Annotated in this window: 52 protein-coding genes (2 of these 52 running past the window's edge); 17 read left to right on the top strand and 35 right to left on the bottom strand. The window is 62.7% G+C overall.

Annotated features, from left to right (window positions below):
• From BM279_RS14650 to BM279_RS14630, 5 genes are all read left to right on the top strand, one after another.
• Positions 1–2055 carry the 3' portion of a fatty acid cis/trans isomerase gene (locus BM279_RS14650; protein WP_093504818.1) on the top strand. The gene continues 225 nt to the left of window position 1, outside the view, so the window shows 2055 of its 2280 coding nt (coding positions 226–2280); the start codon falls outside the window, past its left edge; its stop codon occupies positions 2053–2055.
• Between the two features lie 175 nt (positions 2056–2230).
• Positions 2231–3250, top strand: a complete 1020-nt coding sequence (locus BM279_RS14645) for an acyltransferase family protein (RefSeq protein ID WP_093504816.1) — start codon at positions 2231–2233, stop codon at positions 3248–3250.
• 71 nt (positions 3251–3321) lie between these two features.
• A complete protein-coding gene (gene nfuA / locus BM279_RS14640; RefSeq protein WP_093504814.1) occupies positions 3322–3906 on the top strand; it encodes a Fe-S biogenesis protein NfuA in 585 nt (194 codons plus the stop codon).
• Positions 3907–4094: 188 nt separating this feature from the next.
• On the top strand, positions 4095–5090 hold the full coding sequence (locus BM279_RS14635) for a response regulator (RefSeq protein WP_093504812.1): 996 nt from the start codon (positions 4095–4097) through the stop codon (positions 5088–5090).
• A gap of 5 nt (positions 5091–5095) precedes the next feature.
• Complete coding sequence (locus BM279_RS14630) at positions 5096–6052, top strand: sensor domain-containing diguanylate cyclase (protein ID WP_093504810.1); 957 nt, start codon at positions 5096–5098, stop codon at positions 6050–6052.
• Here BM279_RS14630 and BM279_RS14625 read toward each other — a convergent pair.
• The 6 genes from BM279_RS14625 to BM279_RS14600 form a co-directional block, all read right to left on the bottom strand.
• Positions 6049–7215 (bottom strand): MFS transporter, encoded by a 1167-nt coding sequence (locus tag BM279_RS14625; protein WP_244154169.1) that lies wholly within the window; start codon positions 7213–7215, stop codon positions 6049–6051. The genes BM279_RS14630 and BM279_RS14625 overlap by 4 nt on opposite strands.
• Positions 7202–7453: a DUF1272 domain-containing protein gene (locus tag BM279_RS14620; protein ID WP_093504806.1), complete on the bottom strand. Its 252-nt coding sequence runs from the start codon at positions 7451–7453 to the stop codon at positions 7202–7204. The genes BM279_RS14625 and BM279_RS14620 overlap by 14 nt, the downstream gene beginning before the upstream one ends.
• A complete protein-coding gene (locus BM279_RS14615; RefSeq protein WP_093504804.1) occupies positions 7446–8456 on the bottom strand; it encodes a GlxA family transcriptional regulator in 1011 nt (336 codons plus the stop codon). Before BM279_RS14615 ends, BM279_RS14620 begins: the two co-directional genes overlap by 8 nt.
• Before the next feature lie 86 nt (positions 8457–8542).
• Positions 8543–9568 (bottom strand): DNA topoisomerase IB, encoded by a 1026-nt coding sequence (locus BM279_RS14610; RefSeq protein WP_167363146.1) that lies wholly within the window; start codon positions 9566–9568, stop codon positions 8543–8545.
• A gap of 274 nt (positions 9569–9842) precedes the next feature.
• On the bottom strand, positions 9843–10112 hold the full coding sequence (locus BM279_RS14605; RefSeq protein WP_093504802.1) for a hypothetical protein: 270 nt from the start codon (positions 10110–10112) through the stop codon (positions 9843–9845).
• 376 nt (positions 10113–10488) lie between these two features.
• Entirely contained in the window at positions 10489–11568 is a 1080-nt protein-coding gene (locus BM279_RS14600) for a patatin-like phospholipase family protein (protein ID WP_093504800.1), read from the bottom strand.
• A gap of 129 nt (positions 11569–11697) precedes the next feature.
• On the opposite strand from BM279_RS14600, the gene BM279_RS14595 reads away from it, so the two are divergent.
• The 4 genes from BM279_RS14595 to BM279_RS14580 are packed head-to-tail and all read left to right on the top strand — an operon-like array spanning position 11698 to position 14309.
• The gene (locus BM279_RS14595; RefSeq protein WP_093504798.1) at positions 11698–12006 is read left to right on the top strand and encodes a PepSY domain-containing protein; all 309 of its coding nucleotides are present in this window, start codon (positions 11698–11700) and stop codon (positions 12004–12006) included.
• The gene (locus BM279_RS14590; RefSeq protein WP_093504796.1) at positions 12006–12320 is read left to right on the top strand and encodes a PepSY domain-containing protein; all 315 of its coding nucleotides are present in this window, start codon (positions 12006–12008) and stop codon (positions 12318–12320) included. The genes BM279_RS14595 and BM279_RS14590 overlap by 1 nt, the downstream gene beginning before the upstream one ends.
• 1 nt (position 12321) lies before the next feature.
• Positions 12322–12990, top strand: coding sequence for a response regulator transcription factor (locus tag BM279_RS14585; protein WP_013791393.1), 669 nt, complete (start codon positions 12322–12324; stop codon positions 12988–12990).
• Positions 12987–14309 carry a sensor histidine kinase gene (locus BM279_RS14580; protein ID WP_093504794.1) on the top strand — a complete coding sequence of 441 codons (1323 nt, stop codon included), beginning with the start codon at positions 12987–12989 and terminating at the stop codon, positions 14307–14309. Before BM279_RS14585 ends, BM279_RS14580 begins: the two co-directional genes overlap by 4 nt.
• Before the next feature lie 83 nt (positions 14310–14392).
• Here BM279_RS14580 and BM279_RS14575 read toward each other — a convergent pair whose 3' ends face one another.
• Positions 14393–14989 (bottom strand): NADPH-dependent FMN reductase, encoded by a 597-nt coding sequence (locus BM279_RS14575; protein ID WP_093504792.1) that lies wholly within the window; start codon positions 14987–14989, stop codon positions 14393–14395.
• Between the two features lie 187 nt (positions 14990–15176).
• Here BM279_RS14575 and BM279_RS14570 point away from each other — a divergent pair, with 187 nt between their 5' ends.
• The 3 genes from BM279_RS14570 to BM279_RS14560 all read left to right on the top strand — a co-directional run bounded on the left by BM279_RS14570 (position 15177) and on the right by BM279_RS14560 (position 19449).
• Positions 15177–16493, top strand: a complete 1317-nt coding sequence (locus BM279_RS14570) for a Na+/H+ antiporter family protein (protein ID WP_093504790.1) — start codon at positions 15177–15179, stop codon at positions 16491–16493.
• Positions 16494–16606: 113 nt separating this feature from the next.
• The gene (locus BM279_RS14565; protein WP_093504788.1) at positions 16607–18289 is read left to right on the top strand and encodes a methyl-accepting chemotaxis protein; all 1683 of its coding nucleotides are present in this window, start codon (positions 16607–16609) and stop codon (positions 18287–18289) included.
• A 95-nt stretch (positions 18290–18384) separates the two neighbouring features.
• A complete protein-coding gene (locus tag BM279_RS14560) occupies positions 18385–19449 on the top strand; it encodes an AI-2E family transporter (protein ID WP_093504786.1) in 1065 nt (354 codons plus the stop codon).
• A 305-nt stretch (positions 19450–19754) separates the two neighbouring features.
• Here the strand turns inward: BM279_RS14560 and nuoN are convergent, their stop codons facing one another.
• From nuoN to cspD, 24 genes are all read right to left on the bottom strand, one after another.
• Positions 19755–21242 carry an NADH-quinone oxidoreductase subunit NuoN gene (gene nuoN, locus BM279_RS14555; RefSeq protein WP_093504784.1) on the bottom strand — a complete coding sequence of 496 codons (1488 nt, stop codon included), beginning with the start codon at positions 21240–21242 and terminating at the stop codon, positions 19755–19757.
• Between the two features lie 27 nt (positions 21243–21269).
• Complete coding sequence (gene nuoM / locus BM279_RS14550; RefSeq protein ID WP_093504782.1) at positions 21270–22799, bottom strand: NADH-quinone oxidoreductase subunit M; 1530 nt, start codon at positions 22797–22799, stop codon at positions 21270–21272.
• Positions 22800–22840: 41 nt separating this feature from the next.
• Positions 22841–24688, bottom strand: a complete 1848-nt coding sequence (nuoL, locus tag BM279_RS14545) for an NADH-quinone oxidoreductase subunit L (protein WP_093504780.1) — start codon at positions 24686–24688, stop codon at positions 22841–22843.
• The gene (nuoK, locus tag BM279_RS14540; protein WP_013791402.1) at positions 24685–24993 is read right to left on the bottom strand and encodes an NADH-quinone oxidoreductase subunit NuoK; all 309 of its coding nucleotides are present in this window, start codon (positions 24991–24993) and stop codon (positions 24685–24687) included. The genes nuoL and nuoK overlap by 4 nt, the downstream gene beginning before the upstream one ends.
• Positions 24990–25499, bottom strand: coding sequence for an NADH-quinone oxidoreductase subunit J (gene nuoJ / locus BM279_RS14535; protein ID WP_027905360.1), 510 nt, complete (start codon positions 25497–25499; stop codon positions 24990–24992). Before nuoJ ends, nuoK begins: the two co-directional genes overlap by 4 nt.
• Complete coding sequence (gene nuoI / locus BM279_RS14530; protein WP_013791404.1) at positions 25499–26047, bottom strand: NADH-quinone oxidoreductase subunit NuoI; 549 nt, start codon at positions 26045–26047, stop codon at positions 25499–25501. Before nuoI ends, nuoJ begins: the two co-directional genes overlap by 1 nt.
• 11 nt (positions 26048–26058) lie before the next feature.
• A complete protein-coding gene (gene nuoH, locus BM279_RS14525; protein WP_093504778.1) occupies positions 26059–27051 on the bottom strand; it encodes an NADH-quinone oxidoreductase subunit NuoH in 993 nt (330 codons plus the stop codon).
• A complete protein-coding gene (gene nuoG, locus BM279_RS14520) occupies positions 27048–29777 on the bottom strand; it encodes an NADH-quinone oxidoreductase subunit NuoG (protein ID WP_093504776.1) in 2730 nt (909 codons plus the stop codon). The genes nuoH and nuoG overlap by 4 nt, the downstream gene beginning before the upstream one ends.
• Before the next feature lie 107 nt (positions 29778–29884).
• Positions 29885–31246 (bottom strand): NADH-quinone oxidoreductase subunit NuoF, encoded by a 1362-nt coding sequence (gene nuoF, locus BM279_RS14515; RefSeq protein WP_013791407.1) that lies wholly within the window; start codon positions 31244–31246, stop codon positions 29885–29887.
• The gene (nuoE, locus tag BM279_RS14510) at positions 31243–31734 is read right to left on the bottom strand and encodes an NADH-quinone oxidoreductase subunit NuoE (protein WP_070887421.1); all 492 of its coding nucleotides are present in this window, start codon (positions 31732–31734) and stop codon (positions 31243–31245) included. The genes nuoF and nuoE overlap by 4 nt, the downstream gene beginning before the upstream one ends.
• A 10-nt stretch (positions 31735–31744) precedes the next feature.
• Complete coding sequence (nuoC, locus tag BM279_RS14505) at positions 31745–33526, bottom strand: NADH-quinone oxidoreductase subunit C/D (RefSeq protein WP_093504774.1); 1782 nt, start codon at positions 33524–33526, stop codon at positions 31745–31747.
• Between the two features lie 60 nt (positions 33527–33586).
• On the bottom strand, positions 33587–34264 hold the full coding sequence (locus BM279_RS14500; protein WP_013791410.1) for a NuoB/complex I 20 kDa subunit family protein: 678 nt from the start codon (positions 34262–34264) through the stop codon (positions 33587–33589).
• 10 nt (positions 34265–34274) lie between these two features.
• Positions 34275–34688 (bottom strand): NADH-quinone oxidoreductase subunit A, encoded by a 414-nt coding sequence (locus tag BM279_RS14495; protein ID WP_013791411.1) that lies wholly within the window; start codon positions 34686–34688, stop codon positions 34275–34277.
• A 425-nt stretch (positions 34689–35113) separates the two neighbouring features.
• Positions 35114–36709 carry an isocitrate lyase gene (locus BM279_RS14490; RefSeq protein ID WP_093504772.1) on the bottom strand — a complete coding sequence of 532 codons (1596 nt, stop codon included), beginning with the start codon at positions 36707–36709 and terminating at the stop codon, positions 35114–35116.
• A 469-nt stretch (positions 36710–37178) separates the two neighbouring features.
• Entirely contained in the window at positions 37179–37985 is an 807-nt protein-coding gene (locus BM279_RS14485) for a secretin N-terminal domain-containing protein (RefSeq protein WP_093504770.1), read from the bottom strand.
• Between the two features lie 14 nt (positions 37986–37999).
• The gene (locus BM279_RS14480) at positions 38000–38614 is read right to left on the bottom strand and encodes a DUF7931 domain-containing protein (RefSeq protein ID WP_093504767.1); all 615 of its coding nucleotides are present in this window, start codon (positions 38612–38614) and stop codon (positions 38000–38002) included.
• Between the two features lie 36 nt (positions 38615–38650).
• Positions 38651–39073, bottom strand: a complete 423-nt coding sequence (locus BM279_RS14475) for a GNAT family N-acetyltransferase (RefSeq protein ID WP_013791415.1) — start codon at positions 39071–39073, stop codon at positions 38651–38653.
• A complete protein-coding gene (locus BM279_RS14470) occupies positions 39066–40235 on the bottom strand; it encodes a ribosomal protein uL16 3-hydroxylase (RefSeq protein WP_093504765.1) in 1170 nt (389 codons plus the stop codon). The genes BM279_RS14475 and BM279_RS14470 overlap by 8 nt, the downstream gene beginning before the upstream one ends.
• Before the next feature lie 80 nt (positions 40236–40315).
• On the bottom strand, positions 40316–41686 hold the full coding sequence (gene purB, locus BM279_RS14465; RefSeq protein WP_093504763.1) for an adenylosuccinate lyase: 1371 nt from the start codon (positions 41684–41686) through the stop codon (positions 40316–40318).
• A 118-nt stretch (positions 41687–41804) separates the two neighbouring features.
• Positions 41805–42425 carry a high frequency lysogenization protein HflD gene (hflD, locus tag BM279_RS14460; protein ID WP_075930300.1) on the bottom strand — a complete coding sequence of 207 codons (621 nt, stop codon included), beginning with the start codon at positions 42423–42425 and terminating at the stop codon, positions 41805–41807.
• Positions 42422–43537: a tRNA 2-thiouridine(34) synthase MnmA gene (gene mnmA, locus BM279_RS14455; protein ID WP_093504761.1), complete on the bottom strand. Its 1116-nt coding sequence runs from the start codon at positions 43535–43537 to the stop codon at positions 42422–42424. Before mnmA ends, hflD begins: the two co-directional genes overlap by 4 nt.
• Before the next feature lie 83 nt (positions 43538–43620).
• On the bottom strand, positions 43621–44067 hold the full coding sequence (locus BM279_RS14450; RefSeq protein WP_093504759.1) for an NUDIX hydrolase: 447 nt from the start codon (positions 44065–44067) through the stop codon (positions 43621–43623).
• 80 nt (positions 44068–44147) lie between these two features.
• A complete protein-coding gene (locus tag BM279_RS14445; protein ID WP_093504757.1) occupies positions 44148–46376 on the bottom strand; it encodes an NADP-dependent isocitrate dehydrogenase in 2229 nt (742 codons plus the stop codon).
• A 375-nt stretch (positions 46377–46751) separates the two neighbouring features.
• Complete coding sequence (gene cspD / locus BM279_RS14440; RefSeq protein ID WP_093504755.1) at positions 46752–47018, bottom strand: cold shock domain-containing protein CspD; 267 nt, start codon at positions 47016–47018, stop codon at positions 46752–46754.
• A 221-nt stretch (positions 47019–47239) separates the two neighbouring features.
• Between cspD and clpS the strand changes: the two genes are divergently transcribed.
• Entirely contained in the window at positions 47240–47602 is a 363-nt protein-coding gene (gene clpS / locus BM279_RS14435; RefSeq protein WP_074887722.1) for an ATP-dependent Clp protease adapter ClpS, read from the top strand.
• Positions 47603–47630: 28 nt separating this feature from the next.
• Positions 47631–49901: an ATP-dependent Clp protease ATP-binding subunit ClpA gene (gene clpA / locus BM279_RS14430; protein WP_093504753.1), complete on the top strand. Its 2271-nt coding sequence runs from the start codon at positions 47631–47633 to the stop codon at positions 49899–49901.
• 122 nt (positions 49902–50023) lie between these two features.
• Here the strand turns inward: clpA and infA are convergent, their stop codons facing one another.
• From infA to trxB, 4 genes are all read right to left on the bottom strand, one after another.
• Positions 50024–50242 (bottom strand): translation initiation factor IF-1, encoded by a 219-nt coding sequence (gene infA / locus BM279_RS14425; protein WP_002553999.1) that lies wholly within the window; start codon positions 50240–50242, stop codon positions 50024–50026.
• 142 nt (positions 50243–50384) lie between these two features.
• Positions 50385–51092, bottom strand: coding sequence for an arginyltransferase (locus BM279_RS14420; protein ID WP_093504751.1), 708 nt, complete (start codon positions 51090–51092; stop codon positions 50385–50387).
• A 69-nt stretch (positions 51093–51161) separates the two neighbouring features.
• On the bottom strand, positions 51162–51854 hold the full coding sequence (gene aat / locus BM279_RS14415) for a leucyl/phenylalanyl-tRNA--protein transferase (RefSeq protein WP_093504749.1): 693 nt from the start codon (positions 51852–51854) through the stop codon (positions 51162–51164).
• A 47-nt stretch (positions 51855–51901) separates the two neighbouring features.
• Entirely contained in the window at positions 51902–52852 is a 951-nt protein-coding gene (trxB, locus tag BM279_RS14410) for a thioredoxin-disulfide reductase (protein WP_027910772.1), read from the bottom strand.
• A gap of 215 nt (positions 52853–53067) precedes the next feature.
• Between trxB and ftsK the strand changes: the two genes are divergently transcribed.
• The 3 genes in view from ftsK to BM279_RS14395 are tightly spaced (at most 18 nt apart) and all read left to right on the top strand, a layout consistent with a single transcriptional unit that may run on beyond the window.
• Positions 53068–55476: a DNA translocase FtsK gene (gene ftsK / locus BM279_RS14405; RefSeq protein WP_093504747.1), complete on the top strand. Its 2409-nt coding sequence runs from the start codon at positions 53068–53070 to the stop codon at positions 55474–55476.
• A gap of 18 nt (positions 55477–55494) precedes the next feature.
• Complete coding sequence (gene lolA, locus BM279_RS14400; RefSeq protein WP_093504745.1) at positions 55495–56121, top strand: outer membrane lipoprotein periplasmic chaperone LolA; 627 nt, start codon at positions 55495–55497, stop codon at positions 56119–56121.
• A 6-nt stretch (positions 56122–56127) separates the two neighbouring features.
• Positions 56128–57068, top strand: the 5' portion of a protein-coding gene (locus tag BM279_RS14395) for a replication-associated recombination protein A (RefSeq protein WP_093504743.1). It continues 385 nt past the right edge of the window; the window shows 941 of its 1326 coding nt (coding positions 1–941); the start codon lies at positions 56128–56130; its stop codon lies off the right edge, out of view.

The following is a 57068-nucleotide window of genomic DNA, read 5'->3' as shown; positions in this document are numbered from 1 at the left end:
CAAGCGACCACGCGGCTGTTTATGGACGCCCATGGCGCGCCGGCCTGGCGCCGTAAGGATTTCCATTCGGTGCTGGAGCAGCAGGGCGGCCAGGCTGCATTGATGGCGCGCATGCTCGAGTTGGGCCACGCCACACCGCTGCCGGCCAACAGCAAGTTGCCCAAGGATCTGGACATCAGCATCGAGCGCGCCAACCAGTGCGCGCTGCCGGGCGAGTTCGCCGACTTCGCTAGCAAGAACCCCATGGCCGGCATGCCGTTCGCCGTTACCGGCCTTACCGAACAGGATTACCAGACGGTGCAGCGCTGGCTGCAGCAGGGCGCGCCGGTCGACGCGCAGGCGCTGCAGGCCAGCCCCGCTGAAGCCAAACAGGTCGCCGACTGGGAACGCTTCCTCAATGCAGACGGTGACGAACAGCGACTGGTCAGCCGCTGGATCTATGAGCATCTGTTTCTCGCCCATCTGTATTTCGAAGGTGGCGAGGCCGGGCACTTTTTCCAGCTGGTGCGTTCGCGCACGCCCAGCGGCCAGCCAGTGGACATCATCGCCACGCGGCGCCCCAACGATGATCCGGGTACCGACATCTATTATCGGTTGATGCCGATCCAGGGTGTGATCGTTCACAAGACCCACATCACTTATCCGCTCAGCGCCGCCAAGCTTGCGCATGTGCGCGAGCTGTTCTTCGGCACCGACTGGCAGGTGGCTACGCTGCCGGGGTATGGCGTGCAGCATCGCTCCAACCCGTTCCTGGCATTCGAGGCGATTCCCGCCCAGGCGCGCTATCAGTTCATGCTCGATAACGCCGAATACTTCGTGCGCACCTTCATCCGTGGGCCCGTATGCCGCGGGCAGATCGCCACCGACGTGATCCGCGACAATTTCTGGGTTTTCTTCCAGGACCCGCAACACGATCTGTACATCACCGACCCGGCTTATCGCGGCGAAGCCACGCCGCTGTTGGCCATGCCCGGCCAGCTCGACGAGATTGGCGATCTGCTAGGCCTGTGGCGCAGCTCCCGCGACAAGCGCAACGCCTACGAGGCCCTGCGCACTGACGGCTATCACGAGGCACCGCCATCAGAGTGGTCGCAGATCTGGCAGGGCAATGACAACGCGCTGCTGTCGATCTTCCGTCAGCATGACAGCGCTTCGGTGCGCAAAGGCCTGATCGGCGAGATTCCGCAGACCCTCTGGTGGATGGATTACCCGCTGCTGGAACGCACCTATTACCAGTTGGTGGTCAATTTCGACGTGTTCGGCAATGTCTCGCACCAGGCGCAGACCCGCCTGTACTTCGACCTGATCCGCAATGGCGCCGAGCAGAACTTCCTGCGCCTGATGCCGGCCGATGCGCGCACGTCGATCTTCGACGACTGGTATCAGTACAGCGGCAAGCTCAAGGCGTGGATGGATTACTACCCGCTGGACAAGAAGACGCCGAGCGGCTTGGCCTTGGGCGGTGACGATCCCAAGCATCAGTTCGCCGAACAGTTGCTGCAGCGCTTCGATGGCCTGAATGCGCGGCGTGACCCGATCAATCGGTGCGGTGGCGAGCACTGCTATCGCGATGGCTTGCCGGCCGAGCTGCGTCAGGCAGAGCAGGCGCTGAGCCGCCTGGCATCGAAGCCGGCCGCACAACTCAGGGTGATCGAGCAACTGCCGGAGGCCACGCTGCTGAGGGTCGAGGGCGAGGGTGGGCGCCGTGAGGTCTACAGCCTGCTGCGCAATCGCGCTCACAGCAATGTGGCCTTCATGCTCGGCGAGGAGCTGCGCTACCAGCCGCGTCTGGACACCCTGACGGTGTACCCGGAGGTGCTGAGCAGCTACCCGAACTTCATGTTTTCGGTAGCCGCGGCCCAGGTGCCGGACTTCGTGACCGCCATGGAGCAGGCCCGCGACGCTAAAGCCTTCGAGAAGATCGTCGAGCGTTGGGGCATTCGCCGTACCCATCCGCAGTTCTGGCAATATTTCCATGACCTGACGGCGCACATCCGCGAGTACGAGCCAGTGGAGGCCGGCGTGCTCGACATGAACCGCTACGAGAACCTCTAGGCAGGCGGCGCTGCGCCGGCCGTAGAGCTTTGGCGCGGCGACCCTTGCGGCAAGCCCGTACAGCGCTTCGCCAATTCACCCGATCTTTCTCCCGCCACTGCGGTCGGACCCTGTGGCAGCCAATCATTCAGGGCTGCTGCTTACCGATTTCAACGAGAGGGAGCGTAGCGTTTCTATGCTGATTTCCGTGCAGGCACTTCGGGCTCTGGCGGCCTGGATAGTGGTTTTTCACCATGTCATGCAGGTGTTTTTCGATTTTAAGGCCGAGAGTTTCATGGGCCGTCTTTTCACCGACAAGGGCGCTGTGGGCGTCGACATCTTCTTCGTTATCAGCGGCCTGGTTATCTATCTGTCCACCCAAGGCAAGACCATCACGCCGTGGCGCTTCATGCTCAACCGCATCCTGCGTATCGTGCCGGCCTATTGGCTTTATTCACTGCTCGCCGCGTTGATCATCGCCTACGCCAACCCGGTGATGCCGGTGCAGCAGTTCGATCTGCATCACCTGTTGCTCTCGCTGCTGTTCATTCCGGCCGAGAATCCGGGTGGTTTCGGGCTTTACCCGACGCTCAACGTCGGCTGGACCCTGAACTACGAGATGTTCTTCTACCTGCTGTTCGCCCTGGCCTTCATGGTGCCGCAACGTCTGCGATTGGCCTTCGTCGCGGTGATGCTGATGATCTTCGGCCTCATGGCCACCCAGCCGTGGCTCAGCAATTTTTACCGCAACAGCATCGTCTACGAGTTCCTGTTCGGCGTGCTGCTGGGCATGATCTATAGCCGCGGCTGGATCCGCCAGGGCCTTTGGGTGCCGCTGCTGGTAATCGCCGGCTCACTGCTGGCCATTTACCACTTCGATACCAGCATGCGCCTGCTGCACTGGGGCGTGCCGAGTGCTCTGATCGTCGCCGCCTGCATTGCCATGGAGCCCTGGTTCAAGGACAACCGCCTGCTAGCGCGCATGGGCGACTGCTCGTATTCGGTATATTTGCTGCACGTGATCATTCTGTCCCTGGGCTGGTACGTGCAGGCCAGCCTGGATCTCAACCCTTATGTGGTCATCGTCGCCTGCATGCCGCTGATCGCTCTGGCGTCCTGGGGCAGCTACGAACTGATCGAGAAGCGCTTCTTCGTTCAGGCCAAGACTTGGATCAACGAACGCTCGAACAAATCGCAGCTTCAAACCATATCCTGAGTAAAATAGTAGGACTTTATTCGCGGCGGTCATTTGGCGTACACTCCGCCACATGACCGTGAGGAGTTGCCATGAGCACCATTACCATTACCGATGCCGCCCATGATTACCTGGCCGACCTGCTGAGCAAGCAGAACACACCGGGAATCGGTATCCGTATATTCATCACCCAGCCCGGTACCCAGTACGCGGAAACCTGCATCGCCTACTGCAAGCCAGGCGAGCAGAAGCCCGAAGACCAGGCCGTTGGTCTGGCCAGCTTCACGGCCTGGATCGACGCCGTCAGCGAGCCGTTTCTCGAAGACGCTGTGGTCGACTACGCCACCGACCGTATGGGCGGTCAGCTGACCATCAAGGCACCGAACGCGAAAGTGCCGATGGTCAATGAAGACAGCCCGCTCAATGAGCGAATCAACTACTACCTGCAGACCGAGATCAACCCGGGCCTTGCCAGCCACGGCGGCCAGGTCACGTTGATCGACGTGGTCGACGAAGGCATCGCCGTGCTGCAGTTCGGCGGTGGTTGTCAGGGTTGCGGCCAGGCCGACCTGACCCTCAAGGAAGGTATCGAGAAAACTCTGCTCGAGCGCATTCCGGAGCTCAAGGGCGTTCGTGACGTGACCGACCACAGCAATCGTGAAAACGCGTATTACTGATTGCAATGTGTGCAATGACAAGGCGACTTCGGTCGCCTTGTCTGCTTTGGCGTGCTTCACTTCATCCAAGTGTTAGAAATATCGGATGGCGTTCTGCTATAAGTGGCAGCAACACTCCCAAGGATGGCGCCGCTGTCGGATAGCCGCCGCAGCCAAGCCGGATCAGGCCCACCTCTTGAGGCGTATCGATGCCCACCGCATCTCTTCTCGTCTGTGATGATTCCAACATGGCTCGCAAGCAACTGCTGCGTGCCTTGCCTGCTGACTGGCCCGTAACCATCAGCCAGGCCGCTAACGGCGAAGAAGCGCTCGAACAGCTGCGCGCCGCTCACTTCGATCTGCTTCTGCTCGACCTGACAATGCCGGTGCTTGATGGCTATGGTGTGCTCGCGGCGCTGAAAGCTGAAGGCCGTGCGCAGAAGGTCATCGTGGTGTCGGGTGACGTGCAGGATGAAGCCATCCGCCGCGTCAAGGAACTTGGCGCCCTGGCATTTCTGAAGAAACCTGCCGACCCCGAGTTGCTGCGCCAGACCCTGGACCAGCTCGGCTTTCTGCGTGCCGCGCCAAGCGCTGCGGTGCCCACCGCGTTGTCCGAGCCCAAGGTGTCGTTTCGTGATGCCTTCCGTGAGGTGGTCAACGTGGCCATGGGCCGCGCTGCTGCATTGTTGGCCCGAGTACTCGGCGTCTTCGTGCAGTTGCCGATTCCCAACGTCAATATCCTCGAAGTCAGCGAGTTGCACATGGCCCTGGCCGACGCCCAGCGCGGCAATGGGCTGACCGCGGTTTGTCAGGGCTATATCGGCGAGGGCATCGCTGGCGAAGCGCTGCTGATCTTCCATGACTCGGAAGTGGCCGATATGGCCCGGCTGATGCAGTGGCAGCAGCACAACCATTCGTCCATGGAAATGCTTCTGGACATGTCCAGCATCATCATTGGCGCTTGCCTGAGTGGTATCGCCGAGCAGCTCGACGTGAGTTTCTCCCAGGGCCACCCGCAAATACTCGGTGAACACGCCTCCATCGACGAGCTGATTCGCATCAATAGCCAGCGCTGGCGCAAGACCCTGGCGGTGGAGGTGAGCTACAGCATCGAAGGCCATGACATCCACTTCGATCTACTGCTGCTGTTCACCGAAGATTCGGTGTCGTTGCTGACCAACAAACTCGCCTACCTGATGGAATAAGCCGCATGGCCGAGAGCATGGATTTAAACGATTTCCACTGGCTGCTGGCCATCGTGCAGAGCATCGATGTCGGCGTGGTGGTGCTCGACCGCCAGTACAACGTGGAAGTGTGGAACAGCTTCATGGAGAACCACTCCGGGCGCAGCGCGCGGGATGCCGCCGAGCGCTCCTTCTTCGAGCTGTTTCCCGAGGTCGATGAAGTCTGGTTTCGCAACAAGGTGGAGAACGTCGTCACCCTGGGCACGGCGGCCTTCACCATCTGGGAGCAGCGGCCCTATCTGGTGAGGTTCAAGAACTACCAGCCGATCACCGGCGTGGAAGACTTCATGTACCAGAACACCACCATCCTTCCGCTCATGGCCACCAACAGCAAGATCGAGCACCTGTGCGTGATCATCTATGACGTGACGGGTGTCGCGGTGAACAAGCGTCAGTTGCAGAGCATCAGCGACCAGTTCAAACATCTGTCGCGCACTGACCGGCTCACTGGCCTCAACAACCGGGGCCACTGGGAGGAGGAGCTCAAGCGCGAGCACGCCCGCCATCGCCGTTACGGCAGCAGCGCGGCGTTGGTGATCTTCGATATCGATCACTTCAAGAAGGTCAATGACACCTACGGCCACCAAGCCGGCGATACTGTGATCCGGAGCGTGGCTCAGGTGCTGCGCGAGCAGTTGCGCGATACCGATATCGCTGGGCGTTACGGCGGCGAGGAGTTCGTGGTGCTGCTGCCGGATATCGACGCGACCGGCGCGCGAATCTTCGCCGAGCGCCTGCGCATGCTGGTCGAGCGCCTGCAGATCAGCCACGACGGGCAGGTGATTCCCTTCACCATCAGCCTCGGCGTGGCCGACCTCAGCGAGCCCAGCCACGATCACCAGCAGGTCATCCAGTGGGCCGATCAGGCGCTTTACAACTCCAAACGCAATGGCCGCAACCAGGTGACGGTGTTCGGCTTCTAGCCGGCCACTGGGAGCCTGGGGGCTGGGCGTGCTAGCAACACCACCATCAGGGCTATGGCCAACAAGGGCAGCATGGCCAGGTTGACCTGGAACCAGCCCAGCCCGGTGATCAGCGCACCGGATGCGAAAGCTGCGCAGGCGGCGACGCTGCCGTTGGCCAGCTCCATAAGTCCCTGTGCCTTGCCGCGCTCGGCTAGTTCGTGTGCTTTGGCGAGCAGGGTGGTGCCAGCCACCAGCATCAGATTCCAGCCAATGCCCAGTAGCAGCGAAGAAATCAGGAAGTAGGCCTGTGACTGGCCACTTATCCCGCCCAATGCGCTGCACGCCAGTATTCCAATACCGACAAAAGCTACCGGCCTGCTGCCCAGGCGGTCCACCAACGGGCCAGCAATCAGAGCGGGTAGGAACATGCCGAGCATGTGCCACTGGATCACCAGGGTGGCGTCTGCCAACGGCAAACCACAAAAACTCATGGCCAGCGGAGTCGCGTTCATCACCAGAATCATCAGGCCATGGCCAATAGCGGTCACCGCCAGCGCGCAACGAATCGCCGGGCGGGCCAACAGGCTGCGCAGGTCGCCGCGCGGCGCCACGGGAATTGCGCCCTCGCGTAGTGCACTGAGCAGCACTAGGCCAAGCAGCGCCAGCCCAGCCAGCAACAGGTAAGCACCGACAAACGGCGTGCTCACGGCGTTGCGCGCCCGGAGCGTTAGGCTCGGCGCGATCAGCGCTGCGCAGATGCCGCCAGCGATCACCCAGGCGGCAGCGCGTCCCTTGTGGGCGTCGTCCACCGTCTCCAGCGCCGCGAAGCGGTAATACATGGCGGAAGCCTGGTAGACGCCAATCGGCAGGGCGCCCAGGCAGAACAATACGAAGTTTTCCAGCCAGACACCCGAGGCGCTGATCAGGCCGCCGAGAATGCCGGCTGCTGCGCCCAGGGTCAGGCCGGGCCTGCGCCCATGGCGCTGCATGAACAGCGACAGCGGGTGAGTGGCCAGCAGGTTGCCGAGCACCAGCAAGGCCAGGGGCAGGGTGATCAGGCTGTTGTAGGGAGACAATTGCATACCGATCAGCGCGGTGAGTGTGATGCCGATCAGCGAGCAGCTCCAGTACAGCGCCTGGGCGAGGAACAGAATCAGCAGCGCCCGATTACGCACCAGCAGCATCGCATCCTCCCGCTTTGCGCACACGTAGGGTCGAGGGCGGGTTGGCCGCCAGCTTGGCAACTGGGCGGACTGGCCGGCGCACAAGCTCGCCGCTGCAGTTGGGGCAATGACCGTTGAGGTGGGTGTCGGCACAGGCGCTGCAGTAGGTGCATTCGAACGAGCAGATGCGCGCGTCCAGAGACTCGGGAGGCAGATCTCGGTCGCAGCATTCGCAGTTGGGGCGTAGCTCAAGCATGGCTCATCTCCTGACCGAAACGTTCGGCGTATTGCTGGGGGCTGATGGACAAATGTTTGTGAAAGACGCGGCGCAGGTTTTCCGGATGGCCGAAGCCTGTGAGGCGCGCGACAGTTCTGATCGAGGCCTGGGCGTCCTGCAGCAGGGTGCGGGCAGCCTCCAGACGCACACGCTCCACGTAGCCCGCCGGCCCGGTGCCCAGCTCTCGGGCGAATACGCGGGACAGGGTGCGCGGCGTCATCCGCGCCCTGTTGGCCAGGGCGTCGAGGGAGAGGTCGCTGCCCAGGTTGGCAGGAATCCACTCCAGCAGTTCGGCCAGGCGCGGCGTACGGCTGGGCTCGGGAGCGAGCAGGGCACTGAACTGGGCTTGTCCGCCCGGGCGGCGCAGGAACATCACCTGGCGTCGCGCCACGGCCAGCGCCATGCTGCGACCGAGATCCGCTTCAACAAGCGCCAGCGCCAGGTCGATTCCCGCAGTGACACCCGCGGAGGTGAACAGGTGCTCGCTGCCATCGCCTGCGTCTGAGGCGTAGGTGTGCAGGCAGTCGCTGTCGACCAGCAGCTTGCCATCCTGGCGCAGGGTGTCGATATCGGCCCAGTGGGTGGTCACCCGTCGGCCGTCGAGCAGGCCGGTGCGCGCCAGAATCAGCGCACCCGAGCAGACCGAACCCAGGCGGCGTATCCGAGGTTCGGCAGCACGCAGCCAGCTCAGCAGCGGCTCGTTTTCACATTGCCGGGCTTCACCGGCACCACCGGGAATCAGCAGGGTGTCCAGATTGGAAGGATCTATGTCGCGCCATGCAGCGTCAGCCACGATGCACATGCCGGCGGAGCTGGAGATGGGACCGGGCTGCTCGGCGAGCAACAGCAGGCGATAGGCGTCGCCCAAGCCGTGGCGGTTACGTTCGACGTTGGCGGAAGCGAAAACCTGCAGTGGGCCGACCACATCCAGGCTCATGAAGTCCGGGTAGATCAGCGCGGCAATGCATTTGCGGTCGTCCATGGCGGCCCCTCGGCGTAAGAGGTGGCCAGTGTGCTGAAGAAGGGTTATGGCGGCAACGACATAAAACCCACAAATCTTGCCACTATTCAGGCGATGGGCAGCTTTTCCAGAAAACGCATCAGCAGGCTCTCTTCGCTACGCAGGCCTTTGCGTGCAGCCGCCAGGCGCAGATCAGCCAGAGCGCCGGCATGGAAGGCTTCGATTAGCGCCGGGTGGATGTAGCATTTGCGGCACACCGCGGGCGTATTACGCAGCTCTTCGGCGACCTGTTTGACCATGCTCACCACATGCTTCTTGGCCGAGCTTTCCGGCTGCCATTCCAGTTCGCGCAATAGTGTTAGCGCCAGGGCGCTGCCGGCCCAGGTGCGGTAATCCTTGGCGGTGAAATCGGCGCCGGTGAGTTCGCGCAGGTAATTGTTTACGTCGGTCGAGGTCACCGTGTGGCGCTCGCCGTTGCTGTCTAGGTACTGGAACAGGTGCTGGCCCGGCAGCTCCAGGCATCGGCGAATGATGCGCGCCAGGCGCCGATCACTGACTTCTACTTCGTGTTCGATGCCGCTCTTGCCGCGGAAATGGAAGCGGATGGCGCTGCCTTGTACCTCGACATGCCGGTTGCGCAGGGTGGTCAGCCCGTAGGAGCGGTTCTCCTTGGCATAACGTACGTTGCCGATACGAATCAGCGTGTTGTCGAGCAGGGTGATCACCGTGGCCATGACCTTTTCGCGGCCATGCTCGGGCAGCAGCAGGTGCTGTTCCACGGTCTGGCGCAGCTTCGGCAGGGCCTTGCCGAACGTCAGCAAGTTGGCGTACTTGTCGGTATCACGCACTTCACGCCAGCGCGGGTGATAGCGGTACTGTTTGCGCCCGCGAGCATCGCGGCCTGTCGCCTGCAGGTGGCCTTTGGGGTCAGTGCAGATCCACACGTCGACATAGGCCGGCGGTATCGCCAGCGCATTGATGCGGGCGATCTCTTGGGCGTCACGGATGCGTTCGCCATTGGGCTCGAAATAGCAGAACTTGCCGCGTAGCTTGCGGCGGGTGATGCCGGGCGTGCGGTCGTCGACGTAATTTAGGTCGTTGGGCAGTTCGGGCGTTATCGACAGGCTGGTCATCGCGTTGCGCTCCCGATCATGCCGCGAGCAGGCAGTAGAAAACCACCGACGGATATGGCGACGCGATACAAGAGGGGCGGCAGAATCAAGAAGAGGTTTTGCATGCCGGTCAGCTCATGACAACAGTTAAAGACTTAGCCCGTAGAATGCGAGGGTAAGTTCAGACTTTAACGGATGCGACGGTGCGAACGGATAAAGGCGGGGAGGGGGTATAACGTTGAGACAAGTTGCCGCACCCGAAGGTACGGCAACTGGCAAAACAACTGCCGAGGAATTATTCCGGCATGCTCCAAGGGGCGAGATCGAAGCCCTTGCTGCTGATCTCGTCACGGGATTTTTTCAGGGCCTTGGCCAGCTCCTGAGGGTCGCTGTAGATGCTGCTGGTCAGTTGCGCACGATCGATCAACGGTGTGTTGGTGCGGTCGACAATGGTCAGGCTCAGTACGCCTGTACCGTCCTGTGGCGCCCAGGCCACGCAGTGGAAAGGTTGAAAGGCGCGGTCGGCAATCAGCAGTGCATCATTGAAACGCAGCGAAGCGTTCATGGGGTCGGTTCTCCGAGGGTTTCCCAATGATTCATAGTGTCAGCGAGCTTATTTAACGCTGACGTTCCTAGCTGTTGATGTTTCGATGAGGCCTGCAAGTCACATCCAAATTAATTAATTTTCAAAAAAACTGAAAATCATCTTGTGAAGTTGACGGGCATCAAAGTTTTCAAGTGTGGCGGCACGCCGTTGGGCCGTGCACTTAATGTTTAACCACCGAAAATGGCATCAACACCAAATAGGAAAATGGCCCAGCTAATCAGTTCCGTTAAGTTCAGATTTTTTATTAATAGGGACAGTCGTTTAACTTGCCTAAAACGATCTGTGGCGGTTTTCTGACTGCCGTCTTGGGCGCCCGGCAATGGCCTGCGAAGCGTTATAGCGCGACCAGTCGATCGGCCAGGTGCCCCGTCTCGGTCAGTTCGAGAAATTCGTCGCCCATGCGCCGGCTTTCGTCCATGGCCTGGCGCCAATAGCGCTCGCGTCCGGCGTCGTCGCTCAGGAAGCGGGTGAAATCCTTGCGATCCGGCAGCTTTCCGTAGGGCAGGCGCGCCAGGTAGTCGCGCGAAGGCGCCAGTAGCAACACATCCTGCAAGCGCATGGCATCGCCACGGCGCCAAGGCATACCCTTGTCGAACCAGCCGGGAATGATGCGATCGGTGAAGTGAGGATAGAGCACCACGTCATCGCCGCTGTAGGGCAGGTCGAGGTGGTAGTCCAGCAGGCCGCCGTCGCGGTAGGTGCCGGGGCCGGCGCCGGGAATGTCGCGCACGCCCTGCATCACGAAGGGGATCGAGCCGGAAGCCAGCAAGGCGTGGCGCAGGTTGCCGACATCCAGGGGCAGACAACGTGAGGGAAAATCGGTCAGCGGATGCAGCGGCGGCGCCAGGCGAGCGTCATGCAGGATCACCCTCTCGAAATGACGAGCCAGACGCGGGCGACCGAGCAGGTTGCTGCCAATCACCGACGACAGACCAAGACCCAGAGAGCGGCGGTCGTCTTCAGCCAGTCGGCCGTGGCTTTTCACCACGACGATGTTGAGCCGGTAATGCGGATTGTCGAGTACGGCTGCATCCTGCTGTTGCAGCAACTCGTCGAGCATCTGCACGCAGCGTGCGCTCACCTCAGCGATGCTCACGCCCTTGGCGAAGCGCATGCCGGTATACAGCTCGCCAAGGCGCTGCAACGCCGCGGCAGGGTCTGGCAGGCAGGCGCTGGCGAAGCGCCAGGAGCCGATGGACGCGCCGATGAGCGAGCGTTCCCTCGGCGCTCTTGCCAGCCAGTCACCGAACAGCGCGATATCCAGGCCCTGAATGCCCAGCGCCTTGGGGCCGCCTGCTGCGCCTGGTAGGGTACCAACATCATCAGGCTGCAGGCCGCGTTCGCGAATGCGCGTCATCGCACGCTGGCCGGCCTTGAGGGTGAGGGCAGGGAATTTGATCTGAATGGCGCTCATGCCGACCTCCGCAGAAGAGGCGCCAGTATAGAGATGTGGAGCGCGTGGGTCTGTGGGCCAATTCAGGTTGAATTAAGTCGTTGCCCTTAACCTGAGCATCGTCGAAATACGATTACTCAGGAGATCACCATGAAGAAATTGACTGCCCTGTTCGCCATCGCCGCCCTGACTACCGCCGCCGGTATCGCTCAAGCCCGTGACCTGGGCCCGGATGAGGCGCTGAAACTGCGTGACGCCGGCACCATCCAGTCGTTCGAGAAACTCAACGAGGCTGCCCTTGCTGCCCATCCCGGCGGTAAACTGGGCGACACCGAACTCGAGGAAGAATACGGCCGCTACCTCTATCAGGTAGAGATCCGCGACGCCCAGAACCGCAAATGGGATGTCGAACTGGATGCCACCAATGGCGCCATCCTCAAGAACCACCAGGATGATTGATGAAAGGCAATGGTGTTTTTCGCTACATCTGCATCGTCTCGCTGGCCGCACTGAGCTGTGCGGCCAGTGCTCGTGATCTTGACCAGGACGAAGCGAGGGATCTGCGTCTGAGCGGCGTGATCCTGCCGCTCGACCAGCTGATGCGTGCCGCCCTGGAACGCTACCCCGGCGCGACCCTGCTCGAAGCCGAGCTGGAAGAGGAGGACGATGTCTTCGTCTACGAAGTGGAGCTGCTGACCCGCGAGGGCGTGGTTCGAGAGCTGGAAATCCATGCCCACGACGGCAAGATTCTGAAGGATGAGGTAGACGACTGACATGCGCCTGTTGCTGGTTGAAGACCACGTACCGCTTGCCGATGAACTGACCGCCTCGCTGACCCGCCAGGGTTATGCCGTGGACTGGCTGGCCGATGGCCGCGACGCCGTGTACCAGGGTGCCAGTGAGCCCTATGACCTGATCATTCTCGACCTCGGTTTACCCGGCAAACCGGGGCTCGAGGTGCTGCAGGAGTGGCGCCAGGGTGGCTTGGTCACCCCGGTGCTGATTCTCACCGCCCGCGGTTCCTGGGCCGAGCGCATCGAAGGCCTCAAGGTCGGTGCCGACGATTACCTGACCAAACCCTTCCACCCCGAAGAACTGCAGCTGCGTATCCAGGCGTTGTTGCGCCGTGCTCGCGGTCTGGCCAATCAGCCGCAGCTGCAGGCCGCCGGCTTGCAGCTTGACGAAAGCCGCCAGTGCGTCAGCCGTGGCGATGAGCAAATCGAACTCACCGCTGCGGAATTCCGTCTGCTGCGCTACTTCATGTTGCATGCCGGGCAGATCCTTTCCAAGAGTCACCTGGCCGAGCACCTGTACGACGGCGAGACCGAGCGCGATTCCAACGTTATCGAGGTACACGTCAATCACCTGCGTCGCAAGCTCGGTCGTGAGGTGATCGAAACGCGCCGGGGGCAGGGCTATCGCTTCACTGGTAGCGCCGCTTGAGGTCGATCCAGCGGCGCCTGAGCCTGGGGCTGATCAGCGTGCTGCTGATCATCGGCCTGTTGCTGGCGCAAACCTGCCTGTGGCTGTTCGACAGCAACCTGCGCCGCTACATGCAGACCGGGCTGGAGGAGGAAGCGCAGTCGCTGCTGATTGCCCTGGTACGCGGGCCGTCAGGCATCCAGCTCGACGAATCGCGACTTGGTGCAGCCTATCACCGGCCTTATTCGGGCCTGTATTTCCGCATCGATTTTTCCGACAAGAGCTGGCGCTCGCGCTCGCTGTGGGACAGCGAACTGCAGCCTTCCCTGGTCGATGGCCTGCAGCCGGAGTTGCAGGATGGCCCTCAGGGTCAGGTGCTGGTGGCGTTTCGCGGCGAGTACCGCCGCTTTGGACAGGACCTGACCATCACTGTGGCCCGCGATTACACGCCGGTGCTCGATAGCTTCCGGCGCGTGCAGCGCATCGGTCTGGGCTTGGGGCTGGGCAGCTTGGCGCTGATCCTGTTTCTGCAGCGCATAGCGGTCGGTCGCGCCTTGCGCCCGCTGGAACAGACCCGCGCGCAGATCGCCCAGCTGCAGCAAGGCCAGCGCTCGGAACTGGACGAGCAGGTGCCCGAGGAACTGGAGCCGCTGGTGGAGCAGATCAACCACTTGCTGGCCCATACCGAGGAAACCTTAAAGCGTTCGCGTAACGCTCTCGGCAATCTGGGCCATGCGCTGAAGACACCCTTGGCGGTGCTGGTCAACCTGGCCTCGCGGGAGGAGCTGCGTGCGCATCCCGAGCTGCGCGACAACCTGCTCGAACACCTGCAGCAGATCGAGCAGCGCATCGCGCGTGAGCTGGGCCGTGCGCGCCTGGCTGGCGAGGCGCTGCCCGGTGCGCATTTCGATTGCCAGCAGGAGCTGCCCGGGCTGTTCGCCACTCTGGGCATGATCCACGACAGTGGTATCGAACTCAGCTGGCAGGCCTCGCCGCCCGATCTGCGGCTGCCGCGTGACCGGGAGGATCTCTTGGAGTTGCTCGGCAATCTGCTGGACAACGCCTGCAAATGGACGGACAGCCAGGTGCGGCTGACTGTCGAACGCACTGACAAGGCCTATGTGTTGAGCGTTGATGATGACGGGCCGGGTATCGACAGCGAGCGCCGCGATGAAGTGCTCAGCCGCGGCATTCGTCTGGACGAGCAGACCGCGGGCCACGGCCTGGGGCTGGGCATCGTGCGCGATATCGTCGATGCCTGGGACGGCAGCATTTCACTGCACGACAGCGAATTAGGCGGTTTGCAGGTCAGGATCGAGCTGCCGCTGCGCGCGCGGTAATAGCTCCTAATAAGGCTCCCGGGTTTCGCTTCGCTCTACCCGGGCTACAAAGGCGGATCACCCGGGGTGATCCGCCTCGCGGCTTACATGCCGTTGGTAAAGGCCGGGTTGCCGAGGTCGATACTGGCACGCACGGGTTTCAGCGCTTCGCCGTACTTGGCCAGAATATCCAGCGTGTAATCGATACGGGCGCGAATGCGACTGTCGTCCTCGTCCGCCGGTTGCTCGTCGTTGAGCACCTTGGTCACCGCGCGAATGATCAGGTGCTCGGGCAGGTAGTTGATCCGGCAGTTCTTGTAGCTGGAGCTGCGCAGCTCGGCAATCGGGCTGCCACCACCGATGCCCGACGACACGCCGACCAGCAGGCCGGGCTTGTGGGCCAATTCGGCCTTGCTGGCATAGATGAAGAAGTTCTTGATCGCTGGGCCGGCCATGCCGTTCCACTCCGGGGCTATCACCACCACCGCGTCGGCGCGTTGCAGACGTGGGCCGTAGTCGGCCCAGGCGCCGGCATCTTCGGCCGGCCACAGCGGCAGCGGGCTGGTACCGAGGTCGATGACTTGGCTGAGCTCGGCATTGGTCTTGCCCAGGGTGATCAGGCGTTGGCGCAGGAATTGGGCGACCTTGGCGGATTGGCTGTCAGGGCGGCTTGAGCCGGCGATCAGAACGATATCGAGCATGTGCATCCTCCGTTGATAAAGGACGTGAAGCTAACATCGGCAGTAAGTGCCGCAAAGGACGTTTGTGCGATTTGCTTAGAACATTGCCGCTTGTTACCCACGGCGTTTTTGACACTCGGGTCAGCTTGCGGCAGAGTGCGACGCTTTTTTGATTGCGCCGCGCTGGCGGCGATTCGAGGAGCCTTTCATGAACGCAGTCATCGCAGCCGTCGCCATCATGCTGGTGCTCAGCCTGTGCCGGGTGCATGTGGTGGTGGCGCTGATCATCGGTGCGCTGGCCGGTGGCATGATCGGCGGCCTGGGTATGGACGGCTCGCTTGAAGCATTCAATAAGGGCCTGGGCGGCGGCGCCACCGTGGCACTGTCCTACGCCTTGCTCGGCGCCTTCGCGGTAGCGATTGCCAAATCCGGGCTGGCCCATGCCCTGGCCGACAAGGCACTGACCCTGGTAGGTCGTCAGGATGAACGCGGTGGCGGGGCTCTGAAATGGATGCTGGTAGGCCTGTTGCTTGCCGTGGCGATCTCTTCACAGAATATCCTGCCCATTCATATCGCCTTCATTCCGCTGCTGGTGCCGCCGCTGCTGTACGTGATCACTCGGCTGCAGATCGACCGACGGCTGATCGCCTGCGTGCTGACCTTCGGTCTGATCACCCCGTACATGTTTCTACCGGTGGGCTTCGGCAATATCTTTCTCAACGAGATTCTGCTCGCCAACGTGGTGCGTAGCGGCGTGGATGTCACTGGCGTGAACGTCAGCCACGCCATGCTGATTCCGGCCATGGGCATGGTCGCCGGTCTGCTGCTGGCGCTGTACAGCTACCGCGGCAAGCGTAACTACGATCTGGCGCGGGTCGAGCGCACCGAGCGGGTGGACATCAGCTACAACAGCCGCAGCCTGATCGTCGCCGGCGTAGCGGTGGCCATCGCTTTCGGCGCCCAGCTGTGGCTGGATTCCATGATCGTTGGTGCGTTGCTTGGCTTCGTGGTGTTTTCCGCCTCGGGCATCGTGCGCTGGAAGGAAACCGATGACTTGTTCACCGAAGGCATGAAGATGATGGCGATGATCGGCTTCATCATGATCGCCGCCTCTGGGTTTGCCGAAGTGATGCGCGAAACCGGTGATATCCAGGGGCTGGTGGACGCCAGCGCCGGCTGGATCGGCGACAGCAAGGGCCTGGGTGTGTTGATGATGTTGCTGGTCGGTCTACTGGTGACCATGGGCATCGGTTCGTCGTTTTCCACCGTGCCGATCATCGCGGCCATCTTCGTGCCGCTGTGCGCGCAGTTGGGCTTCAGTCCGCTGGCCACGGTTTGCATCGTCGGCACTGCCGGCGCCATCGGCGATGCCGGCTCGCCAGCTTCGGATTCGACCCTGGGGCCGACTGCGGGCCTCAACGTCGACGGCCAGCATAACCATATCTGGGATACCGTAGTGCCCACTTTCCTGCACTACAATCTGCCGCTGCTGGCATTCGGCTGGGTTGCAGCTATGGTGCTGTAACAGGCGCGGTCATGCGCTGGCTGCGGGCGAACTTTCTTAAGGTTTTCCAGTAGCTGCCGATGACTGGAGTAGAAGCCATCGTCTGGCTTCGCCTGGTCATAAGGAAAACAAAAATGCGCCTGAGCTTGAAAGCCAAAGTCATCTTGTTGGCCCTGGTTCCCGTTCTGCTGTTCGCCGTGGTGCTCAGTGGTGCCGCCGCAAAGGTGCTATACAGCCTTTCAGAGGACGAAGTCAGCGAAACCCGCGAGCGACTCCTCGACGAGAAACGTAGCGAGCTGCAGAATTACAGCGCCATCGCCATGGGCGCCGTGCAGAGCCTGTATGACGCCGCGCCGAATGGCGACTTGGAAAGCCGCAAGCAGGCCATCGCTATCCTGTCGAAAATCAAGTACGGCAAGGACGGCTACTTCTTCGGCCATGACTCCAATGTGGTGCGCCTGTTTCGCAGCGACAGCCCCGTGGATGTCGGCAAGAGCCTCAACGACCGACGCGACGTCAACGGCGTGTTCGTGAACCGCGAGCTGGTGCGCGTCGCCAAGGACAACAGCTACTACGTCAACTATTCCTCACCTTTACCCGGCAACGAAGCCGTCCAGGTGCCCAAACTCGCCTACAGCTATTACCTGCCCAAGTGGGACATGGCCCTGGGCACCGCGGTGAACTTGGACGGCGTCGAGGCGCAGATCGCCGAGGTGCGCGCCGGGATCGACCAACGCGTTAGTACCATCATTACCAGCATTCTGGTCATCGGCGCGGTGTTGCTGGTGGTCTTCGGTGTGGTTGGCGGCATTCTGGCCAACACCTTTCTACGTCCGCTGCAGCAGATCAAGGCCAATCTCGACGACATCGCTGCCGGCGATGGCGACCTGACCAAGCGCTTGCCGGTCACCAGCCGTGACGAACTGGGCGAGCTGGCTGGCTCGTTCAACCGCTTCGTCGACAAGGTTCATGGTCTGGTGCGGCAGATCAGCGAAATGACCGGACACCTGACCGAACTGGTCAGTCAGGTGGCTGCCCAGGCGCAGCGTTCCGAGCAGGCCATGGAGCGGCAACGCCATGAAACCGATCAGGTCGCTACGGCCATCAATGAGATGTCCGCCGCTGCCCACGAGGTGGCCAAGAGCGCCCAGGGCGCTGCCGAAGCGGCGCAGCAGACCGATCGCGAAGGGCAGGTGGCCAAGCAGGTGGTGGACGGCAGCATCGAACGGATCCATTCGTTGGTCGGCGATATCCGCGGCAGCGGCACCTCGCTGGACAGCCTGCAGAAGGACGTGCACTCCATCGTCAGCGTGCTCGACGTGATTCGCTCCATCGCCGAGCAAACCAACCTATTGGCGCTCAACGCGGCCATCGAAGCCGCCCGTGCCGGTGAGGCCGGGCGTGGTTTTGCGGTGGTCGCCGACGAGGTGCGTGCCCTGGCCAGCCGCACTCAGCAGAGCACGCAGGAAATCCAGGGCATGATCGACCGTCTGCAGAGCGGTACCCGCGATGCGGTCAATGCCATGCGCCAGTCCAGCGATGCCGGCGAGCTGACCAGCGAGCAGGCCAACAAGGCCGGCGCCTCGCTGGATGCCATTGCCGGGCTGATCGGCACCATCAACGCCATGAACGCGCAGATCGCCAGCGCCGCCGAGGAGCAGACCGCGGTGGCCGAGGAGATCAACCGCAGCGTGCACCAGATTGCCAGCGCAGTGGACAGCGTCGCCGACGAAACCCGTCAGGGCGCCGAAACCGCCCGCAGCCTGGCGCAACTCGGCCAGGGCCTGCAAAGCCTGGTGCGCCAGTTCCGTATCTGACGCTGGGGTGGCAGGGAGGCTCGCCCCAGTAATAAGAGTGCACTTTGTCGGCGGCGCGGGAGACTAACGGGCATACCCCCTCGTGTGACCGGACCATGCAGACGACTTCCCTCGAAAAGAAAACCTTTATCCTCCTGCTCGCCCTGGTGACCATCGCCTTCATCTGGATACTGCTGCCGTTCTACGGCGCGGTGTTCTGGGCGGTGGCGCTTGCCGTGGTGTTCGCGCCGCTGCAACGGCGCATGGCGCGTCGCCTCGGTGGGCGCGGCAACCTGTCGGCGCTGCTGACGCTGATCGTGTGCCTGCTGGTGGCGATTCTGCCGGTGATTTTCATCACGTCAGCGATGGTTGCCGAGGGCACCAGCATCTACCAGCGCATCGACTCCGGTGAACTGGACGTCGGCGCCTATGTGACCAGCACCAAGCAGATGCTACCTCCGTTCCTGCAGCAGCAGATCGACCGTATCGGCGTCGGCAATCTGGATGATCTGCAGGAAAGCATCACCAGCGGCGCCGCTGCTGGTAGCCAGTACCTGGCAACCAAGGTGTTCGCCATCGGCCAAGGCACCTTTCAGTTCGTGGTGAGCTTTTTCATCATGCTCTATCTGCTGTTCTTCCTGCTGCGCGATGGCCAGGAGCTGGTACGCGACATTCGCATGGCCGTGCCGCTGGGCGACAACACCAAGCGCCGCTTGCAGATCAAGTTCACCCGAGTAGTGCGTGCCACCGTGAAAGGCAATATCGTCGTGGCTGCCGTACAGGGCGCGCTGGGTGGTTTGATTTTCTGGATACTGGGCATTCCCAGCCCGCTGCTGTGGGGCGTGCTGATGGCCTTCCTGTCGCTGTTGCCAGCGGCCGGTGCCGGTATCGTCTGGGCGCCGGTGGCGGTGTACCTGCTGCTTAGCGGCGATATCTGGCAGGGCGTGGTGCTGACCCTGTTCGGGGTACTGGTGATCGGCCTGGTGGACAATATCCTGCGCCCGATTCTGGTCGGCAAGGATACCCGGATGCCCGATTACCTGATCCTGATTTCCACCCTCGGCGGCATGGCCTTGTTCGGCCTCAACGGCTTCGTGTTGGGTCCGCTGATCGCTGCATTGTTCGTTGCCAGCTGGAACCTGTTCGCCGGCGGCAAGAAGACCGTCAGGTTGCCCGAGTAATTTCCCGCTTCACCCTAAACGGCTGCCCGAGTGCAGCCGTTTTTCGTTATCACGCACGGTCTTAACGCCCCGTAGCCTGCGTAGCGCGAAGCAAACTCGGGGTCTTCGCCCTGCGAAGTCTTTCGTCCCCAATCCTGCGCATCGTTTCGCTCAGCAGCAGGCTACGAAAAGCACGATTACCGAAATCCGTAGCCTGGGTGAAACCCGGGGAGCAGCTGCCAGACGTTTTAAGGAGGCTCGCACCCATCACACATAAATAAAAACGGCTGCCCTGAGGCAGCCGTTCTTTCATGACGCGACTCTGATCAGAGCGCGACAGCAGCCAGGCCGGCTTGCTGGACCAGATCCAGCAGCGGCTGCGGGTACACGCCGAGCACGAAGGCCAGGGCCGCCACCAGCATCAGCATGATGCCGCCGGCACGTTGGCCCCAGTTGAACGGTGCATCGTGACGCTGCAGGTTCGGCTCGTTGAGGAACAGGGTGACCATCACGCGCAGGTAGTAGAACACCGCGATGGCGCTACCCAGGATCAGCGCCGCGATCAGCCACCACAGTTGCGCCTGCACACCCGCGGCGATCACGTAGAACTTGCCAATGAAGCCTGCAGTGAGCGGAATGCCCGCCAGCGACAGCATCATCACGGTCAGTACCGCGGTCAGGTACGGGCGGCGCCAGAACAGGCCGCGGTACTCGTACAGCGCGTCGGCGTCACGGCCGTTGTAGGGCGTCGACATCAGGGTGATCACCCCGAAGGCGCCCAGGCTGGTCAGCACGTAGGTGGCCATGTACACGCCGATGGCTTCCACGGCCAGGCCCTTGCTGGCGATCAGCGCCACCAGCAGGTAACCGAAGTGGGCGATCGACGAATAACCGAGCAAGCGCTTGAGGTTGTTCTGCACCAGAGCCAGCAGGTTGCCGAACAGGATCGAGGCGATGGCGATGACCGTCAGCAGGTCGTTCAGCCAGCCGCCGGCGGTGGCCGGGGAGAGCTGGTACAGACGCAGCAGCACGGCGAATACCGCGACCTTGCTGGCGGTGGCCAGGAAGGCAGCCACTGGCGCCGGGGCGCCTTCGTAGACGTCCGGCGTCCACAGGTGGAACGGCACCATGGACAGCTTGAACGCCAGACCGATGAGCATCATGCCGATACCGATCTGCACCAGCTGGCTGCCGCTGGCACCGGCCAGGCTGGCACCGATCTGTGCGAAGCTCAGGCTGCCGGCGTCGGCATACAGCAGCGCCATGCCGAACAGCAGGAAGGCGCTGCCGGCGGCCGACAGCACCATGTACTTGATGCCGGCTTCCAGCGAACGCTTGTTGAAGTAGGCGTAGGCGATCATCCCGTAGGTCGGTACCGAGAGCAGCTCCAGGCCGATGAACAGGCCCGCCAGGTGCTCGGTGCTGACCAGCACCAGGCCGCCGGCCGCGGAGAGCAGCAGCAGCAGGTACATTTCTTCGCGGTTGCGCGGGTAGCCCTTGGTCTGCCCGTCGTTGATCTTGGCCTCGCCCAGGTAGGCGTGGGTGAGGGTGACGCACGCCAGGGTGGCGATCAGCACCAGCGCCATGTAATAGCAGGCGAAGGTGTCGATCTGCATCAGCGGGGTGACCTGCAGCGGCGTGACGCCGATGGTCGGCAGCAGCGACAGCAGGGCCGCGTTGAGGCCGATCACCGACAGCACGAAGGTCATCGAGTGGCTACGTTTCCAGGCGATGGCCAGCATGACCACCACCACGGTGGCGCAGGTGACCAGCAGCGGCAGCAGGGCGATCAGGTGTTGGGTGGAGAATTGCACAGCATGATGTTCCATAAATTTTAACCCTTACCGGCCCGAGGCGAGTTGATCGAGAGCGCCACTGAACCACTGCTGCACGCCTTGCATGCTGGCGGCAGAGGTGTCGAGCACCGGCTGCGGGTAAACGCCGAGCAGGATCAGCAGCACCGCGAGGCACAGCACCATGCTCAGTTCACGAAATTGCAGGCCCGGCAGCGGGCTGTCGTTCTTCACCGGGCCGAAGTGGGCGCGGTGGATCATGATCAGCGAGTACACGGAGCCCAGTACCAGGCCGGTCGCCGCGATCACGGTGATCCACGGCGCAGTCGGGAAGCTGCCGATCAGGATCAGGAACTCGCCGACGAAGTTGCCGGTGCCCGGCAGGCCCAGTGCAGCAGCCGCGAAGAACAGGCTGAGCGCCGGCAGCCAGGACATGCGTGCCCAGATACCGCCCATTTCGCGCATGTCGCGGGTGTGCAGGCGCTCGTACAGCTGTCCGCAGAGGATGAACAGCGCCGCAGCCGACAGGCCGTGGGCCATCATCTGCACCACCGCACCTTGCAGGGCGATCTGGCTGCCCGAGTAGATGGCGATCAGCACGAAGCCCATGTGCGACACGCTGGAGTAGGCCACCAGGCGCTTGATGTCGGTCTGCGCGAACGACAGCAGGGCGCCGTAGATGATGGCGAACACGCCCAGGTACATCGCGATCGGCGCGAACTCCGCCGAGGCATTCGGGAACAGTGGCAGCGAGAAGCGCAGCAGGCCGTAGGCCGCGGTTTTCAGCAGGATACCGGCGAGGTCCACCGAGCCTGCGGTCGGCGCCTGGGCGTGGGCGTCCGGCAGCCAGGAGTGCAGGGGCACCACCGGGAACTTGACCGCGAAGGCGATGAAGAAGCCCAGCATCAGCAGGTATTCGGTGCCTTCGGACAGCTCGGTCTTGAGCAGGTCGGCGTAGTTGAAGGTGAATACGCCGGTCTGGTTGAAGTGCACGAACACCAGGCCAAGAATCGCCACCAGCATCACCAGACCGCTGGCCTGGGTGAAGATGAAGAACTTGGTGGCCGCGTTGATGCGGCTCTTGCCAGGGCTGCCGCTATGACCCCAGAGCGCGATGAGGAAATACATCGGCACCAGCATCATTTCCCAGAAGAAGAAGAACAGGAACAGGTCGATGGCCAGGAACACGCCGACCACGCCGCCGAGGATCCACATCAGGTTGAGGTGGAAGAAGCCCACGCGCTTCTGGATCTCGTTCCACGAGCACAGTACCGACAGCACGCCGAGCAGGCCGGTGAGGGTGACCATCAGCACCGACAGGCCGTCCATCGCCAGGTGGATGCTGATGCCGAAGCGCTCGATCCAGCGCACCTGGAATTCGTGCGCCCAGCGTGGCTCGGCACCCGGCGCAGGCGCCAGGCTGAAGTCACCGGTGCCCCACAGCCACAGGCCGAGGCCGAACAGCAGGGACATGGTCAGCAGCGCGATCCAGCGCGGCAGGGTTCCGCCGAAGCGCTCCGCCTGCCAGCACAACAGGCCGCCGATAAAGGGGATCAGGATTAGCCAAGGCAGAATCATGACGGGCGAGTTTCCTTAGAAAAAGTATTCGGGATCATCGGTCAGGCCAGCAGCACGGCAGCGAGCACCAGTACGGCGCCCCCGGCGATGGAGATGGCGTACCAGCGCAGATGCCCGGTTTCGCTGCGGCTCAGCACGCCATGACCACCACGCGCCAGGCGCGGGACGATGCCGATGGCACCGTCGATCGGGTCACGGGCGAGCACCCGGCAGAAGAACAGGTAGGGCTGCACGAAAATCTTGTCGTAGAGCCAGTCGAAGCCCCAGGCGGCGAACCACCAGGCCGACAGGAAACGACCCGGCGCGCTGCTGGCGACGGCGCTGACGAAACTGCGCTTGCCGAGGAACAGCATGGCGGCCAGCAGGATACCGGCCAGGGCGATGCAGCCCGAGACGATTTCCAGGCTGTGCTTGGCCTCGCCACCGGCATGGCCGGCGCTCTGCGGCAGCACGCCAGCCAGCGGCGGAGTGATCCAGGCGCCGATGAAGGTCGACAGCACGATCAGCACGATCAGCGGCAGGTTGTGGGCGATACCATGACCGGCATGGGCGTCGGTCTTCTGCTCGCCATGGAAGGCGATGAAGATCAACCGGAAGGTGTAGATCGAGGTCATGAAGGCGCCCAGCAAACCGGCGTAGAGCAGGCCGGAATTACCGCTGGCGAAGGCTTCCCAGAGAATCTCGTCCTTGGAGTAGAAGCCCACGGTGATCAGCGGCAGCGCCGCCAGGGCCGAGCCGCCGACGATGAAGCTGGCATAGGCCAGCGGCAGCTTCTTCCACAGGCCACCCATCTTGAAGATGTTCTGCTCGTGGTGGCAGGCGTGGATCACCGAACCGGAAGCGAGGAACAGCAGCGCCTTGAAGAAGGCGTGGGTCATCAGGTGGAAGATCGCCGCGTCCCAGGCACCCACGCCCAGGGCCAGGAACATGTAGCCGATCTGGCTCATGGTCGAGTAGGCGAGGATGCGCTTGATGTCGGTCTGCACCAGGGCGGCAAAACCCGCCAGCACCAGGGTCACGCCACCGACGATGCCGACCAGCTCGAGAATCTCCGGGGTCAGCAGGAACAAGCCGTTGGTACGGGCGATCAGGTAGACGCCCGCGGTGACCATGGTGGCGGCGTGGATCAGTGCCGAAACCGGCGTCGGGCCGGCCATGGCGTCGGCCAGCCAGGTCTGCAGGGGCAGCTGGGCGGATTTACCGACCGCGCCGCCGAGCAGCATCAGGGTCGCCAGCCACAGCCAGGTATCGCCGGCTGCGTACTTCTGCGGGGCCAGCACCATCAGCTCCTGGATGTTCAGGGTGCCGAGGTTGAGGAACAGCAGGAACAGGCCGATCATCAGGAACACGTCGCCGATACGGGTGACGATGAACGCTTTCAGCGCCGCGTTACCGTTGGGCACGTGCTTGTAGTAGAAGCCGATCAGCAGGTACGAGCACAGGCCCACGCCTTCCCACCCGAAGAACAGAGTCATCAGGTTGTCGCCCAGCACCAGCAGCAGCATGCTGAATATGAACAGGTTGGTGTAGGAGAGGAAACGCGAGTAACCCTCTTCACCGCGCATGTACCAGCTGGCGAACATGTGGATCAGGAAGCCCACGCCGGTGACCACGCCTAGCATGGTCAGCGAGAGACCGTCCAGGTACAGGGTGAAGCTCGGCGCCAGGCCGTCGACGCTCATCCACTGCCACAGGGTTTGGGTGTAAACGCCGTCTGCCGGTGGCGCGACGTTGAACTGCCACATGATCCAGGCGGTGGTCAGGGCCGACAGGCCGACCGAGCCGACACCGACGATGGCGGCAGCGCCTTCGCTCAGGCGGCCGCGGGAAAAGGCCAGGATGAACCAGCCGATCAGTGGGAACAGTAGGGTCAGGAATAAGAGGTTCATCCGCGCATCTCGCTGGCTGCGTCGATATCGAGGGTGTGGAAGCGGCGGTACAGCTGCAGCAGGATCGCCAGGCCGATGCTCGCTTCGGCGGCGGCCAGGGCGATGACCAGAATGAACATGATCTGCCCGTCAGCCTGTGCCCAGCGCGCGCCGGCGACCACGAAGGCGAGGGCAGCGGCGTTCATCATCACTTCCAGGCTCATCAGCACGAACAGGATGTTGCGGCGCACCATCAGGCCTACCAGGCCGAGGCTGAACAGCACGCCGGCCAGCGCCAGGCCGTGCTCCATTGGAATACCGTTCATGGCGTAGCATCCTTGATGTCGTTACGGCCCAGGTGATAGGCGGCGACCAGTGCGGCCAGCAGCAGCATGGACGCCAGCTCGACGGCCAGCAGATAAGGGCCGAACAGGTGAATGCCCACGGCCTTGGCATCGACCGTGGTGTGGCCGATGGTGGCGCCGCTCGGTACGGCGAACAGCACGTACAGCAGCTGACCCAGCAGCAGCGCCGAGAGCAGCGCCGGGCCGATCCAGATGCCCGGGGTCAGCCAGGTGCGTTCCTGCTGTACCGAGGCCGGGCCGAGGTTGAGCATCATCACCACGAACACGAACAGCACCATGATGGCGCCGGCGTAGACGATGATTTCCAGCGCGCCGGCGAACGGCGCACCGAGGCTGAAGAACACCATGGACACGGCGAGCAGCGAGATGATCAGGTAGAGCAGGGCGTGCACCGGGTTCTTGCCGGTGATCACGCCAAAGGTCGAGGCAACCGCGACCCCTGCGGAGAAGTAGAAGGCGAATTCCATTATGGCAACAACCCCTTGACGTTGATCGGCTCGGCTTCGTCCTGCGCGGCGCCTTTCGGCTTGCCGGCGATGGCCATGCCGGCCACGCGGTAGAAGTTGTAGTCCGGGTTCTTGCCGGGGCCGGAGATCAGCAGGTCTTCCTTCTCGTACACCAGGTCCTGACGCTTGAACTCGCCCATTTCGAAATCCGGGGTGAGCTGGATCGCGGTGGTCGGGCAGGCTTCCTCGCACAGGCCGCAGAAGATGCAGCGCGAGAAGTTGATGCGAAAGAAGTCCGGGTACCAGCGGCCGTCTTCGGTTTCCGCCTTCTGCAGCGAAATGCAGCCCACCGGGCAGGCCACGGCGCACAGGTTGCAGGCTACGCAGCGTTCTTCGCCATCGGGGTCGCGGGTCAGTACGATGCGGCCGCGGTAGCGCGGTGGCAGGTAGACCTGTTCTTCCGGGTATTGCAGGGTGTCGCGCTTGCGAAAGCCATGGCCGAAGACCATGACCAGGCTGCGCAATTGCGTGCCGGTGCCGACCAGCACATCCCAAATGTATTTGAGCATCTCGTTTCTCCTTACTGGGCCGTGGCCAGCACGACGGCGCCGGTCACCAGCAGGTTGATCAGGGTCAGCGGCAGGCAGAACTTCCAGCTGAAGGCCATGACCTGGTCATACCGCGGGCGCGGAATGGAAGCGCGCAGCAGGATGAAGATCATGATGAAGAAGCAGGTCTTGATCGCGAACCAGAAGAACGGGATCTGCGGCAGGATGCCGAACGGACCGTGCCAGCCACCGAAGAACAGGGTTACCAGCAGCGCGGAGATGGTCACGATGCCGATGTATTCACCGACGAAGAACATGCCCCATTTCATGCCGGCGTATTCGATGTGGTAACCGTCGGCCAGCTCCTGCTCCGCTTCCGGCTGGTCGAAGGGGTGACGGTGCGTCACGGCCACGCCGGCGATGAAGAAGGTACAGAAACCAAAGAACTGCGGAATGATGAACCACAGGTTCTGCGCCTGGTAATCGACGATGTCGCGCATGTTGAACGAGCCGACCTGGGCGACGATGCCCATCAGCGCCAGGGCCAGGAACACCTCGTAGGAGATGGTCTGGGCCGAGGCACGCAGGCTGCCGAGCAGGGCGAACTTGTTGTTGCTCGACCAGCCGGCGAACAGCACGGCGTACACCGACAGGCCAGCCATGGCGAAGAAGAACAGGATGCCGATGTTCAGGTCCGCCACGCCCCAGTTGGGGGTGATCGGGATGATCGCGAAGGCAACCAGCATGGCGCCCATGGCGATGATCGGCGCCAGGGTGAAGATCAGCTTGTCGGCGAACGGCGGCGTCCAGTCTTCCTTGAAGAACATCTTGAGCATGTCCGCAGCCAGCTGGAACATGCCGAACGGGCCGACCCGGTTCGGGCCGTAGCGATCCTGCCACCAGCCGAGCAGGCGGCGTTCGACGAAGCTCAGCAGCGCACCGCACACCACCACGGCGAGCAGGATGACGATGGCCTTGAGCACTTCCTGGATGATGTCGAGCAACTCGGGCGTCAACCAGCTCATTGCGCGGCCTCCCCGATATTGGTGACGGACGCGCCGGCGATGGCGGCCGGAATGCCTGCCAGGCCGACCGGCAGGCCGACCAGGCCGATGCCCAGCTCTTCAGTGACGCGCAGCGGCAGGCGCAGGCTCTGACCGTTGACGCTCAGTTGCAGCAGGGCGCCGTCGTTGACGCCGAGGCGATCGGCTTCATCCTTGGCCAGCGCCACGTAGGCTTCGGGTGTGCGCTCGGCGATCGGTGCGGCGCGCGAGGACATTTCCTCGCTGCCGAACAGATGGTGCAGCGGCACGGCCTGCCAGGTGCCCTGGGTCGGGTTGAAGGCCGTCGGTGCGCTGAACCAGCCCAGGCTTGCGCCCTTGGCTTCGATCAGGCGCACGCCGGGGTCGCCGGCACGCAGGTGACCACCGACTTCATCCTGGAACTTGTTCCAGGCCTGGGGCGAGTTCCAGCCTGGCGACCAGGCGAACGGGATCTGCTGACGGTCTTCCTTGCTGCCCGAGTAGCCTTCCATGGAGAAGGCAAAGGCGCTGTCCTTGTCCTGGGGCTGACGCGGCTCGTGCACGCTGATATTGGCGCGCATGGCGGTACGACCGCTGTAGCGATGCGGTTCGCGGGCCAGCTTGAGGCCCTTGATACGGAACGAGGCGCTTGGCGCGGCATCACGAATGCCGGCGAGCTGCGCGGAGCTTTCGGCGCAGGCAGCGGTGACCTGGTCGAGCTGGGTCCAGTCGACGACGCGATTATGCAGCGTGCTGTGCAGCGCGTGCAGCCAGCGCCAGCCTTCGCGCACCAGAATGTTGGCGTCGTAGTAGGACGGGTCATAGACCTGGAAGAAGCGCTGGGCGCGGCCTTCCTGGCTGATCAGGGTGCCGTCGCCTTCGGCGAAGCTGGCAGCCGGCAGCAGCAGGTGCGCCTTGGCGGTGGTGGCGGTGCTCTGGTGATCGGCGACGATCACCACCTTGGCGGCGGCCAGGGCGGCATCTACACGGGCGGCATCGGCGCGGTGATAGAGGTCGTTCTCCAGCACCACCAGGGCGTCGGCCTGACCTGCGGTCAGCGCTTCGAGGGCGTCGTCCAGGCTGTTGCCGGCGAACTGCTCACCCATCAGCAGGGCCATGCCCATGCTGTTGGCTTCCGGCACCACCAGGCTGATGGAGCCGTTCTTCTCGCGATTCTTCAGGGCGCTGGCGATGTTGGCGGCGGCTTCGATCAGCGCGCGATTGCCCAGCGAGGCGCCGGAAACGATCAGCGGGCGCTTGGCGTTCAGCAGCGCCTCGGCGATGCGTTGCACCAGCTCGCCGGCCTCGGCTTCCAGGCCTTCGACGGCCGGGGCGCTCGGGTCGATGGCGTGGGCCACGGCGAAACCGATGCGCGCCAGGTCATCGGGCGCGGCGTGCACGCACTGCTCGGCGACGTCGTCGAGGCGAGTGGCGGTGACGCTGGCGATGAACAGCGGGTTGAGCGCGTGCTGGGCGACGTTCTGCACGGCGGCCATGTGCCAATCCTGGATCTTCGCACCAGCGGCGATCTCGGTGGCCTTGCCCTTGACCGACTGGCGCAGGGCCAGAGCGACGCGGGCGGCGGTCTGGGTGAGGTCTTCACCGAGCACGAACACGGCGTCGTGGCTCTCGATGTCGCGCAGGGTCGGCACCGGCAGCGGGCCGTTCTGCAGCACGTCGCGGATCAGGCGAATGTTGGCCTGCTCGGCTGCAGCGATACCGGAGTAGAAGTTGCCAGCGCCGACCAGCTCGCGCAGGGCGAAGTTGCCCTCCAGGCTGGCACGTGGCGAGCCGATACCGATCACCTTGCGGCCCTTGAGCAGGGCAGCGGCCTGATCCAGTGCGGCGTCCAGGCCCATCTTCATCTTGCTGAGCATCATCACCGGCTGACGCGGACGGTCTTCACGGTTGACGTAGCCATAGCCGAAGCGACCACGGTCGCACAGGAAGTACTGGTTCACCGAGCCGTTGAAGCGGTTCTCGATGCGGCGTACTTCGCCATAGCGCTCACCGGGGCTGGTGTTGCAGCCGCTGGAGCAGCCATGACAGATGCTCGGGGCGAACTGCATGTCCCACTTGCGGTTGTAGCGCTCGGAGTGGGTCTTGTCGGTGAACACACCGGTCGGGCAGACCTCAACCAGGTTGCCGGAGAACTCGCTTTCCAGGGTGCCGTCTTCGACGCGGCCGAAGTACACGTTGTCGTGGGCACCGTAGACGCCCAGGTCGGTGCCGCCGGCGTAATCCTTGTAGTAACGCACGCAGCGGTAGCAGGCGATGCAGCGGTTCATCTCATGGGCTATGAACGGGCCGAGCTCCTGGTTCTGGTGGGTGCGCTTGCTGAACCGATAGCGACGGGCGTTGTGGCCGGTCATCACCGTCATGTCCTGCAGGTGGCAATGGCCGCCTTCCTCGCACACCGGGCAGTCGTGCGGGTGGTTGGTCATCAGCCACTCGACGACACTCTTGCGAAAGGCCACGGCCTCTTCGTCGTCGATGGAGATCCAGCTGTTGTCGGTGGCCGGCGTCATGCAGGACATGACCAGGCGGCCGCGCTTGTCGTTTTCGTCGCTGTACTGCTTCACCGCGCACTGGCGGCAGGCGCCAACGCTGCCGAGCGCCGGGTGCCAGCAGAAGTAGGGGATGTCGAGACCAAGGGACAGACAGGCCTGCAGCAGGTTGTCCGCACCATCGACTTCGAGATCTTTGCCGTCTACGTGGATAGTGGCCATTTTTCTTCAGTCTTCGTTTGCCCGCTCGAAAGCGGACGGGCTAAGGGAATTCTTGTCTTTGCCTGGGCCGGACGGCGCCATCGCGCCCACTCGTCCGACCATCGGGCCTATACCGCGTGTGCCGCTACCGGCGGCTGCGGCGCAGTGGCGCCCACACCGGCTTCGAACTCTTCACGGAAATACTTGATCGCGCTGCCCAGTGGCTCCACGGCACCCGGTGCGTGAGCACAGAAGGTCTTGCCGGGGCCGAGGAAATTGACCAGCCCGAGCAGGGTGTCGATGTCCTCGCGGGTACCCTGCTTGCGCTCCAGGGCGCGGAGGATCTTCACGCTCCACGGCAGGCCGTCGCGGCATGGCGTGCACCAGCCGCAGGATTCGCGGGCGAAGAACTCTTCCATGTTGCGCAGCAGCGAAACCATGTTCACCGTGTTGTCGATGGCCAGGGCCAGGCCGGTACCCATGCGGGTGCCGACCTTGGCGATGCCGGCGGCGTACATCGAGGCCTCGAGGTGCTCGGGCAGCAGGAAACCGGTGCCGGCGCCGCCAGGCTGCCAGGCCTTGAGGGTGTAGCCGTCGCGCATGCCGCCGGCGTAGTCCTCGAACAGCTCGCGGGCGCTGATGCCGAATGGCAGCTCCCAGATCCCCGGGTTCTTGACCTTGCCGGAGAAGCCCATCAGCTTGGTGCCGTGGTCTTCGCTGCCTTCGCGGGCCAGGGACTTGTACCAGTCCACGCCGTTGCCGATGATCGACGGCACGTTGCACAGGGTCTCGACGTTGTTGACGCAGGTCGGCTTGCCCCACACGCCCACCGCAGCAGGGAAGGGCGGCTTGGCGCGCGGGTTGGCGCGACGGCCTTCCAGGGAGTTGATCAGCGCGGTTTCTTCACCGCAGATGTAACGCCCGGCGCCGGTATGCACGAACAATTCGAAATCGAAACCGCTGCCCAGGATGTTCTTGCCCAGCAGGCCGGCGGCCTTGGCTTCCTCGATGGCGCGGTTGAGGTTGGCGGCGGCGTCGACGTACTCGCCACGCAGGAAGATGTAGCCGCGGTAGGCCTTCAGGGCCCGGGCGCTGATCAGCATGCCTTCCACCAGCAGGTGCGGCAGCTGTTCCATCAGCATGCGGTCCTTCCAGGTGTTGGGTTCCATCTCGTCCGCGTTGCACAGCAGGTAACGGATGTTCAGCGATTCGTCGTTGGGCATCAGGCCCCACTTCACGCCGGTAGGAAAGCCCGCACCGCCGCGGCCCTTGAGGCCGGAATCCTTGACCGTCTGCACGATGTCGGCCTGGGCCATCTCGGCCAGGGCCTTGCGGGCGGCGGCATAACCGTTCTTCTGCTGGTATTCGTCGAGCCACACGGGCTGGGCGTCGTCGCGCAGGCGCCAGGTCAGCGGATGAGTCTCTTCGCTGCGGGCGATGCGGTTGGCCGGGCCGAAGGAGGTCAGCAGGTTGGAGCTGCGGCTGATCATTGGAAGTTCTCCAGCAGTTGCGCCACGCCTTCGGGTTGCACGTCGCCAAAGGTTTCGTCGTCGATCATCATCGCCGGCGCCTTGTCGCAGTTGCCCAGGCAGCACACCGGCAGCAGGGTGAAGCGGCCGTCGGCGGTGGTCTGGCCGGGCACGATGCCCAGTTCGGCCTTGATGCTGCCGAGCACGTTCTCGTGGCCACCGATGAAGCAGGTCATGCTGTCGCACACACGGATGATGTGACGGCCGACGGGCTGGCGGAAGATCTGGCTGTAGAAGGTGGCGACACCTTCGACGTCGCTGGCCGGGATGCCGAGAATCGCGCCGATGGCATCGGCGGCGCCGTCCGGCACCCAGCCGCGTTCCTTCTGCACGATCTTAAGGGCTTCGATGGACGCCGCACGCGGGTCCTCGTAGTGGTGCATCTCGTGCTCGATGGCCGAGCGCTCGGTTTCACTGAGGGCGAAACGGTCGGTCTGAATCATGTTCATGGTATTCTCCTCAGCGATCCACGTCGGCCATGACGAAGTCGATACTGCCCAGGTACGCGATCAGGTCGGCGACCATGCTGCCGCGGATCACCGAGGGGATCTGCTGCAGGTGGGCGAAGCTCGGCGTGCGGATGCGCGTGCGGTAGCTCATGGTGCTGCCGTCGCTGGTCAGGTAGTAGCTGTTGATACCCTTGGTCGCTTCGATCATCTGGAAGCTTTCGTTGGCCGGCATGACCGGGCCCCAGGAAACCTGCAGGAAGTGGGTGATCAGGGTTTCGATGTGCTGCAGCGTGCGCTCTTTCGGCGGCGGCGTGGTCAGCGGGTGATCCGCCTTGTACGGGCCTTCCGGCATGTTGCGCAGGCACTGGTCGATGATCCGGATGCTCTGGCGCATCTCCTCGACACGCACCATGCAGCGGTCATAGGCATCGCCGTTGGCGGCCAGCGGCACTTCGAACTCGAAGTTCTCGTAGCCGGAATAGGGGCGCGCCTTGCGCAGGTCGAAATCGCAGCCGGTGGCGCGCAGCCCGGCACCGGTGGTGCCCCATTCCAAGGCTTCCTTGGTGTTGTACTGGGCGACGCCGATGGTACGGGCCTTGAGGATGCTGTTCCTCAGTGCAGCCTTTTCGTATTCGTCGAGGCGCTTGGGCAGCCAGTCGACGAATTCCTTGACCAGCTTGTCCCAGCCACGCGGCAGGTCGTGGGCGACACCACCGATGCGGTACCAGGCCGGGTGCAGGCGGAAACCGGTAATGGCTTCGATCACCTTGTAGGCGCGCTGGCGGTCGGTGAAGGTGAAGAACACCGGGGTCATGGCGCCCACGTCCTGGATGTAGGTACCCAAGAACAGCAGGTGACTGGTGATGCGGAAGAACTCGGCCATCATGATGCGGATGGTGTCGACCTTCTGCGGCACCTTGATGCCGGCCAGCTTCTCGACCGAGAGCACGTAGGGCAGGTTGTTCATCACCCCGCCGAGGTAGTCGATACGGTCGGTGTAGGGGATGAAGCTGTGCCAGCTCTGGCGCTCGGCCATCTTCTCGGCACCGCGGTGGTGGTAGCCGATTTCCGGCACGCAATCGAGGATCTCTTCACCGTCGAGCTGCAGGATGATGCGGAACGCACCGTGGGCGGACGGGTGGTTGGGGCCGAGGTTGAGGAACATGTAGTCCTCGTTCTCGCTGTGGCGTTTCATGCCCCAGTCTTCGGGGTTGAAGCGCGCGGCCTCTTCCTCGAGCTGCTGCTTGGCCAGGGTCAGGCTGAACGGGTCGAATTCGGTGGCGCGCGCCGGATAGTCCTTGCGCAGCGGGTGACCTTCCCAGGTCGGCGGCATCATGATCCGGGTCAGGTGCGGGTGGCCGGTGAAGTGGATGCCGTACAGATCCCACACTTCGCGCTCGTACCAGTTGGCGTTCGGCCAGATGCCGGTCACGGACGGCAGGTTGAGGTCGCCCTCGCGCAGCGCCACCTTGATCATCACGTCGCTGTTACGCTCCAGCGACATGAGGTGATAGAACACGGTGAAATCGGCGTCCGGCAGGCCGCGACGCTGGGTGCGCAGGCGCTCGTCGACGCCGTGCAGGTCATACAGCATGACGTAGGGGCGGGTGGTCTGGCGCAGGAAGCGCAGCACTTCGACGAGCTTGTCGCGGCCGACCCAGATCACCGGCATGCCGGTGCGGGTGGCCTGCAGCGTGAAGCTGTCGGCGCCAAAACGGGATTGAAGCTCAACGACGACGTCTTGGTCGTCCGCCTTGTACGGCGCAATGGACACGATGGTGTCTGCAGTCATGGTCTCGATCGCTATCGGTCAACGGTGAGAGTGAGTCCGGCTCTTATAAGGAAGCAGGACTCAGACTTCGTCAGGGGAACGCAGGTTGGTAACCGCAATACGCTGCTCGCGGCGCTGTTCTTTCTGGGAAGGCATCTCGGCGCGGTAAACGCCTTGATCGCCAACGACCCAGGACAGCGGGCGGCGCTCCTGACCGATGGATTCCTGCAGCAGCATCAGGCCTTGCAGGAACGCCTCGGGACGGGGCGGGCAACCGGGAATGTAGACGTCGACGGGAAGGAACTTGTCGACACCCTGAACGACCGAGTAGATGTCGTACATGCCGCCGGAATTGGCGCACGAGCCCATGGAGATGACCCACTTGGGTTCGAGCATCTGCTCATAGAGACGCTGGATGACCGGCGCCATCTTGATGAAGCAGGTGCCGGCGATGACCATGAAGTCGGCCTGGCGTGGGGATGCACGGATTACCTCGGCACCGAATCGCGCGACGTCGTGCGGCGCGGTGAACGCGGTGGTCATTTCCACGTAGCAGCAGGAAAGCCCGAAGTTGTACGGCCACAGGGAGTTCTTGCGACCCCAGTTCACCGCACCGCTGAGAACATCCGAGAGTTTCCCCATGTAGATGTTCTTGTGCACTTCGTCTTCTAGCTGTTGGTCGGTAACGACCTCCCGCTTGCCGATCGGGTATTGCTCGTTGGGAGCATCCGGATCGATCCGAGTGAGTTTGTATTGCATCGCCAAAGCCTCATTGTTTCAGCTTCGCCTGCCGAGCCTTACGACTCTCGGGTGCCCAATCCAGCGCACCGATACGCCAAAGGTAGACAAGACCTGCCAACAGAATGTTTATGAAAACGGCTGCTTCGATGAAGCCGGCCCAGCCGCTTTCGCGAACGGAGACGGCCCAGGCGAAGAGAAAGAGGGCTTCGACGTCGAAGATCACGAAGAGCATCGCGACCAGATAGAATTTGGCGGACAGGCGCAGGCGAGCACTGCCGGTGGGAAGCATGCCCGATTCGAAAGGCTCGTTCTTGCTGCGCCCCCAGGCTTTGCTGCCCAGCAGGCTGGAGACGCCCATCATGAAGGCACAGAGACCAACGACGCCCAGCAGAAAAACGGCCAACGCCCAGTTATGGGACAGGGAACTGCTTGCTTCCAGCATGCCGGGGCTCCTCAGGCAAGGAACGGCTTAACGCACGATTTAAAATTATGGCAAGGCATTAAGCGCCTTGAATCAATTCGCATAATGTTATGCCTGTATTGGGTGTAAGTAAATTTTTCAGCACAAAAAAATAATAAAACGTCGCATGCCTGCAATCGGCCCATTTTCAGAAAACCACGCAAATCAAGGAGCTACAAAACAAGGCGGAAACTTCGGCTGCGTGGGCAAGTTATATGTAGTGGAAAGTAAAATCCGCTTCAATAGGAATATATATCATTTGAGAGCCTGTTCTTTTAACGCTTCGCCAAGCGGCTCGTGTCGATAACTAGCGGCTTTAAAGCTGCGCGTCTTAGTTGCCAATAAAAAAGCCCCGGCATCGCTGCCGGGGCCGAGGCTCGAAACGTGTGTCCGGGCGGGGCCAGTTCTCAGTGGAACTGGTTCATGGTGTTGTCCTTGCCGCCAGCCTTCAGCGCTGCTTCACCGGCGAAGTACTCCTTGTGGTTGTCGCCGATGTCCGAGCCCGCCATGTTCTGGTGCTTGACGCAGGCGATGCCCTGACGGATCTCCTGACGCTGCACGCCCTTGACGTAGGCCAGCATGCCCTGATCGGCAAAGTAACCCTTGGCCAGGTTGTCGGTGGACAGCGCAGCGGTGTGGTAGGTCGGCAGGGTGATCAGGTGGTGAAAGATGCCGGCATTGGCCGAACCGTCGCGCTGGAAGGTGCGGATCTTCTCGTCGGCAACCTGGGCCAGTTCGGTTTCGTCGTACTCGGCGCTCATCAGCTTGGCGCGATCGTAGGCCGATACGTCCTTGCCATCGGCAACGAAGGCATCGAACACCTGCTGGCGGAAGCTCAGGGTCCAGTTGAACGACGGACTGTTGTTGTAGACCAGCTTGGCATTGGGGATCACTTCGCGAACGCGATCGACCATGGCCTTGATCTGGCCGACATGGGGCTTCTCGGTTTCGATCCAGATCATGTCCGCGCCGTTCTGCAGCGAGGTGATGCTGTCCAGTACGCAGCGATCCTCGCCGGTACCCTTGCGGAACTGGAACAGGTTGGACGGCAGGCGTTTGGGCCGCAGCAGCTTGCCTTCACGGTTGATCACCACGTCGCCGTTCTTAAGTTCGGCCGGGCTGATTTCGTCGCAATCCAGGAACGAGTTGTACTGGTCGCCCAGGTCGCCCGGCTCGCTGGTCACGGCGATCTGTTTGGTGAGGCCGGCACCCAGGGAATCGGTACGGGCGACGATCACGCCGTCGTCCACGCCTAGCTCGAGGAAGGCGTAGCGCACCGCGTTGATCTTGGCGAGGAAGTCAGCATGGGGCACGGTGACCTTGCCGTCCTGGTGGCCGCACTGCTTCTCGTCGGAGACCTGGTTCTCGATCTGGATGCAGCAGGCACCGGCTTCGATCATCTTCTTGGCGAGCAGGTAGGTGGCCTCGGGGTTGCCGAAACCGGCATCGATGTCAGCGATGATCGGCACCACGTGGGTTTCAAAATTGTCGATTTGCGCCTGGATCTCGCTCTGCTTGGCACGATCGCCCGACTCGCGAGCCGCATCGAGAGCACTGAACAGCAGGTCCAGCTCACGGGCGTCGGCCTGGCGCAAGAAGGTGTACAGCTCTTCGATGAGTGCGGCGACCGCGGTCTTCTCGTGCATGGACTGATCCGGCAGCGGGCCGAAATCGGAACGCAGCGCGGCGATCATCCAGCCGGACAGGTACAGGTAACGCTTGTTGGTGGTCTTGAGGTGCTTCTTGATGGAAATCAGTTTCTGCTGGCCGATGAAGCCATGCCAGCAGCCCAGTGACTGGGTGTAGACGGACGAGTCGGCGTCGTACTCGGCCATGTCCTTGCGCATGATGGCCGCGGTGTACTTGGCTACATCCAGGCCAGTCTTGAAGCGGTTCTGGGCGCGCATACGAGCGACGGATTCCGGGTTGATAGCGCTCCAGCTGCTGCCAGCGGCTTCTTTCAGGGCGGCAACGGCTTTGATGTCGTTTTCGTAAGCTGACATGGTCAATCCTTCAAGTGTGTGTTTGGTCGAGCACCGGGCATCGCGCATGGAAGCGCAGGCTCGGCGCGAGCTCACCGCAGACGTTGAGAGGAAACCGGAAAGAGGAGAGCCGTGGCCGGGTGGACGAAGCGCATCGTGTGCCCGCCGCCGGGTAGGCGAGCGGTGGTGCGTGCAGGCCCGTGGACGCCCTTGGCACTGTGCCGTTCGATGCGTGAAACGCTTCCCCGTCCCTCAGGACAACCTCGTTCCAGTCGCCATCTCGTCGAGCTGCCTTGTGGGCGTAACAACACGAATCGATCCCTGCGGTAAGCGGAGATTGACCCGGAGGTCCTGTTTCCAGAACCCCTGATTAGCGGGAGCGAGGCCATCATGCGACCGACGAAAATGTTCGTCAATCGTTTTTGTAGTGTTTTTTTATGGGTACTACATAAGTCTTAGATCGACCGTATGGTCACGTTTTACGGGGCTTTCAGTCGATCATCTCGACCTTCACGCGCATGCTCATGTCGTCGCGGCCTTCGGTCGAGTAGCGGCGCAGAACGCCACTGCGGTCGGCCTGGCTCTGCTCGCTGCTGCCGCCGATGGTGATCCACTCGCCGAGCCGTCCGCTGACCCGAGTGTCGGCTTGCTGGATGTCGATCACGCCGGGTTGCTGCTGGCTGACCCGGTCACGGTTGCTGCTGATATCCAGGTGCACGATTTCGCCCGCCAGGCTGGCGGTGACGTAGAAACCCTGGGTGACGTTGCGGTACTCGGTGTTGTTGTACACCTGGCCGTAAGGGCCGCGGCTGCTGGTGGTCACCGGCACGCTCTGGCCAACCTGGATCAGCGCCGGGTAACCCTCGCTGGTCTGCACCTGCTGCGTGCCGCCGCCGCGGCTGTCGGTGCTGCGGCGAATGATGCGCGCCTGGTCGCGACCGTCGACTTCGCCACGGCCGATTTCCACGCGGCCATTACCGGCGCTGATGCTGCCGTCTACCCCGTAACCTCGGTCGTCGCGGTAGGTCGATTCACTGGTGTCGACGCTGATCAGCAAGCGCCGCGGCTGAGTGTCGAGCTGGCCGAGCAGGGCGCGCACCTCCGCGATCTTCGCCGGCGACGCATTGACGATCAGCTGGTTGCCGTAGGCGCTCACCCGCCCGTCGTTGCCCAGTGCAGATTGCACCACGGGTAGTAGGTCGCCTGCGGTGCGGTAGTTGAGTGGAATGACTTCGGTGGCGGCCAGCGCCGAGAGGCTTAGGGCGAGCAGGGCGGCGCCGAGAAAATATTGCTTCATGGCAAGAAATCTCTTCATAGCAGAAAACTTCGCAAGTCAGGATCGGTGATGCTGGTATCCCAGGTCTGGTCGAATAGCCGCTGCAACTGACGCACACGGGCGGCGTCCTGGTAATTCGCATAGCCGCCGAACTGATCCGGCTCCGGGCGCATCAGCAGGCCCTGGTCGTCAGCCAGCAGAAAGGCGCCCTCGGGAACAGGGTAATCAGGATGACAGCGGCGAATGTGCAGGTGGCTGGGCAGTTTTCGCGACAGGGCGATGAGTCGGTGCCCATCACGAACCGCGCGGTTGCTGTCGCACACCAGGATGCGCAGGCTGCTGTGGCGATGGCGCAACAGAAAATCGCTGCAGGCCGCGTGAATGCTGCTGTGGTGGTAGAGCCAGGGTTCGAGATCGGGGCTGTAGAGGCACAGCGTGCGCCTGGCCTGCTGCATCATCGCCAGGGCGTGGCTGCGGGCCTGGTCGGGCAGGCTGAAACGCTGCATGGCCGACTCGCTGCCGAGCACGAAGGGTGCCGGCTCCCAGGCGGCCGGCTGCGGCAGGGGGCTGTCCGGGTTGTGCAGGGTGAAACGCCCGGGCGACTCGAACTCGATGGGCTCGAGATCGGCGGGCGTGTGCTCGTCGTTCATGCTGACCTCTGTGGCACCGGTGTGCCACGGCTGAGATCAGCTGCTGCGCACCATGTCGACGTGAGGGATACCGGCTTCCAGGTACTCCTCGCTCACTACAGTGAAGCCCAGCTTTTCATAGAACGGCGTCGCCTGCACCTGGGCACTGAGCATTTGCTGGCTCAGGCCACGTTTTTCCGCTTCGGCGATCACCGCCTGCAGTAGGGCTTCGCCGACCTTCAGGCCGCGCCAGTCCTTGAGTACCGCTACCCGGCCAATCTGGCCGTCGGCGAGCAGGCGCGCCGTACCGATCGGGTAGTCGCCTTCGCAGGCGAGAAAATGCACGGCATCACTGTCTTCGGCGTCCCATTCCAGTTCAGGCGGCACGGCCTGTTCAGCGACGAAGACGGTTTCGCGGATGCGATGCAGCTCTTCGTAATCCTTGTGCCAGTCGGCGATGCGTACGTGCAGGTCATTCATCGGCAGCAAACTCCAGGCTTCCTTGCTTGGCCAATTCGAGCACCAGCTCGCGGGCCTCGTCGTTGCCCAGCCATGGGCCGAGGTTTTCCAGATGCAGGGCGTCGGCCGAGCAGATCATCTTCAGCAATTCGCGCAGGCTGGCGGAGACCAGGCGGCTCTGCCCGCTGGCGAACAGCACCAGGCCATCGCCGACCTCCGCCCAGGCCAGGCGGGCGCTCGGGTTGCGAACCAGAATGGCGCCGTCCTCGAGCTGATCGAGGAAGCCGTCCTCGTCGATCTCGATGCCTTCGACCAGCTCCGGGTACTTGGGCTCGGTCATGAACTGGCCGAACCAGGTCATCAGCAGGCGCTCGTCGCTCATGTGTTCGGCGAGCAGCGCCTTGAGGCGTTCGAGGGCGTCACGCTGGATCTCGTGCGGGTCGCTGGTCGGCGCGGTGCCTGCGTCGCTGTAGCGCGTTTCGTCCGGCAGGAACTGGCCAAGGAAGTCAGTGAAATGGGTCAGAACTTCGGCCGCGCTGGGTGCGCGGAAACCCACGGAATAAGTCATGCAATCGTCCTCGGCGGTGCCACAGTGGGCCAGGAGCGGCGGCAGATAGAGCATATCGCCGGGCTCGAGCACCCATTCTTCAGTTTGATCGAATTGAGCCAGGATCTTCATGTCCAGATCCGGCAACAGCGGGCTCTGGGCGTCGCACATCTGGCCGATCTGCCAGCGGCGGCGGCCGTGGGCCTGCAGCAGGAATACGTCGTAGTTGTCGAAATGCGGGCCAACGCCGCCACCTGGTGTGGCGAAGCTGATCATCACGTCGTCGATGCGCCACTTGGGCAGAAACTTGAACTGCTCCAGCAGCTCGGCCACATCGGGCACGAACTGGTCGACGGCCTGCACCAGCAGGGTCCAGTCACGCTCCGGCAGGTCGGCGAAGGCGTCCTCGGCGAACGGGCCGCGTCGAACTTCCCACGGGGTTTCGCCGTGCTCGAGCACCAGGCGCGACTCGACCTCTTCCTCGAGGGCCAGGCCAGCCAGTTCATCGGGAGAAATCGGGCTCTCGAAATCGGTAATGGCCTGGCGCACCAGCAAGGGCTTCTTTTGCCAGTAATCGCGCAGGAATTCGCGTGCGCTCAGGCCACCCAATAGCTGAAGAGGAGCATCAGGATTCATTTGTAAGTCCTTGATATTTATCGGTGCGTATAAAAAGAAACGCCCGGCGTCAGCCGGGCGTTCTCGGGCGTGCCCGTCGGTCAGATGCGCTTGGCCTGAGCCACGGCATTGCCGATGTAGTTGGCCGGGGTGAGCTGCTTGAGCTCTTCCTTGGCAGGAGCGGGCATGTCCAGCGCGTCGATGAACGCCAGCAGCGCCTCGGGCGTGATGCCCTTGCCGCGCGTCAGCTCCTTGAGCTTCTCGTAGGGGTTCTCGATGGCGTAACGACGCATGACGGTCTGGATCGGCTCGGCGAGCACTTCCCAACAGGCATTCAGGTCTTCAGCAATACGTTGAGTATTGAGCTCCAACTTGCTGATTCCCTTGAGACTTGCTTCGTAGGCGATCACGCTGTGAGCGAAGCCGACACCGAGGTTGCGCAGTACGGTGGAGTCGGTCAGGTCACGCTGCCAACGCGAGATCGGCAGCTTGCTGGCCAGGTGCTGGAACAGCGCATTGGCGATACCGAGGTTGCCTTCGGAGTTTTCGAAGTCGATCGGGTTGACCTTGTGCGGCATGGTCGACGAGCCGATCTCGCCAGCGACGGTCTTCTGCTTGAAATAGCCGAGGGAAATGTAGCCCCAGATATCGCGATCGAAGTCGATGAGGATGGTGTTGAAGCGCGCGATGGCATCGAACAGTTCGGCAATGTAGTCGTGGGGCTCGATCTGCGTGGTGTAGGGGTTCCACTGCAGGCCCAGGTCACCTTCGATGAACTGGCGGGCGTTGGCTTCCCAGTCGACCTGTGGGTAGGCCGACAGGTGAGCGTTGTAGTTGCCCACGGCGCCGTTGATCTTGCCCAACAGAGGCACGGCAGCGATCTGGGTGATCTGCCGCTCGAGGCGGTACACGACGTTGGCCAGCTCCTTGCCCAGGGTGGTCGGCGATGCCGGTTGGCCGTGGGTGCGCGACAGCATCGGCACGTCGGCGAACTTGACCGCCAGCTCGCGGATGGCGGCAGCGATCTGGCGCATCAGCGGCAGCAGCACGGTGTCACGGCCTTCGCGCAGCATCAGGGCGTGGGACAGGTTGTTGATGTCCTCGCTGGTGCAGGCGAAGTGGATGAACTCGCTGACCTTGTCCAGCTCCGGCAGCTTGGCAGCCTGCTCCTTGAGCAGGTATTCCACGGCCTTGACGTCGTGGTTGGTGGTGCGCTCGATTTCCTTGACGCGCTCAGCGTGCTCGACGGCGAAGTTTTCCGCCAGCTCGTTGAGCAGGGCGTTGGCTTCGGCGGAGAAAGGCGCGACTTCGCTGATGCCTTCATGGGCGGCGAGGCGCTGCAGCCAGCGGACTTCCACCTGGACGCGGAAACGGATCAGGCCGTATTCGCTGAAAATGGGGCGCAGGGCGCTGGTTTTGCCGGCATAGCGGCCGTCTACGGGCGAAACCGCGGTGAGCGAGGAAAGCTGCATGGGAGGCGTTCTCGGACAGTCGGGCGTTGAAAAGGGCGCATATCATACACGAATCCGGGCGGCTATCAGCGCTGCCGCCCGGCGAATCGACGGATGAAATGCATGGGGGCGCGGCGGATCAGCCGCGCAGCATCGGGTAGAGTTCTCGCAGCAATTTGCGACGGCTGAATACCAGCTGCCAGCGATGCCCGCCCAGTTGGCGCCACAGGCGCGCCGAGCGAATCCCGGCGAGCAGCAGGCCGCGAATCTTCGAGGCATTGGCCGGTTGTTGCAGGAAGCGGCTGTCGCCCTGCACCTGAATGCGCTGCTTGAAGGTGCTGATGGTGTCCTGGTACAGCGCGCCACAGGAAGAAATGACGTTCTCGTGGCCAATGCCGAAATGGTCGGCCTGGCTCTGGATCTGGTCCAGGCGATTGCCCATCAGTTGCAGCAGGTCGCCGCGCTTGTCGAGCTGTCGCTCCAGGCCGAGCAGGGCGAGGGCGTAGCGCAGCGGCTCGCGCTGCAGGCTGGTGGGGTCACGTTCCAGGGCGCTGACCAGGGCGCGGTAACCGTCGCGCAAATTCAGGTCATCACCGCCGTACACGTCCAGCGTGCCGTTGGCGTCGCGCACCAGCAGGCTGTTGATCAGGCAGGTCACTTCGCTTTCGGCGGCCTGGCCGGTCTTGGCGATCTTGTCGACCATCACCGCCGCCTGAAAAACCGCGCCCAGGGCGATCAGCTGTTCTTGAATGGGATTCATCGCGGTGCGCCCTCGCTCCAGGGTTCGGCGCTCTCGATCACGCCGCCGCCGAGGCAGACGTCGCCGTCATAGAACACCACGGACTGGCCCGGCGTGACCGCACGCTGCGGTTGCTCGAACGTGGCGCGGTAGCCATCGGCGGTGCGTTCCAGGGTGCAGGCCTGGTCAGCCTGGCGGTAACGTACCTTGGCGGTCAGGCGCCTAGGCGCATCGAGCGCTACCGGGTTGACCCAGTAGATCTGTGAGGCATGCAGGGCACGGGAAAACAGCCAGGGATGTTCGTTGCCCTGGCCGACGATCAGCACGTTGCGGGTCAGGTCCTTGTGCAGCACGTACCAGGGCTCGTCGCCGGCATCCTTGAGGCCGCCGATGCCCAGGCCCTGGCGCTGGCCGATGGTGTGGTACATCAGGCCGTGATGCTTGCCGATCACGTCACCCTCGGTGGTTTCGATGTTGCCCGGCTGCGCCGGCAGGTACTGCTTGAGGAAGTCGCTGAAACGGCGCTCGCCAATGAAGCAGATACCGGTGGAATCCTTCTTCTTGGCGGTGGCCAGCTCGTACTTCTCGGCGATCGCCCGCACTTCGGGCTTCTCCAGTTCGCCGACCGGAAACAGGGTCTTGGCGATCTGCTCGCCGCCAACGGCGTGCAGGAAGTAACTCTGGTCCTTGTTCGGGTCCAGGCCCTTGAGCAGTTCGTAGCGCCCGTCGATATCGCGGCGCCGCACGTAATGGCCGGTGGCGATCAGGTCGGCACCGAGCATCAGGGCGTAGTCGAGGAACGCCTTGAACTTGATTTCACGGTTGCAAAGGATGTCCGGGTTGGGCGTGCGCCCGGCCTTGTATTCGGCCAGGAAGTGCTCGAACACGTTGTCCCAGTACTCGGCGGCGAAGTTGGCGGTGTGCAGCTTGATGCCGATACGGTCGCACACGGCCTGGGCGTCCGCCAGGTCGTCCATGGCGGTACAGTATTCGGTGCCGTCGTCTTCGTCCCAGTTCTTCATGAACAGGCCTTCGACCTGATAGCCCGCTTCGAGCAGGAGCAGGGCCGAGACGGAGGAGTCGACACCGCCGGACATGCCGACGATGACGCGCTGGGTAGCTGGATCTTGCATGGTCGGGATCAATACGGGCTTCAAAGGGACGAGATTCTAACAGGATGCGCGGTGCGTTTCAGTCTGCCGCGCACGGCCGGTTTTCACATGGGGTCATGGATGAGGGCGAGGGGGAAGCGGGCGCCCGCCAGGTAGTCATTCAGGCAGCGCAGTACCAGCTCGCTGCGCAGGTGGTCGCGCTCGGCCAACAGTTCGTCGTACGTGAGCCAGCGAATGCCACTGATGTCGCTGTCCAGCGCACGCTCGGCATGGTGCCGAACCAAGTTGGCGACGAAGCAGATGCGCTGATAGGTCACTCCGTTGCTCGGTGCTGTGTACAGGTAGATGCCGGTGACGCCGGTCAGCTCGACGTCGCAGCCGGTCTCCTCGAGCGTCTCGCGCACGGCTGCCTGTTGCAGGCTCTCCTTCGGCTCCAGGTGGCCGGCCGGCTGATTGAGCACCAGGCGCCCACCCTTGAGCTCCTCGACGAACAGAAAGCGCCCCTCGTGTTCGACGATGGTGGCGACGGTGACATGTGCATGCCAGGTCATGCGGACTCCTTTTCGAATTCTGAAAACGACAACCCCGGCGCAAGGCCGGGGCTGTCGGTGTCGCTAGATCAGCGCGTTGCTCAGGCCAGGGAGGCCAGGGCTGCGTTGAGGGTCGCGCTCGGACGCATGACTTTTTCGGTCAGCGCCTTGTCCGGTGCGTAGTAGCCACCGATTTCTGCCGACTTGCCCTGTACCGCGCCGAGCTCGGCGACGATCTTGGCTTCGTTGTCGGTCAAGGTCTTAGCCAGTGGTGCGAACTGCACCTGTAGGGCGGCGTCTTCGCTCTGGGCTGCCAGGGCTTGGGCCCAGTACAGCGCCAGGTAGAAGTGGCTGCCACGGTTGTCGATACCGCCAACCTTGCGCGCCGGCGACTTGTCGTTGTCGAGGAACTGGCCGGTGGCCTGGTCCAGAGTCTTGCTCAGCACCAGTGCTTTCGGGTTGTCGTAGGTGTTGCCCAGGTGCTCCAGGGAAGCAGCCAGAGCGAGGAACTCACCCAGGGAATCCCAGCGCAGGAAGTTCTCTTCGACCAACTGCTGCACGTGCTTGGGCGCCGAACCGCCAGCGCCGGTTTCGAACAGGCCGCCGCCATTCATCAGCGGCACGATCGACAGCATCTTGGCGCTGGTGCCCAGCTCCATGATCGGGAACAGGTCAGTCAGGTAGTCGCGCAGCACGTTGCCGGTCACCGAGATGGTGTCCTTGCCTTCGCGGATACGGGCCAGGGAGAACTTGATGGCGTCGACCGGTGCGAGGATGCGGATGTCCAGGCCGCTGGTGTCGTGATCCTTCAGGTACTTCTCGACCTTCTTGATCATTTCGGCGTCGTGGGCACGAGCCGGGTCCAGCCAGAACACTGCCGGGGTGTTGCTCAAACGGGCGCGGTTGACGGCCAGCTTGACCCAGTCCTGGATCGGCGCGTCCTTGGTCTGGCACATGCGGAAGATGTCGCCTTCCTCGACCTTCTGCTCCATCAGTACCTTGCCGTTGGCATCGCTGACGCGAACCACGCCGGCGGCCTGGATCTGGAAGGTCTTGTCGTGGGAACCGTACTCTTCGGCTTTCTGCGCCATCAGGCCAACGTTCGGCACGCTGCCCATGGTGGTCGGGTTGAAGGCGCCATTGGCCTTGCAGTCTTCGATCACTGCCTGGTAGATACCGGCGTAGCAGCGATCCGGGATCACGGCCTTGGCATCTTGCAGCTCACCCGCGGTGTTCCACATGCGGCCCGAGTCGCGAATCATCGCCGGCATCGAGGCGTCGACGATCACGTCGCTCGGCACGTGCAGGTTGGTGATGCCCTTGTCGGAGTTGACCATCGCCAGCGCCGGGCGGTCGGCGTAGACAGCGTTAATGTCGGCTTCGATCTCGGCCTGCTTGTCGGCCGGCAGCTTCTTGATGCTGGCGTACAGGTCGCCGATGCCGTTGTTCAGGTTGAAGCCGGCTTCCTGCAGGGCAGCAGCGTGCTTCTCCAGGGCTGACTTGTAGAACTCGGCGACGATCTGGCCGAAGATGATCGGGTCGGAGACCTTCATCATGGTGGCTTTCAGGTGCACCGAGAACAGCACGCCTTGTTTCTTGGCATCTTCGATCTGAGCGGCGATGAAGCTGCGCAGGGCCTTCTTGCTCAGCACCGAGCAATCCAGGACTTCGTCAGCCAGCACGCTGGTTTTCTCTTTCAGCACGGTGGTGCTGCCGTCAGCGCCGACCAGTTCGATCTTCACGCTGCCTTTGGCGTCGATCAGGGCCGCTTTCTCGCTGCCGTAGAAGTCGCCGCTTTCCATGTGCGCGACATGGGATTTGGAGTCGGCAGTCCAGGCGCCCATCTTGTGCGGGTGCTTGCGGGCATAGTTCTTGACCGACAGCGGTGCGCGGCGGTCGGAGTTGCCTTCACGCAGGACCGGGTTCACGGCGCTGCCCTTGACCTTGTCGTAGCGGCTGCGGATGTCGCGCGCCTGCTCGCTGTCGTCGGCGTCCGGGTAGTCGGGCAGGGCGTAACCCTGGCTCTGCAGCTCCTTGATGGCGGCCTTGAGCTGCGGCACCGAGGCGCTGATGTTCGGCAGCTTAATGATGTTGGCTTCTGGCGTGGTGGCCAGGGCGCCCAGCTCGGCGAGGTGATCACCCTGTTTCTGAGCATCGGTCAGAAACTCGGGGAACAGCGCCAGGATACGGCCGGCCAGCGAAATGTCGCGGGTCTCGACGGCGATATCGGAGGAGGCGGTGAAGGCTTTGACGATGGGGAGCAGGGAGTAGGTCGCGAGCGCTGGGGCTTCGTCGGTGAGGGTGTAAATGATCTTCGAGCGTGTGGTCATATTTGATTTAACTCTCTCTTTACTGAACTTGCACGGCACTGATCCGGGTGAGGTGGCTTCTGACCACAGCGCGGCATCAATGAGGTGAATTCGAAGTTCCATCCCGATGATGTTGGGTGTCGCAGCTGCCTGATGGCGGTATCTGGATCGCCTGACAGGGCACGCGCGACGGGTGCTGGAAGCCGTACTCCAGGCAAAGGCGCCCTTATGACTACTCAGTCAGCGCCCGAGTATATCAAACCGTCGCATCAAGTTGCTCATGGCCGTAGTGAAGAGGTTGGTCTTGGCGCTCGGCAACGAACTTGAAGGCTGTACTATTTTTGCCGCGCCTATAAAAAACCGGCCACATGGGCCGGTTGTGTCAAGCAGTGAGAATCAGGCGCCGACCGCTGTGGCGCGTGCTGGGCTGGTTGCCGGGGTTGGTTTGTCCTGGCTGGCCTGGGCGGCACTGATGTTAACGGCATGTAGACCTTTGGGGCCCTGGATGATATCGAAGTTGACGGCCTGACCGGCCTTCAGGGTTTTGTATCCATCCATCTGGATGGCCGAGTAATGGGCGAACAGGTCCTCATCTCGGCCGTCGGCCAGGATGAATCCGTAGCCCTTGGCGTTGTTGAACCACTTGACCTTACCACTTAGCATGCCGATATCCCTCTGCAAGGAACCCCACTGCTGGAGTATCATCCACATTAGATCCAGCGCCCGCGGACATCGCCCGGCGAACGCAAGCCCTTTCGCCCCGTAGGGGTATCCTTTGGTTGTAACACCCTTTGACGGATAGTCAAGGCATCGCACGAAACGACGATAAACGGGTCTTATTTTTGCGGCCCGCTCCATCCACCCCCACGAACCTTTTATCCAGCATGCATGCAAGTAGCCAGATTCGACTAACATTCAATCAGGATCGACCCGCACCGCATGAGGACGACTCATCAGGCCTGGCCGTTGAGGAATCCAAGCCGGCATTGCAGGCGCCTCCGCTCTATAAGGTGGTCTTGTTCAATGATGACTACACCCCCATGGATTTCGTGGTCGAGATACTCGAGACCTTCTTCAACCTCAATCGCGAGGTGGCAACCAGGATCATGTTGACCGTGCACACCGAAGGTCGCGCCGTTTGTGGGCTCTACACCCGCGATATCGCCGAGACCAAGGCCGCGCAGGTCAATCAGTACGCGCGTGAAAGCCAGCACCCATTACTCTGTGAAATCGAGAAGGACGGTTAACGCCGGCCGCTTGGCATGAGGTGAAGCTATGTTAAATCGAGAGCTCGAAGTCACCCTCAACCTGGCCTTCAAGGAGGCCCGCGCGAAACGTCATGAATTCATGACCGTGGAGCACCTCCTGCTGGCTCTTCTGGACAACGAAGCTGCAGCCAGCGTACTGCGCGCCTGCGGTGCCAGCCTGGACAAGCTGCGCAGTGACCTGCAGGAATTCATCGACTCCACCACGCCGCTGATCCCCCAGCACGACGAAGAGCGCGAAACCCAGCCGACGCTGGGCTTCCAGCGCGTGCTGCAGCGCGCGGTATTCCACGTGCAGAGCTCCGGTAAGCGCGAAGTCACCGGCGCCAACGTGCTGGTCGCGATCTTCAGCGAGCAAGAAAGCCAGGCCGTGTTCCTGCTCAAGCAGCAGAGCGTGGCCCGTATCGACGTGGTCAATTTCATCGCTCACGGCATCTCCAAGGTGCCGGGGCAGGGCGCGTCGCCCGAAGCCGACCCGGAAATGCAGGACGAAGAGGGCGGCGAGTCGTCTTCCTCGGGCAATCCGCTGGACGCCTACGCCAGCAATCTCAACGAGCTGGCTCGTCAGGGCCGCATCGACCCGCTGGTCGGTCGCGAGCATGAAGTCGAGCGGGTTGCGCAGATTCTCGCTCGTCGCCGCAAGAACAACCCGCTGCTGGTCGGCGAGGCTGGCGTCGGCAAAACTGCCATCGCCGAAGGCTTGGCCAAGCGCATCGTCGACAATCAGGTGCCCGACCTGCTGGCTGACAGCGTCGTCTACTCTCTGGATCTCGGCGCGCTGCTGGCCGGCACCAAGTACCGCGGGGATTTCGAGAAGCGCCTCAAGGCGTTGCTCACCGAACTGCGCAAGCGTCCGCAAGCCATCCTGTTCATCGACGAGATTCACACCATCATCGGTGCCGGGGCTGCCTCGGGTGGCGTAATGGATGCTTCGAACCTGCTCAAACCGGCACTGTCGTCGGGCGAGATCCGCTGCATCGGCTCGACGACCTTCCAGGAATTTCGTGGCATCTTCGAGAAGGATCGCGCCTTGGCGCGGCGTTTCCAGAAGGTCGACGTGGTGGAGCCTTCGGTGGAAGACACCATTGGCATTCTCAAGGGCCTCAAGGGGCGCTTCGAGCAGCATCACGACATCGAGTACAGTGATGAAGCCCTGCGCGCAGCCGCGGAGCTGGCCTCGCGCTACATCAATGATCGTCACATGCCCGACAAGGCCATCGATGTGATCGACGAAGCGGGTGCGTTCCAGCGTCTGCAGCCGCAGGAGAAGCGCGTCAAGCGCATCGACGTGCCGCAGGTCGAGGACATCGTGGCCAAGATCGCGCGCATTCCGCCGAAACATGTCAGCAGCTCCGACAAGGAACTGCTGCGCAACCTGGAGCGCGATCTCAAGCTTACCGTATTCGGCCAGGACGCCGCCATCGATTCGCTGGCCACCGCCATCAAGTTGTCGCGGGCTGGCCTCAAGGCGCCGGACAAGCCGGTCGGCTCGTTCCTGTTCGCCGGCCCCACCGGCGTCGGCAAGACCGAGGCGGCTCGCCAGCTGTCCAAGGCGCTGGGCGTGGAACTGGTGCGTTTCGACATGTCCGAGTACATGGAACGGCACACCGTGTCGCGCCTGATCGGGGCGCCACCCGGCTACGTCGGTTTCGATCAGGGTGGCCTGCTGACCGAAGCGATCACCAAGCAGCCCCATTGCGTACTGCTACTCGACGAAATCGAGAAAGCGCACCCGGAAGTCTTCAACCTGCTGCTGCAGGTCATGGACCACGGCACGCTGACCGACAACAACGGGCGCAAGGCGGACTTCCGCAACGTGATCCTGATCATGACCACCAATGCCGGCGCGGAAACCGCGTCCCGTGCGTCGATCGGTTTCAGCTATCAGGATCACTCGTCCGACGCCATGGAAGTGATCAAGAAGAGCTTCACGCCGGAGTTCCGCAACCGCCTGGATACCATCATCCAGTTCGGCCGTCTCAGCCACGACACGATCAAGAGCATCGTCGACAAGTTCCTCATCGAGCTGCAGGCGCAGCTCGAGGACAAGCGCGTCATGCTCGAAGTCAGCGATGCGGCGCGCGACTGGCTGGCCGAGCAGGGTTACGACGTGCAGATGGGCGCCCGGCCCATGGCTCGCCTGATCCAGGATCGCATCAAGCGTCCCCTGGCTGAGGAGATTCTCTTCGGGGAGCTTTCCGAGCATGGCGGTACGGTGCACGTGAATCTGGAAAACGGCGAGCTGACGTTCGATTTCGAGACCACTGCGGAAATGGCCTGAGGGCTGGCGGGGCGCTCATCGCGCCCCGTCTTCCCAGGCAAGCGACCAATAAAAAGCCCGGCAGAGATGCCGGGCTTTTTATTGGTCACTGGAGCAGAGCAGTGAATCGTGCTCTTGCCCTGTTAGCGAGCGCGATAGGTGATGCGACCTTTGCTCAGGTCGTACGGGGTCAGCTCTACGCGAACCTTGTCACCAGTCAGAATGCGGATGTAATTCTTGCGCATCTTTCCGGAGATGTGCGCGGTAACGACGTGCCCGTTTTCCAACTCCACACGAAACATGGTGTTGGGCAGGGTGTCGACGACAGTGCCTTCCATTTCGAAGCTGTCTTCTTTCGACATGCAGTAAAGCCCTCGGTATCCAGAGAATGGCCCGGCGCAACTGGCCCCAGGCAAAAGCGGCAAGCATTGTGCCTGAAAACAAGGGTTGACGCCAAGGGGCTGCCTCTGTTTCGGCAGCGAAAGGCCAGGAATATCGTCGATTTCAGGTCAGGGCGACCCAGTGCTGATTGACGAAGAGCTCGATGGGGCGGTACTGGGTCTTGTAGTTCATCTTCCTGCAGTTCTTGATCCAGTAGCCAAGATATACGGCCTGCAGATTCAGGCGCAGCGCTTCGCCGATTTGCCAGAGAATGGCGTAGCGACCCAGGCTGCGGCGCTCTTCGTCCGGATCGTAGAAGGTGTAGACCGCCGATAGGCCGTTAGGCAGCACGTCGGTCACGGCGATGGCGAGCAGTCGGCCCTGCTCGCGAAATTCGAAAAAGCACGAAAAGGGCAGGTCACGAACCAGAAAGGTGGAGAACTGCTCGCGACTGGGCGGGTACATATCGCCGTCGGCGTGGCGCTGCTCGATATAGCGTGCGTAGAGGTCGTAATATTCTTCGGTAAATGAAGGTCTTATGGCGCGCACTTCAAGTGATTCATTGCGCTTGAGAATGCGCCGCTGCTGGCGGTTTGGGGCGAAACGGGCAGCCGGAATTCGCGCCGGCACGCAGGCCGTGCAGCGCTGACAGTGGGGGCGGTAGAGGTGATCGCCGCTACGCCGGAACCCGAGCTCGGAGAGCTCGGCATACATGTTCGCGTCCATCGGCTGACTGGGGTCGAGAAACAGCGTGGTGGCCTGTTCCTCGAGCAGATAGCTGCAGGGATGGGGTTGCGTGGCGTAGAACTTCAGGCGAGCCAGCTCAGTCATGATCGACTCCCGGGAATGGCCTGGAATCAGTGTATGCCAGTGCCGGGCTGCGAGCCAGAACGGCGCTCGTCACCGGTCGCCAGCGCCTTGCCAGTCGGCCAGGCTGGGCCGATCCAGAAAACGCTGTAGATAGCTGGCGAATTCCTGGCGACTGATCGCACGGGCGCCGAGGCTGTGCAGGTGCTGGGTCGGCATCTGGCAGTCGATCAGCTCGAACTGCCAGGCCTGGAGTTTCTCGACCAGGCTGGCGAAGCCGACCTTGGAGGCATTGTCGGCCCGACTGAACATCGACTCACCGAAGAACAGTCTGCCCATGGCCAGCCCGTAAAGCCCGCCGACCAGTTGCTGGTCCTGCCAGACCTCGACGCTGTGCGCCACGCCGCGCTCATGCAGGTCGATATAGGCCTGTTGCATGGGTGTGGTGATCCAGGTGCCATCCGCGTAGTCGCGAGGCGCCGCGCAGGCGCGTATGACATCGGTGAACGCCTGGTCGAAGGTCACCTGAAAATAACCTTGGCGGATGACTTTGCGCAGGCTGCGCGACACATGCAATTCGCTGGGAAACAGCACGGTACGCGGATCAGGCGACCACCACAGCAGCGGCTGGCCATCCTGGTACCAGGGAAAGCAGCCGTGCCGATAGGCGGCGATCAGCCGCTCGGCGCGCAGGTCGCCGCCAGCGGCCAGCAGGCCGTTGGGTTCGCGCAGCGCTTTGTCGAGCGGCGGAAAGGTCAGGGAGTCGCGTTGCAACCAGGTAAGCATTGGCGAGACCGCAGCGGGGGAGGGCGGGAGTCAGTCCGCCCGGAGCCTCAGTTGTCGTCGAGGAACTTCTCGACATCCAGGGCGGCCATGCAGCCCGCACCGGCCGAGGTGATGGCCTGGCGATAGACATGATCGGCCACGTCGCCGGCGGCGAACACGCCCTCGATGCTGGTGGCCGTGGCGTTGCCTTCGCTGCCACCCTTGACCAGCAGGTAGCCGTCACGCATTTCCAGTTGGCCCTGGAACAGGTCGGTGTTCGGCTTGTGACCGATGGCGATGAACACGCCAGCCAATGGCAGGTCGCTGGTGGTGCCGTCCTGGGTGCTGCGCAGGCGCGCGCCGGTCACGCCAGTGGCGTCGCCCAGCACTTCTTCCAGGGTGTGGTTCCAGTGCAGCTTGATATTGCCGTTGGCCGCCTTGTCGAAGATCTTGTCCTGCAGGATCTTCTCCGAGCGCAGCTTGTCGCGGCGATGCACCAGGTGCACTTCCTTGGCGATGTTGGACAGGTACAGCGCTTCTTCCACGGCGGTGTTGCCGCCGCCGATGACCGCGACCACCTGGTTGCGGTAGAAGAAACCGTCGCAGGTCGCGCAGGCGGAAACGCCCTTGCCGGCGAACGCTTCTTCGGAGGGCAGGCCCAGGTACTGCGCCGAAGCGCCGGTGGCGATGATCAGCGCATCGCAAGTGTAGGTGCCGCTGTCACCCTTGAGGGTGAACGGACGGCTCTGCAACTCGGCGGTGTGGATGTGGTCGTAGATGATCTCGGTTTCGAAGCGCTCCGCGTGTTTCTGCATGCGCTCCATCAGCCCCGGTCCCGTCAGCCCTTCCACGTCACCCGGCCAGTTGTCGACCTCGGTGGTGGTGGTCAGCTGACCGCCAGGCTGAATACCGGTGATGATGACAGGCTTCAGATTGGCACGAGCGGCGTATACGGCGGCGCTGTAACCGGCCGGCCCGGAGCCCAGGATAATCAGGCGGGAATGCTTGACTTCGCTCATAAAAACACCTCATAAGCCTTTGTCACAAAAGAGAATGCATGCTCAAATTGAGCCGCACGGACGAATAGTGGCCGCTATGCTACACCGAAGCACGGGACGAGCGGGAGCCAGCCGGGCGATCGGTTCTCCAATGCACCGGCGGCATGCCGTACAATGGCGGCGTTTCGTCCTCCACCGATCATTCGGCGCGCTAGCAGCGCAGGAACAGATGCGTTTTGAAGAACTCTAGCTCTACAGCAGCGGCGCCGGCCTGGCGTCAGCAATTGCCATATCGCCTCAAAGAGGGCGCCCTGATCGCTCTCGGTGCGCTGTGTCTCTATGTGTGGATGGCGCTGCTCACCTACGACCCGGCCGATCCGGGCTGGACGCACACCAGCAACGTCGAACAGGTGCACAACGCCGCAGGACGCGCCGGCGCCTGGTTCGCCGATGTGCTGTTCATGGCCCTGGGTTATTTCGCCTATCTGTTTCCGCTGCTGCTGGGCATCAAGGCCCTGCAGGTGTTCCGCGCACGCCACGAACCGTGGCACTGGAGCGGCTGGCTGTTCTCCTGGCGGCTGATCGGCCTGGTGTTCCTGGTGCTGTCCGGCGCGGCGCTGGCCTACATTCACTTCCAGAGCGGCGCCAACATGCCGGCCTCGGCCGGCGGCGCGCTGGGCGAAAGCCTCGGGCAACTGACCGTCGCCGCGCTCAACGTGCAGGGCAGCACGCTGCTGTTCATCGCCCTGTTCCTGTTCGGCCTGACCGTGTTCACCGACCTGTCCTGGTTCAAGGTCATGGACCTGACCGGCAAGATCACCCTCGACCTGCTTGAACTGGTGCAGAGCGTGGTCAACCGCTGGTGGAGCTCGCGCCAGGATCGCAAGCAACTCGTCGCCCAGCTGCGCGAAGTGGACGAGCGCGTGCATGACGTCGCCGCCCCGGTGGTCAAGGATCGCCGCGAGCAGGCCAAGGTCAAGGAACGCCTGATCGAGCGCGAAGAGTCGCTCAACAAGCACATGACCGAGCGCGAAAGCCGCCCGGCGCCAGTCATTTCCGCACCGATAGCGCCCAAGGCGCCGGAACCGAGCAAGCGCGTACAGAAGGAAAAGCAGGTGCCGTTGTTCGTCGACAGCGCCGTGGAAGGCACCTTGCCGCCCATTTCCCTGCTCGACCCGGCCGAGGCCAAGAAGGTCGAGTACTCGCCCGAATCCCTGGCTGGCGTCGGCCACCTGCTGGAAATCAAACTCAAGGAGTTCGGCGTCGAGGTCACGGTGGATTCGATCCACCCGGGCCCGGTGATCACCCGCTACGAAATCCAGCCGGCTGCCGGCGTCAAGGTCAGCCGCATCGCAAACCTGGCCAAGGACCTGGCGCGCTCGCTGGCGGTGACCAGCGTGCGCGTCGTGGAAGTGATTCCCGGCAAGACCACCGTGGGTATCGAGATTCCCAACGAGAACCGCCAGATCGTGCGCTTCTCCGAAGTGCTGTCCACCCCAGAATACGACGACGCCAAGTCGCCGGTGGCTCTGGCCCTGGGCCACGACATCGGCGGCAAGCCGGTGATCACCGACCTGGCGAAGATGCCGCACCTGCTGGTAGCAGGTACCACCGGCTCCGGTAAGTCGGTGGGCGTCAACGCGATGATCCTGTCGATCCTGTTCAAGTCGAGCCCGGAAGACGCGCGGCTGATCATGATCGACCCGAAGATGCTCGAGCTGTCGATCTACGAAGGCATTCCGCACCTGCTGTGCCCGGTGGTCACCGACATGAAGGAGGCGGCTAACGCACTGCGCTGGAGCGTTGCCGAGATGGAGCGCCGCTACAAGTTGATGTCGAAGATGGGCGTGCGCAACCTGGCCGGCTTCAACCGCAAGGTCAAGGACGCCATCGAGGCCGGCGAGCCGCTGGCCGACCCGCTGTATCGCCGCGAGAGCATGGAAGACGAAGCACCGCTGCTCAAGCCGCTGCCGACCATCGTCGTGGTAGTCGACGAGTTCGCCGACATGATGATGATCGTCGGCAAGAAGGTCGAAGAGCTGATCGCCCGTATCGCCCAGAAGGCACGTGCCGCCGGCATCCACCTGATTCTCGCCACCCAGCGCCCCTCGGTGGACGTGATCACCGGCCTGATCAAGGCCAACATCCCGACCCGTATGGCGTTCCAGGTATCGAGCAAGATCGACTCGCGTACCATCATCGACCAGGGCGGCGCCGAACAGCTGCTCGGCCACGGCGACATGCTCTACATGCCACCGGGCACCAGCCTGCCGATCCGCGTGCACGGCGCCTTCGTGTCCGATGACGAAGTGCACCGCGTGGTGGAGGCCTGGAAACTGCGCGGCGCACCGGATTACAACGAAGACATCCTCGCCGGCGCAGAAGAAGGCGGCGGCGGTGGCTTCGACGGCGGCAGCGGCGGTGAGGGCGGTGAAGACAGCGAGAGTGATCCTTTGTACGACGAAGCGGTCAACTTCGTACTGGAAAGCCGTCGCGCCTCGATCTCTTCGGTGCAGCGCAAGCTGAAGATCGGCTACAACCGCGCTGCTCGCATGATCGAAGCCATGGAAATGGCCGGCGTCGTCACCCCGATGAATACCAACGGCTCGCGCGAGGTCATCGCACCTGGTTCGAGCCGCGACTAACTCCGACAGAGGATTCACATGCGCCTGATTCGCCTGATGCTGCTCGCCGTGCTGACCACGGCCAGCCTGTTCGCCCACGCTGACGACGAGGCAGCGGTCAAACGCCTGACCGAGCTGCTCAACCAGGCGCAGACCATCACCGCACGCTTTTCCCAGCTGTCGCTCGATGGCAGCGGCACCCAGCTGCAAGAAACCGCCGGCGAGCTGGCCCTCAAGCGTCCGGGCCTGTTCCGCTGGCACACCGACCAGCCCATGGAGCAGTTGCTGGTTTCTGACGGCAAGCAGGTCTGGCTGTACGACCCGGATCTGGAGCAGGTCACTATCCAGTCCCTCGATCAACGCCTGACTCACACGCCGGCGCTGCTGCTGTCCGGCGACGTGTCGCAGATCCGCGAGAACTTCGAGATCACCTTCAAGGAAGGCGGCAACGTGGTGGACTTCATCCTCAAGCCCAAGGCCAAGGACACCCTGTTCGACAGCCTGCGCCTGTCCTTCCGCAACGGCGTGCTCAACGACATGCAGCTGATCGACAGCATCGGCCAGCGCACCAACATCCTGTTCATGAGCGTGAAGATGAACCAGCCTCTGGATGACAAGCAGTTTAGCTTCGAAATCCCCGAGGGTGCGGACGTCATCCAAGAGTAGGTCGTCGTGGATCTGTTTCGCAGCGCGCCCGTCGCTCAGCCCCTGGCCGCCCGTTTGCGTGCGACCACACTGGACGAATACGTCGGCCAGGAGCACTTGCTGGCCCGCGGTAAACCGCTGCGCGAAGCCTTGGAGCAGGGCGCCCTGCATTCGATGATCTTCTGGGGCCCGCCCGGGGTCGGCAAGACCACCCTGGCGCGCCTGCTGGCCCAGGTCACCGACGCGCATTTCGAGACCATTTCCGCGGTGCTTTCCGGGGTCAAGGAAATCCGCCAGGCCGTCGAGGTCGCCCAGCAGCATGCGGCCCAGTATGGTCGCCGCACCATCCTGTTCGTCGACGAAGCGCATCGCTTCAACAAGTCCCAGCAGGACGCCTTTCTGCCCTATGTCGAGGACGGCACGCTGATTTTCATCGGCGCGACCACCGAAAACCCGTCCTTCGAACTCAACAACGCCTTGCTGTCCCGCGCCCGCGTCTATGTGCTCAAGAGCCTGGATGACGCCGCGTTGCGCAAGCTGGTAAACCGCGCCCTGAACGAGCCCAAAGGGCTTGGCGAGCGGCGCCTGACGTTGCCGGAAGAAAGCTTCGAGATTCTCAAGAGCGCGGCGGACGGTGACGGCCGGCGGTTTCTCAACTTTCTCGAGAACGCGGCGGACCTGGCCGATGACGGCGGCGAGATCAGCACCGAGCTGCTGCTCGACCTGCTCGGTGACACACGGCGGCGTTTCGACAAGGGCGGCGAGGCGTTCTACGACCAGATATCTGCGCTGCACAAATCGATTCGCGGCTCCAGCCCGGACGGAGCGCTTTACTGGTTCGCACGCATGCTCGACGGCGGCTGCGATCCGCTGTACATCGCCCGTCGCGTGGTGCGCATGGCCAGCGAGGATATTGGCAACGCCGACCCACGTGCTCTTACCCTATGCCTGAACGCCTGGGACGTGCA

Origin of the sequence: Phytopseudomonas straminea, assembly GCF_900112645.1 — a bacterium.
GTDB classification, from domain to species: domain Bacteria; phylum Pseudomonadota; class Gammaproteobacteria; order Pseudomonadales; family Pseudomonadaceae; genus Aquipseudomonas; species Aquipseudomonas straminea.
Note: the sequence above shows the minus strand (reverse complement) of the source record. Positions and strands in the feature narration are given on the sequence as shown.

Coding starts and splice junctions, on each gene's coding strand:
- BM279_RS14565 (WP_093504788.1), top strand. CDS start 16,607: ATGCGCCTGAGCTTGAAAGCCAAAGTCATCTTGTTGGCCCTGGTTCCC.
- BM279_RS14635 (WP_093504812.1), top strand. CDS start 4,095: ATGCCCACCGCATCTCTTCTCGTCTGTGATGATTCCAACATGGCTCGC.
- clpA (WP_093504753.1), top strand. CDS start 47,631: ATGTTAAATCGAGAGCTCGAAGTCACCCTCAACCTGGCCTTCAAGGAG.
- aat (WP_093504749.1), bottom strand. CDS start 51,854: ATGCTTACCTGGTTGCAACGCGACTCCCTGACCTTTCCGCCGCTCGAC.
- trxB (WP_027910772.1), bottom strand. CDS start 52,852: ATGAGCGAAGTCAAGCATTCCCGCCTGATTATCCTGGGCTCCGGGCCG.
- nuoK (WP_013791402.1), bottom strand. CDS start 24,993: ATGAACGGTATTCCAATGGAGCACGGCCTGGCGCTGGCCGGCGTGCTG.
- BM279_RS14480 (WP_093504767.1), bottom strand. CDS start 38,614: ATGAACGACGAGCACACGCCCGCCGATCTCGAGCCCATCGAGTTCGAG.
- nuoC (WP_093504774.1), bottom strand. CDS start 33,526: ATGACTGCAGACACCATCGTGTCCATTGCGCCGTACAAGGCGGACGAC.
- BM279_RS14420 (WP_093504751.1), bottom strand. CDS start 51,092: ATGACTGAGCTGGCTCGCCTGAAGTTCTACGCCACGCAACCCCATCCC.
- BM279_RS14610 (WP_167363146.1), bottom strand. CDS start 9,568: ATGACCAGCCTGTCGATAACGCCCGAACTGCCCAACGACCTAAATTAC.
- BM279_RS14620 (WP_093504806.1), bottom strand. CDS start 7,453: ATGCTTGAGCTACGCCCCAACTGCGAATGCTGCGACCGAGATCTGCCT.
- lolA (WP_093504745.1), top strand. CDS start 55,495: ATGCGCCTGATTCGCCTGATGCTGCTCGCCGTGCTGACCACGGCCAGC.
- BM279_RS14595 (WP_093504798.1), top strand. CDS start 11,698: ATGAAGAAATTGACTGCCCTGTTCGCCATCGCCGCCCTGACTACCGCC.
- nuoI (WP_013791404.1), bottom strand. CDS start 26,047: ATGCTCAAATACATTTGGGATGTGCTGGTCGGCACCGGCACGCAATTG.
- BM279_RS14560 (WP_093504786.1), top strand. CDS start 18,385: ATGCAGACGACTTCCCTCGAAAAGAAAACCTTTATCCTCCTGCTCGCC.
- nfuA (WP_093504814.1), top strand. CDS start 3,322: ATGAGCACCATTACCATTACCGATGCCGCCCATGATTACCTGGCCGAC.
- BM279_RS14630 (WP_093504810.1), top strand. CDS start 5,096: ATGGCCGAGAGCATGGATTTAAACGATTTCCACTGGCTGCTGGCCATC.
- BM279_RS14470 (WP_093504765.1), bottom strand. CDS start 40,235: ATGAATCCTGATGCTCCTCTTCAGCTATTGGGTGGCCTGAGCGCACGC.
- BM279_RS14500 (WP_013791410.1), bottom strand. CDS start 34,264: ATGCAATACAAACTCACTCGGATCGATCCGGATGCTCCCAACGAGCAA.
- clpS (WP_074887722.1), top strand. CDS start 47,240: ATGCATGCAAGTAGCCAGATTCGACTAACATTCAATCAGGATCGACCC.
- BM279_RS14445 (WP_093504757.1), bottom strand. CDS start 46,376: ATGACCACACGCTCGAAGATCATTTACACCCTCACCGACGAAGCCCCA.
- nuoL (WP_093504780.1), bottom strand. CDS start 24,688: ATGAACCTCTTATTCCTGACCCTACTGTTCCCACTGATCGGCTGGTTC.
- BM279_RS14475 (WP_013791415.1), bottom strand. CDS start 39,073: ATGAATGACCTGCACGTACGCATCGCCGACTGGCACAAGGATTACGAA.
- hflD (WP_075930300.1), bottom strand. CDS start 42,425: ATGAATCCCATTCAAGAACAGCTGATCGCCCTGGGCGCGGTTTTTCAG.
- BM279_RS14590 (WP_093504796.1), top strand. CDS start 12,006: ATGAAAGGCAATGGTGTTTTTCGCTACATCTGCATCGTCTCGCTGGCC.
- BM279_RS14600 (WP_093504800.1), bottom strand. CDS start 11,568: ATGAGCGCCATTCAGATCAAATTCCCTGCCCTCACCCTCAAGGCCGGC.
- mnmA (WP_093504761.1), bottom strand. CDS start 43,537: ATGCAAGATCCAGCTACCCAGCGCGTCATCGTCGGCATGTCCGGCGGT.
- nuoE (WP_070887421.1), bottom strand. CDS start 31,734: ATGAACATGATTCAGACCGACCGTTTCGCCCTCAGTGAAACCGAGCGC.
- BM279_RS14495 (WP_013791411.1), bottom strand. CDS start 34,688: ATGCTGGAAGCAAGCAGTTCCCTGTCCCATAACTGGGCGTTGGCCGTT.
- nuoJ (WP_027905360.1), bottom strand. CDS start 25,499: ATGGAATTCGCCTTCTACTTCTCCGCAGGGGTCGCGGTTGCCTCGACC.
- nuoM (WP_093504782.1), bottom strand. CDS start 22,799: ATGATTCTGCCTTGGCTAATCCTGATCCCCTTTATCGGCGGCCTGTTG.
- infA (WP_002553999.1), bottom strand. CDS start 50,242: ATGTCGAAAGAAGACAGCTTCGAAATGGAAGGCACTGTCGTCGACACC.
- BM279_RS14575 (WP_093504792.1), bottom strand. CDS start 14,989: ATGCTCGATATCGTTCTGATCGCCGGCTCAAGCCGCCCTGACAGCCAA.
- BM279_RS14570 (WP_093504790.1), top strand. CDS start 15,177: ATGAACGCAGTCATCGCAGCCGTCGCCATCATGCTGGTGCTCAGCCTG.
- nuoF (WP_013791407.1), bottom strand. CDS start 31,246: ATGATCAGCCGCAGCTCCAACCTGCTGACCTCCTTCGGCCCGGCCAAC.
- BM279_RS14615 (WP_093504804.1), bottom strand. CDS start 8,456: ATGGACGACCGCAAATGCATTGCCGCGCTGATCTACCCGGACTTCATG.
- nuoG (WP_093504776.1), bottom strand. CDS start 29,777: ATGGCCACTATCCACGTAGACGGCAAAGATCTCGAAGTCGATGGTGCG.
- cspD (WP_093504755.1), bottom strand. CDS start 47,018: ATGCTAAGTGGTAAGGTCAAGTGGTTCAACAACGCCAAGGGCTACGGA.
- BM279_RS14450 (WP_093504759.1), bottom strand. CDS start 44,067: ATGACCTGGCATGCACATGTCACCGTCGCCACCATCGTCGAACACGAG.
- BM279_RS14645 (WP_093504816.1), top strand. CDS start 2,231: ATGCTGATTTCCGTGCAGGCACTTCGGGCTCTGGCGGCCTGGATAGTG.
- BM279_RS14585 (WP_013791393.1), top strand. CDS start 12,322: ATGCGCCTGTTGCTGGTTGAAGACCACGTACCGCTTGCCGATGAACTG.
- BM279_RS14605 (WP_093504802.1), bottom strand. CDS start 10,112: ATGAACGCTTCGCTGCGTTTCAATGATGCACTGCTGATTGCCGACCGC.
- BM279_RS14485 (WP_093504770.1), bottom strand. CDS start 37,985: ATGAAGCAATATTTTCTCGGCGCCGCCCTGCTCGCCCTAAGCCTCTCG.
- purB (WP_093504763.1), bottom strand. CDS start 41,686: ATGCAGCTTTCCTCGCTCACCGCGGTTTCGCCCGTAGACGGCCGCTAT.
- BM279_RS14490 (WP_093504772.1), bottom strand. CDS start 36,709: ATGTCAGCTTACGAAAACGACATCAAAGCCGTTGCCGCCCTGAAAGAA.
- nuoH (WP_093504778.1), bottom strand. CDS start 27,051: ATGAGCTGGTTGACGCCCGAGTTGCTCGACATCATCCAGGAAGTGCTC.